Annotated in this window: 50 protein-coding genes; 23 read left to right on the top strand and 27 right to left on the bottom strand. The window is 49.5% G+C overall.

What is annotated here, in order from left to right:
• Positions 1–21 precede the first annotated feature (21 nt).
• Together mtgA and H6A34_RS04510 are read right to left on the bottom strand one after the other, a co-directional pair.
• Positions 22–759: a monofunctional biosynthetic peptidoglycan transglycosylase gene (mtgA, locus tag H6A34_RS04505; RefSeq protein WP_205103735.1), complete on the bottom strand. Its 738-nt coding sequence runs from the start codon at positions 757–759 to the stop codon at positions 22–24.
• Positions 760–905: 146 nt separating this feature from the next.
• Positions 906–1,613: a YiaD family glycine zipper/OmpA-like lipoprotein gene (locus H6A34_RS04510; RefSeq protein WP_021949238.1), complete on the bottom strand. Its 708-nt coding sequence runs from the start codon at positions 1,611–1,613 to the stop codon at positions 906–908.
• A gap of 985 nt (positions 1,614–2,598) precedes the next feature.
• Here H6A34_RS04510 and proS point away from each other — a divergent pair.
• Entirely contained in the window at positions 2,599–4,080 is a 1,482-nt protein-coding gene (gene proS, locus H6A34_RS04515; protein WP_021949239.1) for a proline--tRNA ligase, read from the top strand.
• 124 nt (positions 4,081–4,204) lie between these two features.
• Positions 4,205–4,906 (top strand): ComF family protein, encoded by a 702-nt coding sequence (locus H6A34_RS04520; RefSeq protein WP_205103737.1) that lies wholly within the window; start codon positions 4,205–4,207, stop codon positions 4,904–4,906.
• A gap of 106 nt (positions 4,907–5,012) precedes the next feature.
• Here H6A34_RS04520 and H6A34_RS04525 read toward each other — a convergent pair whose 3' ends face one another.
• Together H6A34_RS04525 and mtaB are read right to left on the bottom strand one after the other, a co-directional pair.
• Positions 5,013–6,038 carry a glycosyltransferase family 2 protein gene (locus H6A34_RS04525; protein ID WP_205103739.1) on the bottom strand — a complete coding sequence of 342 codons (1,026 nt, stop codon included), beginning with the start codon at positions 6,036–6,038 and terminating at the stop codon, positions 5,013–5,015.
• Position 6,039: 1 nt separating this feature from the next.
• Positions 6,040–7,371 carry a tRNA (N(6)-L-threonylcarbamoyladenosine(37)-C(2))-methylthiotransferase MtaB gene (gene mtaB, locus H6A34_RS04530; protein ID WP_205103741.1) on the bottom strand — a complete coding sequence of 444 codons (1,332 nt, stop codon included), beginning with the start codon at positions 7,369–7,371 and terminating at the stop codon, positions 6,040–6,042.
• A 376-nt stretch (positions 7,372–7,747) separates the two neighbouring features.
• Here mtaB and H6A34_RS04535 point away from each other — a divergent pair, with 376 nt between their 5' ends.
• A complete protein-coding gene (locus H6A34_RS04535; protein WP_205103743.1) occupies positions 7,748–7,927 on the top strand; it encodes a PG1828 family lipoprotein in 180 nt (59 codons plus the stop codon).
• Positions 7,928–8,244: 317 nt separating this feature from the next.
• Here H6A34_RS04535 and H6A34_RS04540 read toward each other — a convergent pair whose 3' ends face one another.
• From H6A34_RS04540 to rpsF, 5 genes are all read right to left on the bottom strand, one after another.
• Positions 8,245–10,335 carry a TonB-dependent receptor gene (locus H6A34_RS04540; RefSeq protein WP_205103745.1) on the bottom strand — a complete coding sequence of 697 codons (2,091 nt, stop codon included), beginning with the start codon at positions 10,333–10,335 and terminating at the stop codon, positions 8,245–8,247.
• Positions 10,336–10,533: 198 nt separating this feature from the next.
• Complete coding sequence (locus H6A34_RS04545; RefSeq protein WP_205103747.1) at positions 10,534–11,403, bottom strand: winged helix-turn-helix domain-containing protein; 870 nt, start codon at positions 11,401–11,403, stop codon at positions 10,534–10,536.
• A 174-nt stretch (positions 11,404–11,577) separates the two neighbouring features.
• Positions 11,578–12,120, bottom strand: coding sequence for a 50S ribosomal protein L9 (gene rplI / locus H6A34_RS04550; protein WP_205103749.1), 543 nt, complete (start codon positions 12,118–12,120; stop codon positions 11,578–11,580).
• Positions 12,121–12,138: 18 nt separating this feature from the next.
• Positions 12,139–12,408 carry a 30S ribosomal protein S18 gene (gene rpsR, locus H6A34_RS04555; protein ID WP_477395978.1) on the bottom strand — a complete coding sequence of 90 codons (270 nt, stop codon included), beginning with the start codon at positions 12,406–12,408 and terminating at the stop codon, positions 12,139–12,141.
• Entirely contained in the window at positions 12,408–12,752 is a 345-nt protein-coding gene (gene rpsF, locus H6A34_RS04560; protein WP_021949250.1) for a 30S ribosomal protein S6, read from the bottom strand. Before rpsF ends, rpsR begins: the two co-directional genes overlap by 1 nt.
• Positions 12,753–12,964: 212 nt before the next feature.
• Between rpsF and H6A34_RS04565 the strand changes: the two genes are divergently transcribed.
• Positions 12,965–13,144, top strand: coding sequence for a hypothetical protein (locus H6A34_RS04565; protein ID WP_205103751.1), 180 nt, complete (start codon positions 12,965–12,967; stop codon positions 13,142–13,144).
• Between the two features lie 122 nt (positions 13,145–13,266).
• On the opposite strand, the gene H6A34_RS04570 is transcribed toward H6A34_RS04565, so the two are convergent.
• The 10 genes from H6A34_RS04570 to hemW form a co-directional block, all read right to left on the bottom strand.
• Positions 13,267–15,612 (bottom strand): TonB-dependent receptor, encoded by a 2,346-nt coding sequence (locus tag H6A34_RS04570; RefSeq protein ID WP_338088626.1) that lies wholly within the window; start codon positions 15,610–15,612, stop codon positions 13,267–13,269.
• A 353-nt stretch (positions 15,613–15,965) separates the two neighbouring features.
• A complete protein-coding gene (locus H6A34_RS04575) occupies positions 15,966–16,973 on the bottom strand; it encodes a zinc ribbon domain-containing protein (RefSeq protein ID WP_205103755.1) in 1,008 nt (335 codons plus the stop codon).
• Complete coding sequence (locus tag H6A34_RS04580; protein ID WP_205103757.1) at positions 16,960–18,795, bottom strand: peptidase U32 family protein; 1,836 nt, start codon at positions 18,793–18,795, stop codon at positions 16,960–16,962. The genes H6A34_RS04575 and H6A34_RS04580 overlap by 14 nt, the downstream gene beginning before the upstream one ends.
• A gap of 179 nt (positions 18,796–18,974) precedes the next feature.
• Entirely contained in the window at positions 18,975–19,892 is a 918-nt protein-coding gene (gene metA, locus H6A34_RS04585; protein ID WP_205103759.1) for a homoserine O-acetyltransferase MetA, read from the bottom strand.
• A gap of 217 nt (positions 19,893–20,109) precedes the next feature.
• On the bottom strand, positions 20,110–22,149 hold the full coding sequence (locus H6A34_RS04590) for a M13 family metallopeptidase (RefSeq protein ID WP_205103761.1): 2,040 nt from the start codon (positions 22,147–22,149) through the stop codon (positions 20,110–20,112).
• 190 nt (positions 22,150–22,339) lie between these two features.
• Positions 22,340–24,340: an ABC-F family ATP-binding cassette domain-containing protein gene (locus H6A34_RS04595; RefSeq protein WP_205103763.1), complete on the bottom strand. Its 2,001-nt coding sequence runs from the start codon at positions 24,338–24,340 to the stop codon at positions 22,340–22,342.
• Between the two features lie 495 nt (positions 24,341–24,835).
• Positions 24,836–25,462 (bottom strand): DJ-1/PfpI family protein, encoded by a 627-nt coding sequence (locus H6A34_RS04600; RefSeq protein WP_205103810.1) that lies wholly within the window; start codon positions 25,460–25,462, stop codon positions 24,836–24,838.
• A gap of 3 nt (positions 25,463–25,465) precedes the next feature.
• A complete protein-coding gene (locus H6A34_RS14910; protein ID WP_021948972.1) occupies positions 25,466–25,810 on the bottom strand; it encodes a DUF3795 domain-containing protein in 345 nt (114 codons plus the stop codon).
• On the bottom strand, positions 25,807–26,496 hold the full coding sequence (locus H6A34_RS04605; RefSeq protein WP_205103765.1) for a zinc ribbon domain-containing protein: 690 nt from the start codon (positions 26,494–26,496) through the stop codon (positions 25,807–25,809). The genes H6A34_RS14910 and H6A34_RS04605 overlap by 4 nt, the downstream gene beginning before the upstream one ends.
• 412 nt (positions 26,497–26,908) lie before the next feature.
• A complete protein-coding gene (gene hemW / locus H6A34_RS04610) occupies positions 26,909–28,039 on the bottom strand; it encodes a radical SAM family heme chaperone HemW (protein WP_205103767.1) in 1,131 nt (376 codons plus the stop codon).
• A 217-nt stretch (positions 28,040–28,256) separates the two neighbouring features.
• On the opposite strand from hemW, the gene H6A34_RS04615 reads away from it, so the two are divergent.
• From H6A34_RS04615 to H6A34_RS04645, 7 genes are all read left to right on the top strand, one after another.
• On the top strand, positions 28,257–30,419 hold the full coding sequence (locus H6A34_RS04615; RefSeq protein WP_021948969.1) for an elongation factor G: 2,163 nt from the start codon (positions 28,257–28,259) through the stop codon (positions 30,417–30,419).
• A 98-nt stretch (positions 30,420–30,517) separates the two neighbouring features.
• Positions 30,518–31,045 carry a bifunctional adenosylcobinamide kinase/adenosylcobinamide-phosphate guanylyltransferase gene (cobU, locus tag H6A34_RS04620; RefSeq protein WP_205103769.1) on the top strand — a complete coding sequence of 176 codons (528 nt, stop codon included), beginning with the start codon at positions 30,518–30,520 and terminating at the stop codon, positions 31,043–31,045.
• 179 nt (positions 31,046–31,224) lie between these two features.
• Positions 31,225–32,274, top strand: coding sequence for a nicotinate-nucleotide--dimethylbenzimidazole phosphoribosyltransferase (gene cobT, locus H6A34_RS04625; RefSeq protein WP_205103772.1), 1,050 nt, complete (start codon positions 31,225–31,227; stop codon positions 32,272–32,274).
• Positions 32,249–33,067 carry an adenosylcobinamide-GDP ribazoletransferase gene (gene cobS / locus H6A34_RS04630; RefSeq protein ID WP_021948966.1) on the top strand — a complete coding sequence of 273 codons (819 nt, stop codon included), beginning with the start codon at positions 32,249–32,251 and terminating at the stop codon, positions 33,065–33,067. Before cobT ends, cobS begins: the two co-directional genes overlap by 26 nt.
• A complete protein-coding gene (gene cobC / locus H6A34_RS04635; protein ID WP_205103774.1) occupies positions 33,052–33,579 on the top strand; it encodes an alpha-ribazole phosphatase in 528 nt (175 codons plus the stop codon). Before cobS ends, cobC begins: the two co-directional genes overlap by 16 nt.
• Before the next feature lie 95 nt (positions 33,580–33,674).
• Positions 33,675–34,262, top strand: a complete 588-nt coding sequence (locus H6A34_RS04640; protein WP_205103776.1) for a phosphoglycerate mutase family protein — start codon at positions 33,675–33,677, stop codon at positions 34,260–34,262.
• A gap of 44 nt (positions 34,263–34,306) precedes the next feature.
• A complete protein-coding gene (locus tag H6A34_RS04645) occupies positions 34,307–34,690 on the top strand; it encodes a VOC family protein (protein WP_205103778.1) in 384 nt (127 codons plus the stop codon).
• A gap of 117 nt (positions 34,691–34,807) precedes the next feature.
• On the opposite strand, the gene H6A34_RS04650 is transcribed toward H6A34_RS04645, so the two are convergent.
• From H6A34_RS04650 to ffh, 7 genes are all read right to left on the bottom strand, one after another.
• Positions 34,808–35,350, bottom strand: coding sequence for a 2-oxoacid:acceptor oxidoreductase family protein (locus H6A34_RS04650; RefSeq protein ID WP_205103780.1), 543 nt, complete (start codon positions 35,348–35,350; stop codon positions 34,808–34,810).
• A gap of 35 nt (positions 35,351–35,385) precedes the next feature.
• Positions 35,386–36,159, bottom strand: coding sequence for a thiamine pyrophosphate-dependent enzyme (locus tag H6A34_RS04655; RefSeq protein ID WP_205103782.1), 774 nt, complete (start codon positions 36,157–36,159; stop codon positions 35,386–35,388).
• An 88-nt stretch (positions 36,160–36,247) separates the two neighbouring features.
• On the bottom strand, positions 36,248–37,327 hold the full coding sequence (locus H6A34_RS04660) for a 3-methyl-2-oxobutanoate dehydrogenase subunit VorB (RefSeq protein WP_205103784.1): 1,080 nt from the start codon (positions 37,325–37,327) through the stop codon (positions 36,248–36,250).
• 5 nt (positions 37,328–37,332) lie between these two features.
• On the bottom strand, positions 37,333–37,563 hold the full coding sequence (locus tag H6A34_RS04665; protein ID WP_205103786.1) for a 4Fe-4S binding protein: 231 nt from the start codon (positions 37,561–37,563) through the stop codon (positions 37,333–37,335).
• 70 nt (positions 37,564–37,633) lie between these two features.
• Positions 37,634–37,813, bottom strand: a complete 180-nt coding sequence (locus tag H6A34_RS04670) for a tetratricopeptide repeat protein (RefSeq protein ID WP_021948958.1) — start codon at positions 37,811–37,813, stop codon at positions 37,634–37,636.
• On the bottom strand, positions 37,813–38,697 hold the full coding sequence (gene folD / locus H6A34_RS04675) for a bifunctional methylenetetrahydrofolate dehydrogenase/methenyltetrahydrofolate cyclohydrolase FolD (protein WP_205103788.1): 885 nt from the start codon (positions 38,695–38,697) through the stop codon (positions 37,813–37,815). The genes H6A34_RS04670 and folD overlap by 1 nt, the downstream gene beginning before the upstream one ends.
• 154 nt (positions 38,698–38,851) lie before the next feature.
• Positions 38,852–40,192 carry a signal recognition particle protein gene (gene ffh, locus H6A34_RS04680; protein WP_205103790.1) on the bottom strand — a complete coding sequence of 447 codons (1,341 nt, stop codon included), beginning with the start codon at positions 40,190–40,192 and terminating at the stop codon, positions 38,852–38,854.
• A gap of 433 nt (positions 40,193–40,625) precedes the next feature.
• On the opposite strand from ffh, the gene H6A34_RS04685 reads away from it, so the two are divergent.
• From H6A34_RS04685 to H6A34_RS04705, 5 genes are all read left to right on the top strand, one after another.
• The gene (locus H6A34_RS04685) at positions 40,626–40,907 is read left to right on the top strand and encodes a hypothetical protein (protein ID WP_205103792.1); all 282 of its coding nucleotides are present in this window, start codon (positions 40,626–40,628) and stop codon (positions 40,905–40,907) included.
• Between the two features lie 292 nt (positions 40,908–41,199).
• The gene (locus H6A34_RS04690; protein ID WP_205103794.1) at positions 41,200–41,769 is read left to right on the top strand and encodes an AraC family transcriptional regulator; all 570 of its coding nucleotides are present in this window, start codon (positions 41,200–41,202) and stop codon (positions 41,767–41,769) included.
• A gap of 92 nt (positions 41,770–41,861) precedes the next feature.
• Positions 41,862–42,167, top strand: coding sequence for a DUF6922 domain-containing protein (locus tag H6A34_RS04695; RefSeq protein WP_021947267.1), 306 nt, complete (start codon positions 41,862–41,864; stop codon positions 42,165–42,167).
• Complete coding sequence (locus H6A34_RS04700) at positions 42,122–42,736, top strand: nucleotidyl transferase AbiEii/AbiGii toxin family protein (protein ID WP_205103795.1); 615 nt, start codon at positions 42,122–42,124, stop codon at positions 42,734–42,736. Before H6A34_RS04695 ends, H6A34_RS04700 begins: the two co-directional genes overlap by 46 nt.
• Before the next feature lie 107 nt (positions 42,737–42,843).
• On the top strand, positions 42,844–44,742 hold the full coding sequence (locus H6A34_RS04705) for a heavy metal translocating P-type ATPase (RefSeq protein WP_205103797.1): 1,899 nt from the start codon (positions 42,844–42,846) through the stop codon (positions 44,740–44,742).
• A gap of 98 nt (positions 44,743–44,840) precedes the next feature.
• Here the strand turns inward: H6A34_RS04705 and H6A34_RS04710 are convergent, their stop codons facing one another.
• Positions 44,841–45,524: a hypothetical protein gene (locus H6A34_RS04710; RefSeq protein WP_205103799.1), complete on the bottom strand. Its 684-nt coding sequence runs from the start codon at positions 45,522–45,524 to the stop codon at positions 44,841–44,843.
• Positions 45,525–45,956: 432 nt separating this feature from the next.
• Here H6A34_RS04710 and H6A34_RS04715 point away from each other — a divergent pair, with 432 nt between their 5' ends.
• From H6A34_RS04715 to H6A34_RS04745, 7 genes are all read left to right on the top strand, one after another.
• Positions 45,957–46,178 carry a DUF3791 domain-containing protein gene (locus H6A34_RS04715; RefSeq protein WP_205103800.1) on the top strand — a complete coding sequence of 74 codons (222 nt, stop codon included), beginning with the start codon at positions 45,957–45,959 and terminating at the stop codon, positions 46,176–46,178.
• Positions 46,178–46,663, top strand: coding sequence for a DUF3990 domain-containing protein (locus H6A34_RS04720; protein ID WP_239480760.1), 486 nt, complete (start codon positions 46,178–46,180; stop codon positions 46,661–46,663). The genes H6A34_RS04715 and H6A34_RS04720 overlap by 1 nt, the downstream gene beginning before the upstream one ends.
• A complete protein-coding gene (locus H6A34_RS04725) occupies positions 46,656–46,874 on the top strand; it encodes a hypothetical protein (protein ID WP_205103812.1) in 219 nt (72 codons plus the stop codon). The genes H6A34_RS04720 and H6A34_RS04725 overlap by 8 nt, the downstream gene beginning before the upstream one ends.
• Positions 46,875–46,904: 30 nt before the next feature.
• Positions 46,905–47,777: a tetratricopeptide repeat protein gene (locus tag H6A34_RS04730; protein WP_205103802.1), complete on the top strand. Its 873-nt coding sequence runs from the start codon at positions 46,905–46,907 to the stop codon at positions 47,775–47,777.
• 310 nt (positions 47,778–48,087) lie between these two features.
• Positions 48,088–48,951 carry a prephenate dehydratase gene (locus H6A34_RS04735; RefSeq protein WP_205103804.1) on the top strand — a complete coding sequence of 288 codons (864 nt, stop codon included), beginning with the start codon at positions 48,088–48,090 and terminating at the stop codon, positions 48,949–48,951.
• On the top strand, positions 48,911–50,101 hold the full coding sequence (locus H6A34_RS04740) for a pyridoxal phosphate-dependent aminotransferase (RefSeq protein WP_205103806.1): 1,191 nt from the start codon (positions 48,911–48,913) through the stop codon (positions 50,099–50,101). Before H6A34_RS04735 ends, H6A34_RS04740 begins: the two co-directional genes overlap by 41 nt.
• A gap of 18 nt (positions 50,102–50,119) precedes the next feature.
• Positions 50,120–51,184: a bifunctional 3-deoxy-7-phosphoheptulonate synthase/chorismate mutase type II gene (locus H6A34_RS04745; protein WP_205103808.1), complete on the top strand. Its 1,065-nt coding sequence runs from the start codon at positions 50,120–50,122 to the stop codon at positions 51,182–51,184.
• Positions 51,185–51,346: the final 162 nt, after the last annotated feature.

Genomic DNA, 51,346 nt, shown 5'->3' on the forward strand with positions numbered 1-51,346 from the left:
TAATTCTTAACTCGTTATCCTTCACTTCCTGTACACCCCTCCGGCAGACGTCTCAGGGTCATAATCCTCACCTTCGGCAGGAAACGACGGTATAAATCTCATCTGTTGCTCTATCTGCCTGCGGCGTTTCTTCATATACGCGCTCGGAGCCGCAGAGCTGAATCTCAACGGATTGGGCAACGTTGCGGCTATCAAAGCACACTCGCTACGGAACAGGTCGGCGGCATTCTTGCCGAAATTATCGCGCGCCACGGCTTCAACGCCGTATATTCCAGGCCCCATCTCGATTGAGTTGAGATACACTTCCATTATCCTTTGCTTGCTCCACATAAACTCTATGAGTACGGTAAAATAAGCCTCAAGCCCCTTGCGTACCCACGAACGGCCCGGCCATAGAAACACATTCTTGGCCGTCTGCTGCGATATGGTGCTGCCGCCGCGTATCTTTCCGCCCTTAAGGTTGCTCATTGCGGCCTTTTCTATTGCCTCGTAATCAAACCCGTGGTGCAGCAGGAAGCGCTGGTCCTCACTCGCCATCACGGCTACAGGCATGTGGCGTGATATCTTTTCAAGCGGCACCCAATGGTGGTGCAACTTTACACTTTCGCCATCCTTTACCTGCTCAAGGCAGCGGATAAACATCAGGGGCGTGAAGTACACGGGAATGAAACGTAAAGCTACAACAGCAAGAATGGTGGAGCCGAAGAAGGCAACCACCACCCAACGAATTATTTTACCTATTATATTAATTCGTACCATTACTTATATGTAACCGGCGTATAGGCCGCAGACAGGCAAAAGGACGCCTTGCCGACGGAACATTCACCTGCACATCATGCCGTCGCAGGGTATATGCCGCATGCGGACTCTTGCCTGCCTGCACCGATACACCATATCCGCTAATATCAGTTCAACGTGCCGGCGTTGGCTGCGTCAATCATTTCCTGGCTTGCGTAGAGATAAACTTCCACGCGACGGTTTTGCTCGCGTCCGGCTTCAGTACTGTTATCGGCTACGGGATTGCTTTCGCCCATACCTTCAACAGCCTGTATCTGGTCTGATGCCGCTCCGCAAGCCAACAAATATGATGCCACGCTTTGGGCGCGCTCTTGCGACAAATCCAGGTTCTTCTTCACGCTTTGCTCTGCCGTAGAGTTCTTCCAGCCTTGGTTGTCAGTATATCCGTATACGTTTACGTCAACCGTAGAGTTCTTCTTCAATACGTTGTTCGCGAATTTGCTCAATGACGATTTTGCAGAAGAGCTGAGGCTCGAGCTGCCTGTGGTAAACAGAATTCCCGAATCGAACGTCACCTTTACGGCTTTCAGTCCGTTCTTGTCCGTTACCTCCTCAACCGTAGCTTCCTCGGCAAGCTGAGCCTCTGTCTCAGCCTTAACCTTGTCCATATGCTTACCTATGAGCGCTCCCGTTCCTGCGCCTACGGCAGCGCCTACAACTGCGCCTACGGCCGTGTTGCCGGCTATCTTGCCTATAACTCCTCCTACGAAGGTACCCGCGCCCGTACCGATGAGGGCGCCCGTGCCGGTCTTGGTGCTGCAACTCAATACAAGGGCGGCACACAATCCGAGTGTTATAACCTTTAACTTCTTCATAACCTTTTTAAGTTTATAGTTTAAAATCATTACAAAAGTACAATTTTTCCGCCATTCCGCAAGTAAACATAAAGATGATTTATCATAAAAATTCTTATAAAACGGAATTATGTAAACAAAACTCGGCAATATAGAACAATTTTGACGAGGCAAATGTCTTTAACTCCTTAGCAGCCGCAGGGAGCGAAGTTTCCTTGAGCGAAGCGAAAAAACTACTGTTGCTTCTTTAGTTACTGATGAATGCGAGCTTTGCGGACATTCCATTTTACATAATGCTTGCTCAACAGGCAAGTATACTTACATCTTGACTTTTCATGACGCTTCATTTTCGCGTTATCCTGGAAACTAAATTCCGTGGGCGTGAATATGCGAGTTTCAAGTGTGCAACCGTAACTGCCTGGCGCAATGAACAATATAACGCGACGGCACAAACATGTGCATGAAAATCGACTCGCAATAAAACAAAATATGGCCTATTGAGCTGAAAAAGACGGCCTTCGTGAATGCAAAAAGCCGTCCACAACAAGCCAATAAACCGTCTTCTACAAGATAAATTGCTGTATTTTGCTTTATTATTTACCGAAATATCGGACACAAAACAGCATTACATGTAACAAAAAGAACAACTTACTTACAGCTGAAAACTCTATTCCGGATGAAAAACCGTACATTAGCTGAAAAGCATTTTGCAATATATTGTTATGAAGAACATTACATTATGACACGCCGCCTCAGCTAAAAGCCGCCTTCGCCAACAATCCTTGAGCCGCCGACAATAAATCATACACCAGACAAAAAACGGCGTTATACCGCCATCCGGATTTGAAGTGTCCGATTAACGAATGCAATACGATGATACAACTTACATTAACCGTTAAATGACATATATATCTGCCGGACATTACGAAAGTGGCCGGATTATTTCAATATTCGGCAAAAAATGTGTAAGTTTGCACACAAATTAACAAAAACAAGCATTTATATCATGGCTAAAGAATTAAAAGACCTTACCAAAAGAGCTGACAATTACAGTCAGTGGTATAACGACTTGGTAACTAAGGCTGACCTTGCCGAGCAGTCTGCCGTGCGCGGTTGCATGGTTATCAAGCCTTACGGCTACGCTATATGGGAAAAGATGCAGCACCAGCTTGACAAGATGTTCAAGGAGACCGGCGCACAGAACGCATACTTCCCCCTGCTTATCCCTAAATCATTCCTTTCGAGGGAGGCCGAGCATGTTGAGGGCTTTGCCAAGGAATGTGCCGTTGTAACCCACTACCGCCTGCGCGCTAAGGAGGACAAGAGCGGCGTAGAGGTTGACCCCGCGGCTAAACTCGAGGAGGAGCTCATCATCCGCCCTACTTCCGAAACGATAATATGGAACACGTACAAGAACTGGATACATTCTTACCGCGACCTGCCTTTGATGTGCAACCAATGGTGTAACGTAATGCGCTGGGAGATGCGTACGCGCCCGTTCCTGCGCACGTCGGAATTCCTTTGGCAGGAAGGTCACACGGCACATGCCACCCGCGAGGAGGCTGAAGAGGAAGCACAGAAGATGCTCCACGTATACGCAGAGTTTGCGGAGAAGTGGATGGCTGTGCCCGTTGTGCAGGGAGTAAAGAGCGAGACCGAACGCTTCGCAGGTGCCCTCAACACTTACACTATCGAAGCTATGATGCAGGACGGCAAGGCTTTGCAGAGCGGTACGAGCCATTTCCTCGGCCAGAACTTCGCCAAAGCGTTCGACGTGACTTACCTCAACAAGGAGAACAAACCCGAATACGTGTGGGCAACGTCGTGGGGAGTTTCCACCCGACTCATCGGCGCGCTTATCATGACCCATTCAGACGATAACGGACTGGTATTGCCGCCTATGCTCGCGCCTATCCAGGTGGTCATCATCCCCATCACCAAGGGAGCTGAGCAGATGGCCGCAATAACCGAGAAGCTTACGCCGGTAATCGACGCCTTGCGTGCCGCTGGCATATCGGTTAAGTATGATAATGCCGACAACAAGCGTCCCGGATTCAAGTTCGCAGACTACGAGCTGAAGGGCGTTCCCGTGCGTCTTGTCATGGGTGGACGCGACTTTGAGAACAACACGCTCGAAATCATGCGCCGTGACACTCTCGAGAAAGAAACCGTACCAATGGACGGTATCGTTGAACGTGTCGAAGCCTTGCTGAAAGACATTCAGGCAAACATGTTCGAGAAGGCCAAGGCTTATCGTGACGCACGTATCTATGAGTGCGATAATTACGACGAGTTTAAGGAGCGCATCAAGGACGGTGGATTCTTCCTCTGCCATTGGGACGGCACGGCCGAGACCGAAGCACGTATCAAGGAAGAAACCCAGGCAACTATACGTTGCGTGCCGTTCGGCGTAGAGCAGACTCCCGGAGTTGACATGGTATCAGGGAAACCTGCCACACAACGTGTCATAATAGCAAGAAGCTACTAAGGTAATTAAGAATTAAGAGTTAAGAATTAAGAAAAAATGCCACGTGTATTGATTTATGGGCAAGAGTGTTTTTCTTAATTCTTAACTCTTAATTCTTAATTATATATTGTAAAATTATTCAGTTATGGGCTTGTTTGCCGAGATTGTTGTAAAACTGTTCAATCTCGTTTCGCCAAGACAATGCGTAATGTGCGGATGCAGACTGGCAGCAGGCGAGAATGTGATATGCACGGCATGCAACTTTGACTTGCCGCGTACGGGATACTCGGCAAATCCGTATGACAACGAAATGGCCCGCCTGTTCTGGTGGCGTATACATATAGAACGTGCCGCGGCCTTATTCTTTTACAGGGCACATTCAGACTCAAGCAAAATTATATACTCACTCAAATACCTCGGACATCCCGAAGTCGGTGAACAGATGGGGCGAATGGTTGCCGAGGAATTCATGCCCGATGGTTTTTTCAACGGCATTGACGCAATATTGCCTATACCGCTGGCAAGGAAACGGCAATTGTCTCGCGGATACAACCAGAGCATGGAGATAGCACGCGGAGTAAGCGAAATTACCCACTTGCCCGTAATAAAAAATGCCGTAAAAAGAAAATCTTTCTCCGCAAGTCAGACACACTTGAACCGATGGCAGAGAAACGATAACGTTAAGGACGTGTTTATCCTTAAAAACAACAAGCCTCTTGAAGGAAAGCATATACTGATAATAGACGATGTGGTTACTACCGGCGCAACAATAATATCATGTGCCAATGAACTGAATAAAGGAGGAGCTGAAAAGTTCAGCGTGCTTTCGTTGGGATTCACCAAATAAAAAATAAAAGGTAAAAGGGTGAAAAAGTAAAAAGATAAAAACATCATTGTCAAAATAACATCACATGATTAATTTTTACCTTTTTACTTTTTTACCCTTTTACCTTTTACTTAATGTCTTCCAAATCAGAATATTTCCTATGTCCTTTAGCGTAATATTGCCATAGAATGGAATGCCTATATATGCCGGTAACACTGTCAACCGTACGTTTGGATTGTATCCCGGCCCTGATTTCACGGTATTCCGGAAGCCATGCCTTAAACGCTCTCCGCCCGTTGATTATGGCCTTAAAGTCACCAATCCTACCCGAAACAAGCGCCTGCATGGCGGCAACATAATCGAGCAATGCACGCATACGCATTATGGAACGCAACTCTTCATCAGGCAAGTTCTTATAAAGCATGGTCAAATTATTTCGGAAATTCAGGTACGTCTTCATTGGATTGTTCTTAGGCAACGTTCCTCCTCCTATATGATAAACGTAACTATCGGGTACACAGAAAATCTTTCTACCCATCAAACGCAAGCGCCAGCACAGGTCAATCTCTTCACTATGAGCGAAAAAACGCGCGTCGAAACCGCCTGCTTGCCTGAAATCCGCCGACCTTACCATCATGCACGCACCTGTTGCCCATAATATTTCAGACTCATAATCATATTGTCCGTTATCGTTTTCAACAGTGTCGAATATCCTGCCTCGGCAAAATGGATAACCGTATCTGTCAAGAAAACCGCCACAGGCTCCGGCATATTCAAAGGCGTCACGGTTGCCCTCTGACAATAATTTAGGTTGGCAGGCCGCAACGTCAGGATTATTATCCATGAATTCCGTCAATGGAGTAAGCCAATGATGTGATACCTCAACGTCAGAATTGAGCAGCACATAATATTCAGCCTCAATATGTTCCAAAGCCCTGTTATAACCATCCGCGAAGCCGTAGTTCTTATCCAGAACAATAAGACGCACCTCGGGGAAATGCCGCTTAAGCACTTCCAAAGAATTGTCGGTCGACGCATTGTCTGCCACATAGACAACAGCTTCGTCACGCGAATAGTCCAACACGTTGGGAAGAAAACGCGTAAGCATCTTTACGCCGTTCCAATTCAAGATTACAATCGCGGTTTTATCCATGTCAAAGTATTGCTTTTAACGCTGTTTTATTATAGTTGAAATCACCCAAACGTACATTGACGAGCTGGTTGTCAAGTCTGTCATTGTCTGGAGACGGCGGCAATTCCACTCGTATATAGTTCTTAGTGAATCCATGCATGGCCTTCCCGCTCGCGGCTTTCTCGAACAACACTTCAGCCTCCTTGCCTATATGCTGGCGGTAAAAAGCCTCTGTCTTCTCGTCAGAAAGGTCAAGCAAGCGCTTGCTTCTCCGCTTCTTGTCCTGGTCCGGAACAATGTACGGTATTTTAAGGGCAGCAGTTCCCGGGCGTTCTGAATAAGGAAATACATGCAACTGGGTGACATCCAACGATTTAAGGAAATCGTAAGTTTCCTCGAACAGTTCAGGTTTTTCTCCTCTGGTGCCCACCATTACGTCTACGCCAATAAACGCATCAGGCATTGTATCCTTGATAAGCTTGATTTTATGAGCGAACAACGCGCTGTCATAACGCCTGTGCATGAGGCGCAGCACCTCGTCGGAACCGCTCTGGAGAGGGATATGAAAATGTGGCATGAACGCCCTGCTGTGGGCACAATACTCGATAAGCTCATCATCGAGAAGGTCAGGCTCAATGCTGCTTATACGATACCTGCTAATGCCTTCAACCTTGTCCAAGGCTTTTACGAGGTCTATGAAACGCTCATTCGTGGTCTCGCCGAAATCACCTATATTCACACCGGTAAGCACTATCTCCTTACCACCTTCCTCTGCGGCCTGACGTGCCTGGGCAACAAGCGAGTCTATACTCGGATTACGGCTGAATCCGCGGGCATAAGGAATGGTGCAATATGTACAGAAATAGTTGCATCCGTCCTGCACTTTAAGGAAATATCGTGTGCGGTTGCCACGCGAACAGCTCGGGGCAAACGTCTTTATGTCTTTCGTTTTCTCTGTATGGTAACGATGAAGTGACGTCACTGAACGTCCACATGACCACGCTTCAGAGAGAAACTGTATTAGGTCTGCCTTCTCGTTAGCTCCCAACACGAGGTCGACTCCGTCTATTCCGCTCACCGTCTCGGGCTTTAGCTGGGCATAACACCCCGTCACCACGACGAAGGCTCCAGGATTCTCGCGCACCATGCGGTGTATAGCCTGACGGCATTTGTGGTCGGCTACCTCCGTAACCGAACAGGTATTTATAATACATATATCGGCATCACGCTCAACGGTACGCACTCCCATCTCTTCAAGAATGCGTCCGAAAGTGGATGTCTCGGAGAAATTCAACTTACAGCCAAGAGTAAAATAAGCTGCGGTCTTACCCTGAAAGGCGGATGTATCTATCATATTTATCGTAATACTAACGGCCGAAACACTCATGACTTCAGGCCGTCAGGACTTGTTTACCTTATTATATAATATAAGAACGGTGAACTACGCCAAAACAGAAAAATATTTCCTGCATAACGAACCATTTTTATCAACGGCAAAGGTACTAAAAAAAGTCGATATAAGTGTCGTTCAACAACATTTCTTAAGGCCACACAAAGATTTAACAGTCGTTAGCACTTTATATCTCCCTGATTATCAGCGACTTGCAAAAAAGTTACAAAATACCCCTAAAAAATTAACCTAAAAAGAGAACAACGTATTAAAAAAATACTTACCTTTGCAACGTTTTAATAAACAAATGATTGTTTTACAGATTTAAAAAGCAAAGAAAATGAAAAAGTTAGTTTTAATGTTCGTAGCTATCGCAGCTATTTCATTCGCATCTTGTGGTAACAAAACAGCTCAGGCTGACGCAGTAGATTCAACAGCTAACGACACTGCAGTTGTTGATACTCTGGCTGCTGACACAGTTGCTGCTGATTCTGTTGCTGCTGATTCTGTTGCTGAATAATTAGCTACAACAGTAAAAGAGAAAAGGCCGTAGGACATTGTCCTACGGTTTTTTGTTTATATACGGCTGGACGGTTGGCCAAAGAGCAGTTGCGCATCATAGGTTAGCAATTGCCCGTAATAGGGTATGTCGAGAATAAGGAAAAAACAATACGCATAACCAGCCTAATACAATTAAATTACGAAAGGCCGTCTTTCACAATGTGAAAGACGGCCTTTCGGCTTGCAATAAACGGCCTTTTACCTCACAAAAAGCCGCGTATTGAATAGCATGCCGCAAGCTATGCACAGGCAAAAACACGATTACCGGCCTATGCCTTAATTCTTCATGATACCCGTATCATTGCGTGTCTTTATTGCGTTTCTTCTTATTTCCTCACGCTTTCGCCCCTTAGACAACCGCCATGTAACACGGAAAGTCAGCATATTGCCCATCTCTCCGCTATACATACGCTGCATCTTGTGGACAAAGCGGTTAAGTTGTTCGGTATTATACAGACGCACTTCGTCCTGGAAGCAATGTTGCCAGAACATCGAAAGCGTAAAGTTACCCATCTTGTACGACGCCGTAAGATAATAAAAGAAGGGCGACTTTGATTTTGACTCGCCTTCAAGAAAGTTCCAACCGTTATCCACGTTAGCCGTGAGCGACAACTTTCCGAGGTACGCCTGGGCACCTGCCGACCAGTTGAACGCCGTGTAATGGTGTTTATAATCGTCGCCGTAATTGAGGAAACGGTACACTCCGGCCTGCAAGTTAAACGACAACTTGCCCGGCAGAGCATCATAACTTGTATAGTTGCTGACAAAGAACATGTTGATTTTTCGTTGGTTTGCGCGTGACGATATGAACGTTACCGTACCGTCTGCATCGGCAACACGGTCAATACGGGCCATTGAACAATGTGGCATCATACGGTAATATACCATCATCTGGGTGTAGAACGACGGGTATTGCAGAGACATCGTAAGTTCGTTTTCAATTTCTTTGTTGATACGGAGCGACGGGTTTCCGACCGTAACTTCCATTTCGTTATTGCGCACTATTACGTCTCCAAGGTAAGCGAGACGAGGCGGATGTTGACCCATCGTAAAGTTATAGCTTATGCGGAAGGGCTGCCACGGAGAGTAAGCGAGCTGAACCTGGGGGCGGAAAAGCCAATATCCGTAGCGCTCCGAGGCCTGACGGTAATGGTAACGGCTTGCCCCAAGGCCGAGCATATACGAGAATTTACTTACCCGCCCGGCTATTTGGGCAAACCCATAGATATTGTCATTGCGGATTGAATTGTCCGTTGCAACGTCGCCTCCGTACTCGGTCGAGCTATATTCGTTGAAATATTTAAGTCCCGCGGACAACGTAAACGGACTCAGGCGGTTTTCGTAAATCAGTTCACCACCCAACAAATGGCTGTTCCCCGTCGAATTATACGAGTACGGTGAGGCGCCTCCGTAAGCGTAATTGTAATCCGAATTGGCGTAATTACCTGTTAAGTTGGCGGTTATGCTCTGGCGTTTCGTCAGGCTATATTTGAAATAAACATCAAGAAACGCCGACGATGTATTGTCCGTTGACCCGATAGGAAAAGTCTCTGTTACGCCACCGCTCTGCTCTGTACGTATCCTCGAGTTTTCAGGTATGCGTGAAAGCGTACCTTCGAGAGTAGTTTGCAGGGTATAGCGGGCCGAGTCAACAAGGCTATATTGCAACTGGAGATCGTGCGAGATTGTGCTTTGGCGATAGCCGGTGTCGGTGCGGCGCACGGTAGTAACACTATTGTCGGGCATCAGGTAGTCGGCCGTTTCCTCGTAACACAGGTCATTCGTGCGGTTATATCCGAACGAATAATGTAGTCCAAGCTCGTGCCTGCCCTTATTGAACTTGGCAAACACATCCTCGTTATTGCGCATACTGGTGACGCTCTGCATGGCTTCCGCGCCGACGTAATAACCGCTTTGCGTCCTTTCCACGACTATGTTGATAACGAAATCAACATCATCGCCATAACGCGCACCGGCATTCTGAATGTAGTCTACATACTTAACGTTGTCCATGTCAAGCGCAATAAGGTCGCTCGTCGTGGCGATGATGTCATTAATCCTTACCTGCAATTTACCCAAAGTAGCAGGTACGGATATGCTCCTCATCACTTCGTTGACCGAAACGTTAGGCAACGCAAGCCGCGCGAGCAGGCCATAGGCATTGGTAGAGTTGGCCTTTTGCTCTTTCGTAGGAAAAAGGCGGAGCGCATTGTCCTTGTTCTTAACGCGCGAAGTGCGCACCACAACCTCGTCAAGCGCCACCGAATCTTTCACATACTTGCCGTCATCGTCCTTCCCTTTTGTGTTCTGTGCAGATACGCCACACGGCATAATGACGGACAATAAGAATAAAAACAGAACTTTCATCTTTGCTTTTTTCGTGCAAAGATATAATCAACGGTTACATAATGCGCAATTATCAGGCTGACAAGTGTCTGACATTTACCTGACAAGAGCTTTTTTGCTAATTGAGAATGGAGTGTAAAGAATGGAGAATTACGATTTGCCCTGTTGGATACCAAGCAAAAAGAGTAACCATAAACCTCCATTCTTTACTATTGATTCTCAATCGGAATAGCCGCTCTTAATTATCAACCTGTAGGCACGTCCACGCTCACCCTCAATCTGCAAGTTGGTATTCTGTTCAACAACACGTTTCAAGCGGCGTATCAACGTGTAGAGAGTCTCGCTCGCATCGTCCTTGCCGGGCCATAACATTTGGCATATTTCAGACTTGTCGAGCTTATGTCCTTCAGACTTGAAAAACATCTCCATAAGCTCAAGCTGCATCGGGGTAAACCTTACTTCTTCATTTTCCATGTTGTAAAAAGTCCTGCTGGCCACGTCAAGACGCAAGTTTCCAACGCAACAATGCCCCTGGTTCAAAACCTCTACGGCCCTACCCGTACGCTTATAACGCAATGTAAACATAGCCCAAAGCACGGCCATGAAGCACAAAGTGAAAGGCAGCTTTTGGTCGGAAAGGCTGAATACGGTGGCAAACGAACAATCGGCATTAGCACGGAAGGCAACGGCTACATTTACGTTGCGGGCTAAACCAGACTTCATCAATACCGTATCTCCACTCACTCCGGCCGCATCATGCCATACGTCTGTCGACTCCCTACCATCGTCAAGGACGGCAAACGAGATATAAGACTTATCGCGAAGCTCAGGTATAGACAGGCTTTCACTAAAATACTTGTCATGCAATAACATGGCAACAGGCGTTGCCGACGCGCTCTGAAGCTCTCGGCATACACGTATCGTGTCAGCCGTCACCCACTCGTTGCCCTTCTCGGCCAACGCACGTACGAGCGCCCGGTTAAGCTCTGACACGATCCTGCCACGCGCATCGATATAGTTACCCATACCGGATATCACCGACGAAGCGAGCAACACCACAAAAACAACTATTGAAAAATATGCCTTCATAATTTATCCCTGCTACTTTCGTGTTATGTTATATAAAACAAAAATCCCCACAAAGATAGGAATTTACGGACGAAAAAACAACACGACAAGGCTTTTTCACATAAAATAAGAATCCCCGAAAGCCTCTTGAGCCTTCGGGGATTCGTATAATAAACTTGCTTTACAGTGCGAAAATTACTCTTCTACAGGAGCTTCCTCTGCCTTGCTAGCCTCCTCTGCAGGAGCCTCTACGGGTGCTTCGGCCTCAGCCTTGGGCTCCTCAACGGCAGGAGCTGCGTTCTCTGCTACAACCTTTACGGGCAACTCGAAAAGAACTTCCTTGTGGAAGTGGATGGTTGCAACATAGTCACCAACCTTCTTTGCATCGTGCATAGTGATGATCTTGCGGTCGATGTCAAAGCCCTTCTTCTGGAGTTCTGCCGCTACGGTATTGGCGGTAACGGCTCCGTAAGCGACACCGTTCGCGCTAACCTTAACAGCTATCTCGATAGCAACGTCCTTCAAAGCCTCTGCCTTCTTCTCTGCCTCTGCCTTGATAGCGGCAAGCTTGTGTGCCTGCTGCTTAAGGTTCTCGGCCAGAACTTTCTTTGCTGAAGCGGAAGCGATAACGCCCTTACCGGTAGGGATAAGGTAGTTACGGCCGTATCCAGACTTTACGTTAACTATATCGTTCTTGAATCCCAAGCCGATAATATCTTCTTTCAGTATTATTTCCATGTCGTATCTCCTCCTTAATTATTTCAACAAATCGGTTACATAAGGAAGCAACGCTATCTGGCGAGCGCGCTTAACGGCCTGAGCCACACGGCGCTGATACTTCAGGGATGTTCCGGTGATTCGGCGGGGCAATATCTTGCCCTGCTCGTTCAAAAACTTCTTGAGGAACTCTGGGTCCTTATAATCGATGTACTTGATACCGCTCTTCTTGAAACGGCAATACTTCTTCCTCTTCGTGTCTACCGAAGGAGGGGTCAAATATCTGATTTCTGATTCCTGTGCCATGATTAAGCCTCCTCTTTTTTAGCTAATTTGTTTCTTCTCTTCTCGGCATACTGTACGGCGTACTTGTCGAGCTTGACGGTCATGAAGCGGATTACCTTCTCGTCGCGGCGGTATCCGGTCTCGAGCGTCTTGATAACTTCGGGCTCTGCCTTGAACTCAATCAGGCAATAAAAACCTGTTGACTTCTTCTGAATAGCATAAGCCATCTTCTTCAATCCCCAGGTCTCCTCGTTCAGGATTTCCGCTCCTTTATCGGTAAGCAGGTTTCTGAACTTTGCGACCGTTTCCTTCATCTGTTCATCAGACAAAACGGGAGTTAAAATGAAAACGGTTTCGTATTGATTCATACTACTTAAAAATGATTTGATTAATACTTTGCAAAAATGCGGTGCAAAGGTACACTTTTCGGTTCGAACTACCACTATATATTATGTGTAAGAATGTAACTTTTAACTTATTTTACATTTTTACGGCTCATATCTTTGTTTTTTTAAATGATCATCAGGTAGAATGAAGGGATTTTATCCGTACTTTTGCACACCGAACAATACGTCGCGTCATGAAGAAATATATAAACAAATCAGGGTTTGCCATGGTCTGCCTCGGGGCCCTGTCGCTTATTATAGGGTATCCGCTTGGCTGGACCGACCATAACGCCATGCTCTTATCGGCGGCAGGAATGATAATCGCAGGAGTCGTGGCACATGTATATTTCCTGAAGAAAGATAGCAAGTATTAACGTGAAAGACGGTCTTTCACGCTCCGATAAGCCGTCTTTCGCACGCTAAAAGGCCGCCTTTCGCATCGTAAAAGGCGGCCTTTCATAATGTATTGAATATCAAGACTTTCTGACAACGGAATTTATATGTGCAACTGGAGGTCTATTCCGGCCTGCACGGGGTTGCCCCTTTGGGCGAACCAAAGCTCGCGTCCCGACGCCGAACTGCTGAAGGCGAAAGTGGCGAAGCGCGTGTTGGTAACGTTACGGCACCATAGACGCACTACCGTATTGCCCCATTGCACTCCGGCGTGAAGCCCCAACAGGGCATAGAACGGCTGCTTTGTAGTGTTGGCCTCATCCCAATATATCGGCCCCTGGGCGGTAACGTCGGCTCCGACAATTATCGAGCGCGACGAACTACGGGCCAGCGGGAAACGCATATCGGCACGCGCGCTGATGGTATGCCCTGGCACAAACGGGATACGGTTGCCCTCATAGCTAACGGTATTGCCGTCGTCAGTTTCGCTATACTCGGTAAACGTCGCACGTGTGTAGGCGTAAGTAGCCGCCCATGAAAGGCGGTTGTCTATCGCGCTCCCACGCAACGCCGCCTCGAAACCAAGGCTACGGCTGCGCCCGGCATTGACCATCATACGGCCGAAGCCATAATCACCGGCCATCACGGACAATTGCTGGTTGCGTATCGTCATATAATATGCCGCAAGATCCGCCTGCATCATGCCCCCGAAGAGGTTAAGATGCGCTCCGACCTCATAATTCCAGCTCTCCTCGGGCTTGTAGGTTATGGTATTGTTCACGCGCGCGTAATCCTCGTCGGTATGCGTCACCTCGTAATCACCGGCCATTGCGTTCGACGAGTTGGCGGTAAGCTCGGACTGGAGAATGTCCGAAAACATCTGAATGTTATACCCTCCGGCACGGTAACCCTTGCTTACGGTAGCATAGATGTTACTTCCCGAGCGGTCTACCGTATAACTCAGCCCCACCTTGGGCAATAATTGTCCGTAGTCATCGTGTACTTCCCTCAACAGAGCCGATGTAAGGGTATTTGTGGCCGAAGCCCCCATGACGTTCGCCGTTACGGCCATCGAGGCGCTCGTATCGTATGACAGGTTCACACGATTGTAATCATACCTTAGGCCGAGGGTCAAGTTAAGGCGAGGTACAAGCCTTATGTTCGACTCATGGTAAATGCCGACGTTGGCCTGCGGGGTATGGAACAATGCCGGTACCGACATGCTTACGTCCGCCGATACGCCTCCGGCCTGCTCGATGGCATTGGCCGCCATACCTTCAGCCACGCTCTGCGGCATGCCCGCCGACGTCATCCGGTCGACCATGGCCTGATAGATCGCCGCGTACATCGCCGAGCCGATACCCGTTGATATACGGCTGGTAAAATCATCGTCGAAATACACCGGAGCCGAAGTCCTAAGCCATTGGTAAGCGAAATACACACCTGAGGAATGCTGCCAGGCGGCGTCTCCTGAACTCTTTAACGTAAGTTCCTGCGTCAGGGCGTTCATCATCTGGCGCTGGCATAAGTGCATATAGTCTTGCGGAAGATAGTCCTGGTCCATGTCCATGCAATCTTTCAAGAACTGATAGCTGGTCTGCGACGTCAGCGTAAGCCCGTCCGCATTATATACGAGGCCAAGCCCTGCGTTGAACATATTGCGGCGATAGCCGTTTGGACGGTTGGTTGAGGGCGCGGAAATGTCACGCGTATCCGCATCGTACACTCCGTAAGGGAAAGCCTCTTGACGCGCATACTGGTAATCGGCAACGAGGTTTAGCGTGAAACGTGTAGTCGGTTGCCAGATGAAATTTGCCTTTCCGCCCGCCTCGTCAGAAGTATCGGCACGCCTCCCCGTGGTGGAATTACGGAAAAAACCGTTCTGCCCGGTATAGAATCCGGCCACGGAGAAACCAATATTGTCGGCCATGTCATGGTAATGGGCGAACTCTATGTTACGGTAGAAATGCGTCCCCACCCCTACCCTGATATCCGTACCACGGTACTTCATCGGATTTTTAGAATAGAGGCGTACCAGTCCGCCTTCCGTATTCATTCCGTAAAGCGTGCCTTGCGGACCGCGCAACACATCTATACGGTCTATCTGGTAAGCATGAAAATTATACGAATTCTTGCTGACAAGAGGAATACCGTCAACATATATACCGACGGCAGGATTGTTTACGCGCGACCCGATACCCCGCACATACACCGACGACGTAAGGCGAGAGCCGTAAGACGGCATGACAAACGAGGGCACGTAAGCCGAGAGGTCGCCAAGATCACGCACGCCAAGGTTACCAAGGTCGCGCCCGGTGAATACCGACGAGCTCAACGGTTGTTGCCTAAGGCTCAACACTTCCTTTGGTTGCGAAACAACTACTACCTCGTCAAGGTCGACCACACGTGAAGTATCCACTATACCACCAACCCGTTCTGCCGTATTCACACCTGTCAGGCCTTCTAAGGAAAAGACCGGGCAAGAAGCCGGAGAACCGGCACGGGATTCTACATGTACGGCTGAAAAAAACAAGACCGAAACCAACAAGGAAGTTATTTTATAATTCTTCATTACCTTTTTACCTTTATTTTCCGCTTGCAAAGGTAACCATTCCAACAGAAACCGGCAATCCTCATTTATATGGATTTTTGGTCTGGAAGTTAGAGAAGTTATAGAGAGTTAGAGAAGTTAAAGCCATTACCCATCTTACTTGCGCATTAAAAGCTCATAGCATATTCAAACAACGCATTTGGCTATAACTTCTATAACTCCCTATAACTTCTATAACTTCTTAAATAAGATCAATAATTCTCCGCCCCGCATACAGGACACCGCCCCTTACTGCCCATACGGGCACCACAACTACCACACACATAGGCACAACGGAAACGCGTAAAATACATGCGCAGGGCAAAATAAACATAAGCGGCATACATAACATAACCGACATAATACAGGGTGGCTATGCTGAACACAATATAATTTATGGCACACACACCGGCAAGGCCGCACAGATAAAGTAACGCATCGCTTGCCGGAAGCAGATTGCGGGCAACGTCAACTACGGCAAGGCCGACTATCAGCATGGCCCATACCGATATAAGGAATATGCCAAGAATCGGTGAAACGATAAACGGATTGAGTGTGGAATGGAAATAGAAATGCTCCCACGTATCAGGCGCAAAAAGCTGTATACTGGCATATAGCGTAGCGCTCGACGCGACGATTAAGGCCAACAACGTAGGATAAAAAGAACCGATATCATTGAAATGCACTATTTTTGCGTTGCGCTGGAATATCGTACGCATAAGATATGCCACGGATATCACGCTTATGATGATAAGGAACACAACGAGATGCGTATCCGAAAAGGCCGAGATAAACTGTGATATAGGATCGCTCGGGACTACGGAAGCCAGCAACGCAGATTCATGCACCCAGCCGAACGTACTCTGGTCACGTGCGACCTGTATCCACACAGAGTCAACAAGGTCGGTAGGTATGATCCTTATTTCCGCCACGGCGATATGGTCATGCCTATAAACGGCAAGCGTGTCGGTGTGCATGTTATTAAGGACCTCTTCCGGCTGTTGCTTGACAAGCTGGACGGAATCAGCCTTGACCACGAAATTATAGTTCAATGAATAATAATGCGTAGCAACAAAATGTAGCGAGTCCTGCTGTTCCTGAGTAAGCGCAATCGTATCCTTTGGAGCGCTATCCTTGTCATTGCACCCGACAAAGGCCGCCAATACCGTAACCGTAATAAGCACGGCAAGCGTAGTACGCAATATTTTAATCGTCGGCATATACATTCATTTTACATTCCATACAATCAAACTCCAGCCTGAACCTTCTCCCGTCAGGCAACCTGAGAAATAAAGGAGCGCGCCATTCCGGTTTTTGCCCGCCATACTTCACGCACCGCCCAAGCGAGAACCTTATGCAATGCCGGCATTGCATAAGCAACGCACCTTTAGGCATGCTTATCTCGTAAGCTTCAGGCAATCCGCCTTTTCCTTCACGGACATAAAAATTCCGGGCAAGACGATTGGAGATATTGTAATTGTAATACTTATCATTACACAAAAGACGAACGGAGCGTACATCTTCGCACGAACGTTCCGTTTCCTGACGCTTGCGGACAAGCGGCACATCGTGCAACTTGTCAACCACCCTCCTTCGCATACCCGCAAGAACACTTGAAGGGATAAAATAATTGAAACCTACCGGCAACAACTTTACGTCACGACACTCATATGGAGTATTGCCGAGCTTCGTAAGTTGCCTTACAATGTTATCACGTTGCGGAGTCTTAGCCTCCTGCTTATCCAAGACAACATCATCATGCACCGCCATCACGCCTTCAACGCTTACCTCAAGGCGGAAACCGTCATCCGTAGCCTCCAGACACATCGCCAACGGTATCTTGCGCTCGGCACTCTTACGCGCAAGAAGTTTCTCAAAAGCATGGTCGTTATTTCGGTATATCTCCATGCCGCGGCACAAGCCTCTCGGCATTTTCAATGGATAAATCTTATTTCCGTCCGCCCGATTGACCCTGAAGCCTTCAAGTTCACGTTTACCATTGACAAAACATAGTCCGTCTCCATTGGCGAATGACGCGGTTCCCGCTATACTAAACGAATTATTGTGCACTTCCTTGACTTTGCCAACATACTCGCCAATAGACTTGGGCGTATCGAAGGATATAATGGAAGATTCACGTCCTTTCAGGAAATAATCGGTAAAACCACGATTAAAAGTCTTGTCAAGACTTGGAGTAAAAGTATAGCTACATTTACCGAACGAAGCCCTGCAATATTTATCGGGATGGCGTTTTACTATCCCGTCAAGCCTACGGCTATAAGCGGCCGTCACATTCTTGACATAAGTGATATCTTTCAAACGCCCCTCAATCTTAAACGACGTCACGCCTGCATCCGCCATCTGTTCAATGGAATCAATGCGGCACATATCCTTCAAGGACAGTAAATGCTTACCTGCTACAATCCTTTGTCCGGCTGAATCTTCCAGGTCAAACCTCAAGCGGCAGAACTGGGCGCACTCTCCGCGGTTGGCACTACGCCCAAAACAATATTGCGAGGCATAGCACTGTCCTGAATAACTTACACACAGGGCGCCATGGACGAATGCCTCTATCTCTACACCGGGCACATCACGGTGTATTCCGGCAATATCGGTAAGCGACAGCTCACGGGCAAGCACCACGCGCTTAAAGCCATGTGCCGCAAGCCAAGCCACTTTTTCTTTCGTACGGTTGTCGGTCTGGGTGCTCGCGTGGAGGTCTATTGGCGGCAGGTTCATCTCCAGAATGCCCATATCCTGAACAAGTATGGCGTCAACGCCCACATCATACAACCTCCATATCAACTCCTCGGTGCCTTTCAGCTCGTCATCGTAAATTATAGTGTTTACGGTCACGTACACCTTTGCCCCAAACGTATGCGCGTATTTACACAACTCGGCGATGTCGCCTACCGGATTGCCCGCCGCCTGGCGCGCCCCGAAACGCTCGGCACCGATATACACAGCATCGGCTCCATGGTCGATAGCCGCCATGCCGCACTCAAGGTTCCTGGCAGGAGAGAGAAGCTCTAAATAATTCATAATTCATGATTCATGATTGGCGGGATGTATCTGTAATTGTAATTTGTAATTGGGCTATTAGCCTTATTCGGCTTATTCGGTTTATTTGGCTTATTAGCCCTATTCGGCTTATTTGGCTTATTTGGCTTATTAGCCCTATTTGGCTTATTAGCCTCATTGGCCCAATATCCATCATGCCTTTACTCAATCTTGTCGATGTCATACGGTGTTTCCTGGTAAACGTAGTAGTTTATCCAGTTATTGAAGAAGAGGTTGGCGTGCGCGCGCCATGTCACTACGGGCGGATTGTCGGGATTGTCGTCCTTGTAGTAGTTTACTGGCATGTCTACGTCGTCGCGCTTGCCCATGTCGCGCTTGTATTCATTGCCGAGCGTGTCGGGAGAATACTCCAGATGGCCGGTGATGAAGAACTCGCGCCCGCCGCGCGCCATCACTATGCCCGCGCCGCTCTCGGGCGACTCGGCCACGAGCGTCAACGCCTTATTAGCCACAATGTCTGAACGCCTCACCTCGGTATGTCGGCTGTGGGGCATAAAGAAATAGTCGTCGAACCCGCGGAATATCGGCAACAAGGGGTCGGTAACGTATTGGCGGAACACGCCGAACATCTTTTTCGGCAACGTGTGTTTCTGTATTCCGTAATGATAGTACAGCCCGGCCTGCGCCGCCCAGCATATATACAACGTACTGGTGACGTGGCTCTTGGCCCAGTCGAAAATGGTGGCCATCTCGTCCCAGTAGTTAACTTCCTCAAAGGGCATTAGCTCCACGGGCGCCCCGGTTATTATCATGCCGTCGAACTTCCGCGTCTTCAATTCGTCGAAATCCTTGTAGAACATCATCATATGCTCTATCGGCGTGTTCTTCGGCGTATGGCTTTTCAGCTTCATGAAGGTTACGTCCATCTGTAGCGGCGTGTTCGAGAGCAGGCGTATCAGGTCTGTCTCGGTTGTTATCTTCAACGGCATGAGGTTAAGTATCACTATGCTAAGGGGACGGATGTCCTGAGAGTGCGCCCTCGAGGTATCCATCACAAAGATGTTCTCGCGCTTCAGGGCGTCAATGGCCGGCAACTTGTCAGGTATTCTTAACGGCATTATTTGTTCCTTTCTTTATTATCCTGGGCAAAAGTACAAATAAATTAAGAGTTAAGAGTTAAGAATTAAGAAAATTTGCCCTATTTGGATTATTCGGCTCATCTGGCTTATTTGCCTTATCCGGCCTATTAGGCCCATTAGCCTTAAAAGAGAGCGAGCAGGCAAGGCTTGTCTCCTTGTCTGCTCGTCACCCGTTTACTTGTATCTTAAAAAATACTTACCAGAGCTTCAGGCGTTCGTTCTCGGGCAAGTACATCTTGTCGCCTGACTTCACGTTGAATGCCTCATACCAAGCGTTGATGTGCGGCAGGGCACCGTTCACGCGCCATTCGCCAAGCGAGTGGGGATCCATCTTGGTGAGCTGGCGAATCTCCTCCTCGGTGATGTTGGCCGCCCATACGCCGGCGTACGCCAGGAAGAAGCGCTGGTCGGGCGTCAGTCCGTCGATGGTCTTCAGCGGAGCGTCCTTGGTGGCGTTCTTGTATGCGTTGAAGGCAACCTCGAGTCCTCCGTGGTCGGCCAGGTTCTCGCCAAGCGTCAGCTTGCCGTTGGCGTTGAGGTCGGGCAGCACCTTGATGGCAGAGAAGAAGTCGGCATACTTCTCGGCACGGGCGTTGAAGTTCTCGGCGTCAGAAGCCGTCCACCAGTCGGTCATGTTACCGTTTTTGTCATAATGGCGTCCCTGGTCGTCGAATCCGTGCGTCATCTCATGGCCTATCACCACGCCGATAGCACCGTAGTTGAATGCGTCGTCGGCCGTAGGGTCGAAGAAAGGCACCTGCAGGATACCTGCCGGGAAGCAAATCTCGTTGGTCGTCGGGTTATAGTAGGCGTTGACGGTCTGGGGTGTCATGAACCACTCCTCCTTGTCAACCGGCTTACCGGCACGATAGTCGATGTCCCACTTGTTCCAGAACTCGCGGCACTTCTGTACGTTCTCGTAGTAAGAGAGTTTCGGGTCGATTACCAGTCCCGACATATCCTTCCACTGGTTGGGATATCCTATCTTTACATAGAACGCGTTGAGCTTGTCAAGCGCGGCCTGCTTTGTGGCGTCGCTCATCCAGTCTTGCGCCTTGATGCGCTCGGCGAGCGAAACCTGGAGATTCTTCACGAGCTTCTCCATACGCTCCTTTGACGAGGCTGGGAAATAACGCTCTACGTACATCTTGCCGAGAGCTTCGCCCATCTGGCCTTCCACCTGGCTCGTGGCGCGCTTCCAGCGCGGATGGTCCTCCTTGCGTCCCGACATGGTGCGACCGAAGAAGTCGAAGTTGGCAGCCTGCACGTCGTCGCTAAGATAGCTCGCGGCCGAGAGTATCACGTCCCACTCCATATAGGCGCGCAGCTCGTCGGCGGTCATCTTAGCCAACACATCGTCGGCACCCTTGACGAAGCTGGGCTGGCCTACTACCATCTCCTTGAAATACTCGGTCTTCACGCCCTCGGCGTTGAGCATTTTGGTAAGGTTGACATGAGGATACGATTTCTCGAACTCCTCGAGAGTCATCTTGTTATAATTGGCCTCAACGTCACGCAGCTCGGTTCTCGACTTGGATACCTTGGCAAGCGCCGTTTCCACCTTGAGGATGTTCTCCATCTTCTTCTGCGCGTCGGCCTCCGTGAAGCCGAAGAGCTGGAACATGCGCACAACGTGCTTCTTGTAGGCGTCGCGGATGGCGGTAGTAGCCGAGTCGGTATCAAGATAATACTCCTTCTGTCCGAGTACGAGTCCGCCCTGGTAGATGTTGAGGATGTTCATCTTGGCGTTCTTCTCGTCGGCACCGAAACCAATGCCCATGGGCACTCCGTAGCCGAATGCGGCGTACTTGAGCTGAAGCGCATGAAGGGCGTCTACGGTCTTGGCTCCTTCAAGTTCGTTGATAAGCGGCATTACCGGTTTCACGCCGTCCTGGTTGCGGCGCACCGAGTCCATCGCCAGCTTATAGAAGTCGCTCAGTTTCTGCTCGGTAGAGCCTTGCGGATAGGTGTTCTTCAGCAGGTCGGTAAGGATTGAGTTAATACGCTCGTTGTTGTCCTTGGCCAGCTTGTCAAAGCTACCGTAACGCGAATAAGCGGCGGGAAGCGGATTCTTCTTCATCCATCCTCCGCACGCGTACTGGAAGAAGTCGTCGGCCGGACGAACGCTATTGTCAAGGTTCGTCAGGTCTATGCCCGACTTCAGTTGTGCCTGGGCGCCGGCCACCATAGGTGCGGCGGCAAACAGCACAACGGGAATAATGTGTTTCATTTTCATAAGCGTTTTATTTTTAAGTAAAACATTTCTTTTTAGGAGTTATGGAGTTATGGAGTTATGGAGTTAAGGAGTTAAGGAGTTAAGACAAATGCCTTGCCAACTGTAATTGTAATTTGTAATTGGCCAAATAAGGCAAATAGGCCGAATAAGCAATTGAACTCTTAATTCTTAATTCTTCATTCTTAATTCTTCATTCTTCATTCTTCATTCTTTCCTCCTCCTCTGCCAGCCGCTCCCATCGTTCCACCTCCTCGTCCAAGGCACGCTTGGTGTCGGTATATTCGGTGACGAGAGTCATGTCGCTTGCGTTCTCGGGTTGCGAGAGCAGGGCGTCGAGCTCCTTGAGGCGTCCCTCCATGCAGGCAATCCTGGCCTCGCTGTCCTCCACGGCCTTGCGCGCCTTGCGCAAGAGTTTCTGCTGCTCCTTACGCGCGGCGTAGTCTTCTTTAGTCGACGAGGGACGAGCAGACGAGTCGACAAGGAGATTTGACTTGTTGACTTGTTGACTAAGCATATCTCCTTGTCTGCTTGTCTGCTTGTTGACTTGTTGACTTACAAGCTTGTTGACTTGTTGACTTACAAACTTGTCCGCTTGTTGACTTAAAAAATCGTATATTCCCCCGATATGCTCCCTCACGCGGCCGCCGCCGAACTCGTAGACCTTGGTGACGAGGCCGTCGAGGAACTCGCGGTCGTGGCTCACGATGATGGCCGTGCCGTCAAAGGCGCGGATGGCCTCCTTGAGCACGTCCTTCGACGCCATGTCCAAGTGGTTGGTAGGCTCGTCGAGGATGAGCAGGTTGACCGGCTCGAGCAACAGGCGTATCATGGCAAGGCGGCTGCGCTCGCCGCCGCTGAGCACGCGGACGTACTTCTCCGAGGCCTCGCCGCCGAACATGAACGCGCCCAGTATGTCGTTAATCCTCAGGCGCACCTCGCCACGCGCCACGTCGTCTATCGTCCGGCGCACGGTGATGTTGCCGTCGAGCAGCTGAGCCTGGTTCTGGGCGAAGTAGCCTATCTCCACGTTGTGCCCTATCTTGAGCGTGCCCGTGAAGGGGATCTCGCCCATGATGCACTTTACCAGGGTTGACTTGCCCTCGCCGTTGCGGCCAACGAAGGCCACCTTCTCGCCGCGCTTTATCGAGAGGTTGACGCCCGAGAACACCACGTGGCCGCCATAGGCCTTGCCCACCCCGTCGCACACTACGGGCCAGTCGCCGCTACGCTGGCACGGCGGAAACTTCAGGCGCATGGCCGAGCGGTCCACCTCGTCTATCTCTATGGGCACGATCTTCTCCAGCTGCTTTATGCGGCTCTGCACCTGCACGGCCTTCGTCGGCTTGTAGCGGAAACGCTCAATGAAGTCCTTTATGTCGGCAATCTCCTTCTGCTGGTTCTCGTAAGCCCTGAGCTGCTGCTCGCGGCGCTCGGCGCGCAGGCGCACGTACTCGTCGTACTTCACGCGGTAGTCCACTACGCGGCCGCAGCTTATCTCTATCGTGCGGTTGGTCACGTTGTTGATGAACGCCCTGTCGTGGCTCACCAGCACCACCGCCTTGGCTCCCTGCGCCAGGAACTGCTCCAGCCAGCCTATGCTCTCAATGTCGAGATGGTTGGTAGGCTCGTCGAGCAACAGCACGTCGGGGCGCTCGAGCAATATCTTGGCCAGCTCGATGCGCATGCGCCATCCGCCGCTGAACTCGCTCGTGGGTCTGTCCAGATCCTCGCGCCCGAAGCCCAGCCCCATCAGCGTGCGCTCTATGTCGGCCTCGTAGCCGTCGGCGCCCATCATCATGTAGCGGTCGTGCTCGCGGGTGAAGCGCTCCACCAGAGCCATGTACTCCGCCGACTCGTAGTCGGTTCTTTCCGCCAGCTCGGCCTCCATGCGGTCGAGGCGCTCCTTCAGGGCAGTGTTGCCGGCAAAGGCCTTGCGCGCCTCCTCGCGCACGGTGGTGTCGTCGGTGAGCACCATCACCTGCGGCAGGTAGCCTATCGTGGTGCCCTGAGCGGCGCTCACCGTGCCCTCCGTAGGCTGCTGCCGGCCGCAAAGTATCTTAAGCAGGGTAGACTTGCCCGCGCCGTTCTTGCCCACGAGAGCTATGCGGTCGCGGTCGCCGATGACGAACGTCGCGTCGCTGAACAGCGGCTTGGCGCCGAACTCTACCCGTAAATGTTCTACCGAAATCATATTTTCTCTTTTAGAGAGTTAAAGTCAAAATGCCCACCACGATAGTACGTTATCCCGAGCCAACCTCTACATTGCAATCAGGCATGATCCGAATTAGGCAAACAGGTCGAACCGGCCAAGACAAACAAGGCAAGCAAGTCAATCCTTCACTACCCCACTTTTCACTATTAACTTAAATCATCCTGCAAAGTTACACTTTTTCCAAATTCCATCAAAAATATTGTATAAAATAAATGACAATATGCCCATATAATGCTTTTAAAGCATTGACGATACTGCCTTTCTTTATAAAATGTGAACACGAAAAAGATGAACGGAATACAATATGGAATGAAACAAAAAGACAGCCTGTAGCTGGACTGTTTGTAAAAGACCGTCTTTCGCTGCTTAAAAGGTGGCTTTTTAGACGACAAAAGACGGCCTTTTACAACACGAAAGGCCGCCTTTTACAAACACGCCGACAATAAGCCGGACTACATTAGGCAAAATCCGCATTTATACTTGTTGCCGCATCCTGCGCATACACTCTACCAATCCGAGTTTATTAAACATATAGAAGCGCTCTATTTGCTCAGGAGTGTCATTCTCCAGAAGTATCAACAACTCTTTTGCAAACTCAAGGTATCCCGTACCGTTGGCCGTTACGACGCACCCGTCTGAAACGGCTTGGGCGTCTACATAGCCCGCTTCGTTAGTATAACCAGCTCCGCCCCATGCACGCAACTGCTCCAATCCGTTGCCCGTATGCCTTATGCCGTTAAGGAAGCCGTGGCTTGCCATGAAGGCCGCGGCATTGCATATAGCGCCGACTATTATGCCCTTTGACATTGCACGGCGCACAATCGGCGCTACGCTATCGGACAGATTCCTGTCAAGCCAGCCGAAACCGCCTATCAACACCAATGCGGCATAATCATCAGGCATGGTGTCGAACGAGTAATCGGGCAATGTGCTGAAGCCGCTACAAGAGCGGACAGCGGCCAACGTAGGCGCCACCACCTTATTTATATATTTGGGATGTTCCTTCACGTTACGTTCATCACACGCAATGGCGGAAGCAAGGAACACCGCCTCATGGTCGGCATACCGGTCAAGCAATAAGTAAATTACTTCGTTTTTCATCATTTATATTCTTTTTATGGTTTGACATTTACGTTTTGACATTTCTTCGGCAAAGGCCTGCCCACCATGTTCCTTGATATATCGAATACAAGCGGAACGGTCAGAGTTAAACAGAAACGCAAACACTTTACCTATCCAATTGGAATATACCTTGCATTCCTTTACGTCATACGGGCACTCCGCACAAGTGCCGAACTCGTTTTTACGGCAGCATGAACGGATTTTACACCACGTTGCTTTTTCGTTACGCCTGCAACCTGGACATTTCCCTGCAAGAAACTTACGGCAGGCTCCACAATAAAGGCCGCAAGCTGCAATGTTAGTTATATCAGGGATTATCGCTTTCATGGCAGTTGAATGTTTGAGCGTGAGAACTCTCCGTTAATCCAGAACGTGGCCTCCGTTCCAATAAAATGCAGAAGCACATAACCCGGGTCGGCAGGCCCGCTGGGGAAGTGATGTACAAACCAGTCTTGCCACATATCCTTGCGTACGGCATCGTCAGTGATAATCTCTACTCTACCGCGCAAGGCAACGCCGTCACCATAACGGTCATAGCATAGCCCCGCCTTGTTGTTAGCCTTAAAGTCATTCACTTTCACGGAATCCGCGCTTGTTGCCATCCATACGTCGTTATATGCTTCGGCATGTATTTTAGACATCTGCACAGGACGCGGATACCCGTCGGCATCTATCGACACAACGGTTACGTTTTCGCATTGGGCGAGCAGGTCAGCTGCTTTCTCTGTAATTGTCCTTGGGTCTTTTTCCTTCCATCGCTTCAAGGTAGGGAAATATCCAAGCATTTGTTCCTTTGCCTGCACAGCCGTAAGGTTTTGCCCGCTCTCGGCGTTAAGCTGGTCGATAAATTGCAGACAAAATTCAATCATCTGTGTCATGGTGAAGTTTTGCGTAAACCTGCCATCCTTATAGCAATACTTGCAATAATCCGGGCAAAGGCTTCCGTCTGCCTCTGTACCATGATTGGTACCGTTAAGCGGCATACCGCAACTTTGACAAAATTGTTGTTCCATAGCAAATTTGTTTATCGTGCCTGTAAGCTCCTACTACAGGCGGTTGTTAAATGCAGAAGCGTGGAACTGTATGCCACGTCCTTGTGTACAGGTGCTAGGAAAACCTTTATGAACAGATGTGGAAATAACAGCCCCACGCAGATGCGTGGAGACCATCATACCTTCTCCTGTTCAACGTGATTGAAGTTTCCTAGGCTTTGTACACGCAGGAAGAAGACATAACGCCTCTTATTATCAATATGTTTTAGAAAGAGTTGCCTCTAACCGATTACAAAAGTAAAGAATTTATGTGACATTATAATCATCTTTAAACGGTTTTCTTTATTTTTAAACAATTAATATTGTCCGTTCGACTATTTTGTTCATAATTAAACAAAATTTGGCGACAATGGCATTTCTCCTGGCGCTCCCATCATTCGTCCACCAAGACCAAGTCGGCCATAACCATATCGCTGACGTAAATGCCGCGGCGGGTAAGGTGAAGGCGGCCGTCGGTAACGGCAAGCAATCCGTCGGTAATGTAATGCGAGGCTCCGTTGAGCAGGGTGTCGCGGTATGCCGAGCCGAGGCGAAGGGCAAGGGCGTCGAGGCTGATACCCTCACGGGTGCGCAGGGCGGTGGTTATGATGTCGTTGAAGGTGGTGCGGGCGTCAAGCTCCTCCCGCTCCATGGGCACGCGGCCTTGGGATATACCGTCGACGTAGCGGGCGATGTCGGCAACGTTCCATTGGCGCGAACGCAGGTCGAACGAGTGGGCGGCAGCACCGAGGCCTATATACGGCTCTTGCCTCCAATAGCTCGAGTTATGGCGCGAGCGGAAGCCTGGACGGGCGAAGTTGCTTATCTCGTAATGCTCGTAGCCTGAGACGGTAAGGCGGTCAACGAGTTCGTCGTACATGGCGAGGCTAAGCTCGTCGTCAATCTCGCTTACACTACCTTTCTCGAGCATGGCGTAAAGGGGCGTACCCTCCTCGTACATAAGGCTGTATGCCGAGATATGCTCCACGCCGAGGCCGACGGCACGGGAGATGTCGTCGCGCCATTCGGCGATTGTTTCGCCTGGGAAGCCGAACATCAGGTCAATGCTTATGTTGGATATGCCCGCCCTGCGGAGGTTGTCCACCGCCATGGGTATGTCTGCCGAGCCGTGCCTGCGGCGCAAGAAGCGCAGACGGGCGTCGGAGAAGGTCTGCACACCCATGCTGACACGGTTGACGGGAGTGCGGGCGATGGCATGGGCGAAGTCTGGCGTAACGTCGTCGGGATTGCACTCGACGGTAACCTCTGCCTGCCTGTCGATGTCAAACACCTTATATATATATGACAAAAGACCAGCAAGCACATCAGCGCCAAGCACGGACGGCGTGCCTCCGCCAACATATACGGACGTGAACGGACCGCTGATGTATCCGCGCCTCAACTCGGCCTCACGGCATACCGCCTTGACATACTCACGCCGCACATCAAGCCGCGTGGTGGAGTAAAAGCCGCAATATACGCAACGGCTCTTGCAAAACGGGATATGGATATAGATTCCGGACACGGTTTTTAAATTAAAAAATGAACAATTAAAAATGAATAACTACCAACAAGGCTTTCAGATTTTCATTCTACACTTTTCATTTTCTATTGAATTTGCGTACAAAATTACTAATATGTTTTAATTTTTATATGCTTTCCGTCATTTTATTTTGCCAGTTTAGGTAAAAATGTGTAACTTAGAGGCCAATATTTTGTAACAAACTTAAATCTATATTTTTATGAGAGTTTATCAGACTAACGAGATTAAAAACATCGCATTGCTTGGCAGTGCGGGCTCGGGCAAGACTACTCTTGCCGAAGCCATGTTGTATGAGAGCGGCGTGATAAAGCGCCGCGGTAGTGTAGAAGCCAAGAACACGGTAAGTGACTATTTCCCGGTTGAGCAGGAATACGGCTACTCGGTATTCTCAACCGTTTTTAACGTAGAGTGGAACAATAAGAAGCTTAATATCATTGATTGCCCGGGCGCCGACGACTTCGTAGGCCAGGCCATCACCGCCATGAACGTTACCGACCAGGCGCTAATCCTTATCAACGGCCAGTACGGACCTGAGGTCGGCACGCAAAACAACTTCCGTTACACGGAGAAATTGAAGAAGCCGGTGATATTCCTCGTCAACCAGCTTGATAGCGACAAATGCGACTTTGACACGATAATATCCAGCATGAAGGACATATACGGTCCGAAGTGCGTCCAGATACAATACCCGATAGAGACAGGACCGGGCTTCAACGCCCTCATCGACGTGCTCCTGATGAAGAAATATTCATGGAAGCCCGAAGGCGGAGCGCCCATCATCGAGGACATCCCCGCAGAGGAGATGGACAAGGCAATGGAACTTCACAAGGCTCTCGTGGAAGCTGCCGCCGAGAATGACGAAACCCTGATGGAGAAATTCTTTGAGGAGGAAACTCTCACCGAGGACGAGATGCGCGAGGGAATACGCAAGGGACTCGTTACAAGGTCTATCTTCCCTGTATTCTGCGTTTGCGCAGGCAGGAGCATGGGCGTAAGACGATTGATGGAGTTCCTCGGCAACGTGGTACCTTTCGTAAGCGAAATGCCTAAAGTACACAACACTCGCGGCGAGGAAGTTCCGGCCGAGACAAGCGGTCCCGAGTCGCTTTACTTCTTCAAGACCGGCGTAGAGCCGCACATCGGCGAAGTGTCATACTTCAAGGTGATGAGCGGAAGCGTGAAGCCGGGCGACGACCTGAGCAATGCCGACCGCGGCTCGAAGGAGCGTATCGCCAACATATACGTGTGCGCGGGAGCTAACCGCCAGCCAGTGGATTGCCTCAACGCGGGCGACATAGGATGTACCGTAAAATTGAAAGACGTAAAGACGGGCAACACCCTGAACGGAAAGGATTGCGACAACAGGTTCGACTTCATCAAGTATCCTAACTCGAAATACTCGCGCGCAATCAAGGCCGTAAACGAGGCCGACACAGAGAAGCTTATGGCCGCTCTCACCAAGATGCGCCAGGAAGACCCGACATGGGTGGTTGAACAAAGCAAGGAGTTAAGGCAGACAATTATACACGGACAGGGTGAGTTCCACCTGCGCACGTTGAAATGGCGCCTCGAGAACAACGAGAAACTGCCCGTGAAGTTCATCGACGCCAAGATTCCGTACCGCGAGACCATCACAAAGGCAGCGCGCGCCGACTACCGCCACAAGAAGCAATCGGGAGGTGCCGGCCAGTTCGGCGAGGTTCACCTCATCGTAGAGCCGTATGCCGACGGTATGCCCGACCCCGTTTCGTATAAGTTCAACGGACAGGAGTTCAAGATGAACATCAAGAGCAAGGAAGTAATCGACCTCGAATGGGGAGGCAAACTCGTGTTCATCAACTCAGTAGTAGGCGGTGCCATTGACACACGCTTCATGCCCGCCATCCTGAAAGGTATTATGGAGCGCATGGAGCAAGGCCCGTTGACAGGTAGCTACGCCAGGGACGTGCGCGTTGTAGTGTACGACGGAAAGATGCACCCCGTAGACAGTAACGAGCTCTCGTTCATGCTCGCGGCACGCCACGCCTTCGCCGACGCCTTCAGGAACGCAGGGCCGAAGATCCTCGAGCCGATATACGACCTCGAGGTGTATGTCCCGGCCGACTTCATGGGCGACGTAATGAGCGACCTGCAGGGACGCCGCGCCCTGATAATGGGTATGGATAGTGAGGCCGGCTACCAGAAGCTACAGGCCAAGATACCACAAAAGGAACTTGCAAGCTACTCTATCTCGCTAAGTTCACTCACAGGTGGCCGCGCATCATTCACCACCAAGTTCGCAAGTTATGAGCTTGTGCCGAATGAGATACAACAAGAGCTCATAAAAGCACACGAAGCTGAAATGAGCGACAAGGACGAGTAAAACCATCCATAACATATTATGACGGGCAGGCAACGGCTCACTACCGATTGCCTGCCCGCTTATTGCGCAAGTACACGTACAATATCTTGAAACCATAAATGAGAAAAATCATACTTGTCACCGGAGGACAACGGTCTGGCAAAAGCGTATATGCCGAGAAGCTTGCGCTAAGCCTCTCGCCAACCCCCGTATATCTTGCCACGGCCCATGTCTGGGACGACGAATTCGCCCTGCGCGTAAGACGCCACAAGGAAAGGCGCGGCCCGCAATGGGAGAACATAGAGGAAGAGAAACACTTAAGCCGTCACGACATAACCGGCAAAGTGGCCGTGATAGATTGCATCACGTTATGGTGTACCAACTTCTTCTTCAACCGTGACGAATACGGACGGCAACCATCTGTTGAAGAAGCGCTTGCCGAAATAGAACGTGAGTTTGACCGCTTTACCGACCAAGACGCCACATTCATCTTCGTAACTAACGAAATAGGGAGCGGAGAGGTAAGCAACAACGCCGTACAACGCCGCTTCACCGACATGCAGGGATGGATGAACCAATACGTAGCCGCCCGTGCCGACGAAGTAGTACTCATGGTCAGCGGCATTCCGGTGAAAATAAAAGGATAGGAATATAAAGGTAAAAGAGTAAAAAGGGGCTTGGAAGGCGAGAATGCATATTTTCTTAATTCTTAACTCTTAATTTCCAAGGCATTTGGCTTTAACTCCTAACGAGCGTAGCGAGTGATAACTCCTTTAACGTCTTTAACTACTATACTTTAACTTCTTTACTCCTGAAATGACAACAAATGAGAACATACAATATCCATAAGCCTGACGCGGCATTGCTTGACGCCATCAGACACAAGATAGACAATCTCAACAAACCCAAAGGCTCATTGGGAAGGCTCGAGGATTTGGCCATGCAGATATGCCTTATCCAGCAAACACTTACGCCGAAGCTCAATAATCCCTGCCACCTGTTGTTCGGCGGCGACCACGGAATTGAGCACGAGAAAGTAAGCGTATCGCCACGTGAAATAACGTGGCAACAAATGCTCAACTTCGCGAAAGGCGGCGGAGGGGTGAACATGTTTTGCCGGCAACATGGATTCAAGCTATATCTTGTCGACGTAGGGGTTGACTATGACCTAAGCAATTGCCATGAAATATATAACCGGAAGATTGCCCCGGGAACGGCCAACTTCATCGACGGCCCGGCCATGAGCGAGGAACAATACCGGCAGGCGCTTGACGTAGGAGCCGAATTCGTGGACAAATGCCATGCCGACGGATGCAACATTGTATGCGTAGGCGAGATGGGTATTGCCAATACGTCGCCCTCAAGCGTATGGATGAGCCTGCTCGGAGACATACCCCTTGATGAATGTATCGGCGCGGGTGCCGGACTTGACAATGCCGGCATAAGGCATAAATCCGACGTATTGAACCGCGCGGTAAACCGTTTCATATCCGAAACGGGTGGAAAGGCCGATACTAACACAGTGATACGCTACTTCGGAGGTTTCGAAATGGTAAGCGCCGTAGGCGCAATGTTGCGTGCCGCCGAACTCGGACTTATCGTATTGGTTGACGGATTCATCATGACGGCATGCGCCCTGGCGGCCGTAAGGCTATATCCGGAAGCCAAAGAATACATGATATTCGGACACGTAGGCGACGAGAACGGCCACCGCCGCCTGCTCGACTTGCTCGGTGCCCAGCCATTGTTAAATCTCGGACTCAGGCTCGGAGAAGGCACCGGAGCTCTTTGCGCCTACCCTATTGTTGAAAGTGCCGTAAGAATGATTAACGAAATGAATAACTTTGACAATGCGCATATCACTAAATACTTTTAAATGGTATGACCCCGCCTGGGCGGCTTTCATATTCTTCACACGCCTTCCATTATGGCGAATACACGAACCGCCGCGCGAATGTTATCGCTCGGTAGTTGAGTTCTGGCCGCTCGTAGGCTGGCTTACCGGGGGCATAATGGCCGCCGTGATTTACTTCGGAAGCTTTATCATGCCACATGCCATCGCCGTACTTCTTGCCATCGCGGCAAGGATACTTGTGACCGGCGCGTTGCACGAGGACGGCCTGGCCGACTTCTTCGACGGCTTCGGAGGAGGCGGCAACAACCGCCAACGCATACTCGACATCATGAAAGACTCGCGCATAGGCACTTACGGCGTTATCGGACTGGGGTTGTACATGCTCATCCTGTTTTTCTCATTATCGTCAATGCCGGCCAAATTGGCGGCTCTTACGATATTGGCGGCCGACCCGTTTTGCAAGATGGTATCGGCGCAGATAATCTCCATGATGCCTTACGCACGGACGGAAGACGAAGCCAAGGCGCGCGTGGTGTACCGCAAGATAAACCTGAAGGCGGGTATAGGCCTGTTCATACAGGGTATATTGCCGCTCGTATTTCTAATCTTTGCCGTCGACGGGAGGATACGTTGGGATTTGCTCATCTTCGCCCCATGCCTTGTTATGTACTTTCTGTATCTCATGATATGGCATAAGATTAAGGGATACACGGGCGATTGTTGCGGCGCGATATTCCTTCTCACCGAACTTTCATTCTACCTCTGCGCAACATATCAGTTTTTTAACAACAACGCATTATGGACATTGTTTTAGTAAGACATACCAGCGTGGGTGTACCCAAGGGCACATGCTACGGTTGGAGTGACGTGCCGGTGGCCGAAACATTCGAGAGTGAAGCCGCCATGACAAAGATAAACCTCGGCGATGAGCCGTTCGACGCCGTGTACTCGTCACCCCTGACAAGGGCAAGAAAGCTGGCCGAGTATTGCGGCTGGCCGGAGCCTATCGTTGACGACAGGCTGAAGGAGATGAACATGGGCGACTGGGAGATGAAGCTGTTTGACGAGATCGAGGACGAGAACCTGCAACGCTGGTACGACGACTACATGCACCTGGCGGCAACCAACGGCGAGAGCTTTCCCGTATTGTACGCCCGCGTGGCCTCGTTCCTTGACGAACTGAAGACCAAGCCCTACCGGCGCGTGGCCATATTCGCCCATGGCGGCGTGCTCATCTGCGCCGGAATATACGGAGGGTTATTTCCCGAGAAGGATTGCTTTAGCCACCTTGTACCCTTCGGAGGAACGGAAACGATAAATATTTAATTAAGAGTTAAGAAAACCTGCCTCAACAAAAGAACATTCTCCACTTACAATTACGGAATTACAGATAATGCTTCTCCTTAATTAACCCTCAACCAATGAACGCCTTAATAAAAGCCTCAGAGAATGTCCAACACCGTGCATGGAATATCATACGCCAAACCAAAGTAATGGATATATGGACTGCCCACGGCGCCGAGGTCAACGTAGTAGGCTCGCTTGCCATGGGGCTTATGATGAAACACCTTGACATCGACCTGCACGTATATTCATCACCGTTGACGATAAAGGCAAGTTTCAACGCAATGTCGCAAATCGCCGAATGTCCCGGAATAACCAGAATAGAGTGCCGCAACCTGCTCGACACCGAGGAGGAGTGTATAGAATGGCATGCCTGGTACGTAGACGGGCAGGGCGACACATGGCAAATCGACATTATACACATAGTGAAGGGGTCGAAGTACGACGGCTATTTCGAACGCATGGCACGCCAAGTGAAACAAGCGTTGACCGACGATACGCGCCTCGCCATACTACGCCTCAAGAACGAAACTCCTGACAACGAGCACATAATGGGCGTAGAATATTACCAAGCCGTGCTGAAATACGGCGTCAGGACAATGCCCGAATTCATCGAATGGCGCAAGTCACACCCTACTGACGGCATTTTAGAATGGACACCGTAATACTTCACGCACCATTAACAAAGCAAACATAAATCGTAAACAACATGAAAATTGACCATATCGCAATGTACGTGAAAGACCTCGAAACGGCAAAAGAGTTTTTCATAAAGTATTTCGGAGCGACTCCGAACGACATGTACCACAACCCAAGAACAGGACTAAAGACGTACTTTCTGTCGTTTTCGGGTGGTTCTCGCCTCGAGATAATGTCACGCCCTGGCACGGCAGACCATCCCAAAAGCCGCCTTGACAACGGCTACATACACATGTCGTTCAGCGTGGGCGGCAGGCATAAGGTGGACGAACTTACCCTTACATTAAGACAAGACGAGTATAAGGTAACCGACGGTCCGCGGGTTACCGGCGACGGGTATTACGAAAGTTGCGTGGAAGGGCCGGAAGGCAATCTGATAGAAATCACCGAATGACACACAAAAGATGGCCTCCAAGCTATCCAAAGACTATCTTTGGCAAGCCTGAAGGCCATCTTTTGTTTTCTGATTAACCACCTTATACCGCAATTGCGGCATAAGGGCATTAACCCACTACTTCTTCTCTATAATGTCTCCGCCAGCCTTGATGGCCTCCATATTAAGCGGAATAAGGCCATGATGGCGCTCAGGCAGAGTCTTGTAAAGAGCTTTCTCAACACCGTTATCACTCACTACCGGACATACCTTGAGCAATCCGCCGAGCACAATCATGTTGAACACCTTTGAGTTCTTCATCTCGGCCGCCTTGTCCATGGCGTCTATACGATAAACGGTAATGTCGTCACGCGTCGGGGGATTTATCACTCCGTATCCGTCATAGATAAGTATACCGCCCTTCTTAACCTTTGGCTCAAACTTGTCAAGCGACGGCTGGTTAAGCACGATGGCAATGTCATACTTGCTAAGGATGGGCGACGATATGCGCTCGTCGCTCACGATTACCGTCACGTTGGCCGTTCCGCCACGCTGCTCGGGGCCATAAGCCGGCATCCACGTAACCTCCTTGCCTTCCATCAATCCCGAGTATGCCAGGATTTTACCCATTGAGAGCACGCCCTGGCCGCCGAAACCTGCTATTATTATCTCTGTCTTCATGATAGTTTCATTTCCAATTCTTCACTCTTAACTCTTCACTTTTCACTCCCAGTGGTGTCCTTCAAGTCGCCTTTAGGATAGAACTTGAACATGTTTTCCTGCATCCACTTGTTAGCCTTGACAGGCGAAAGTTTCCATCCGCTATTACACGTGCTCACCACCTCGACCAGGCTTGAGCCCTTGCCTGCCATTGAAGCCTCGAAGGCCTTGCGTAAAGCCTTCTTTGCCGAACGTATTGCGGCCACGGTCTCAACGCTCTGGCGCGTAACATAACATGTTCCTTCAAGCGTAGCGGCAATCTCGGTCATCTTCAACGGATAACCATGAAGACTCGCCTCGCGGCCGTAAGGACACGTAGACGTCTTCTGCCCCATTAGCGTAGTGGGCGCCATCTGTCCTCCGGTCATACCATAAATAGCGTTGTTGATGAATATGACCACTATGTTTTCCCCACGGTTGAGCGCATGTATAGTCTCGCATGTACCGATACAAGCCAAGTCGCCGTCACCCTGGTAGGTAAACACCAGGCGGTCAGGCCAGCAACGCTTGATAGCCGTAGCCACTGCGGGAGCACGCCCGTGGGCAGCCTCCTGCCAGTCGATGTCGAGATAACGGTAGGCAAATACGGCACATCCGACCGGCGACACGCCAACGGCCTTGTCCTCCATGCCCATTTCCTCAATGACTTCAGCCACCAGCTTATGGACAACTCCATGCGAACATCCCGGACAATAGTGCATCGGGACTTCGTTCATCAATTCCGGTTTCTTGTAGACCAAGTTCTCCGGAGATATTATTTCTTCGTTCATTTTATCGACTTTTTAAATTATTCCGTTAACTGGCGGAATATCCTTCAGCCTTTTCCATCTGCCAAAAGCTCCACCTCAAAGAAAACGATTAAAATTTCTCCTTCAGGGCCTTTACTATTTCGTCCGGCTCAGGAACTATTCCGCCCAAACGGCCGAAATGCTCTACAGGAACACGGCCATTAACGGCAAGACGAATATCCTCAACCATCTGGCCGGCGTTAATCTCCACGGAGAGCACGCCCTTCTTGCCTTCGGCAAGCTCCGCCACCTCGTTAGTCGGGAACGGCCACAATGTGATAGGACGCAACAGACCGACCTTCAGCCCTTCTTTGCGTGCCATCTCTATGGCTTTCTCGGATATGCGCGCGGCACTTCCAAACGCTACTATCAGATACTCAGCGTCCTCGCAATGCTTTGTCTCGTACCTTACCTCGTTCTCGCGTATCGTCTGGTACTTGGCCTGGAGGTGCAAGTTACGCTTCTCCATCTGCTCAGGTTGAAGCTCAAGTGATGTCAATATATTTGGCTGGCGGTCTTTAGAACGGCCGAACGTTGCCCAAGGACACTCTTTCTTGATTTGCTCCTCGGTACGGCGGGGTTTGTACGGCGGAAGAACAACACGCTCCATCATCTGCCCAATTACACCGTCACTCAGAAGCATAGCCGGAATACGGTATTTAAATGCGAGTTCGAAAGCCAAATCCATGAAGTCTGCCATTTCCTGGACTGACGCAGGGGCCAGTACGATTACATAATAATCACCGTTACCTCCACCACGTGTCGCCTGGAAATAGTCGCTCTGTGACGGCTGGATTGTACCCAGACCGGGACCGCCACGCTGTACGTTGACGATGACTCCGGGAATCTCTGCGCCGGCCATGTAGGCTATGCCTTCCTGCATAAGAGCCACGCCTGGGCTCGATGATGACGTGAACACACGCTTACCGGCACCCGCTCCACCATACACCATGTTGATAGAGGCAACCTCACTCTCTGCCTGAAGTACTACCATACCAGTGGTTTCCCAAGGCTTTAGCAACGATAGTGTTTCGATAATCTCACTCTGAGGGGTGATGGGATAACCGAAAAAGGCGTCGGCACCACAACGAATGGCGGCATGAGCTATCGCCTCGTTACCCTTCAATAAAGTTACTTCTTGTTCTGCCATAACTTTTAATCCTCCATACGTTTTTTATAAACAGTGATACATCCGTCGGGACATACGATGGCGCACGAGGCACAACCGATGCAATCGTCAGGACTTACGGCCTCCACATAGGGGTAGCCGTGAACGTTAACTTTCTTCGCCAAAGCGATAACCGTTTTCGGACAAGCCTCCACGCAGAGTGAACAGCCCTTACAACGGTCGGTGTTGACCACAATGGCTCCTCTCATTTTACCCATATCTTTATGTTTTTGTATTAACGAGACAGACGTACGGCAAACACCGAAGTCTGTCTCTTGAATGTTTTTCTTAGGGGTTATACATGTCTTTACAATAGTAATTTAAGATGTCGTCAAGCATCTTCTTCGCCTCAACCGCAGGGCTTTCAGGGTCAAGTTCGATAGCAGCGATATAATTATTGAGCGCTTCCTGCCAGTTGCCCTCCTTGCGGTAGCGGTTGCCAAGGCGGTAATACTCCTCGGCCGTCATTACTTGTAGTATTCTTTCTTGCCTGCGGCAAGCGTGTTTTTCATTAATGAACAAATGGTCATGGGGCCTACTCCACCCGGAACCGGAGTTATGAACGAGCACTTAGGCGCTACCTCGTCAAACTTGACATCTCCGTTAAGGCGGAACCCGCTCTTCTTCGTTGCGTCGGGAACACGTGTCGTGCCAACGTCGATAACCACCGCACCGTCTTTAACCATGTCGGCGGTGACGAAGTTTGGCTGGCCTATGGCGGCTATGATAATGTCAGCCTCACGGCATTCCTGCTTAAGGGTTGCAGAATGGCTATGGCATACCGTCACCGTAGAGTCGCCGTATTGTTTTTGCATCATAAGCTGGGCCATCGGTTTGCCTACGATGTTGCTTCGTCCGAGTATCACGCACTTTTTGCCCGAAGTCTCTATTCCGTAACGGTGCAACAGAGTCAATATGCCGAGCGGCGTAGCCGAGATAAAGCACGGCAGGCCTATAGCCATACGACCAACGTTGATTGGATGGAAACCGTCTACGTCCTTGCGGTAGTCGATAGCCATTATTATCTTCTGCTCGTCGATATGTTTTGGCAACGGCAGTTGCACTATGTAACCGTCAATATCGTCATCTTCGTTAAGTTCCTTGACTTTCGCGAGCAGCTGCTCTTCCGTAACGTCATCCTCAAAACGGATAAGTGTACTTGTAAAGCCGCATGCCTCACATGCTATTACCTTGTTCTTGACGTAAGTCTCGCTACCGCCGTCATGTCCTACGAGCACGGCCGCAAGATGCGGACGCTTACCGCCATTAGCGACGATTTGCTTAACTTCCTCGGCTATTTCTTCCTTTATCTTGGCCGCCGTGGCCTTGCCGTCTATCAATTCATAATTCATAATACACAATTCATAATTGGGGATAGGCCAGATAAGACTGATAAGCCTGATTTTCCCAATCCTTTATCGGGATTGGTCTGATAAGCCTAATAAGCCGTATAGACCATTGAATTATTCACTCTTAACTCTTAATTCTTAACTCTTCACCATTCCCTTATTTCGGCATGTTGCGCAATCCCTTCATGGCTCCCATCATCTGGCTCATCCTTGAGCCGGTAACCATTTTCATCATCTTGCGCGTCTGGTCAAACTGTTTTATCAGGCGGTTTACATCCTGCACCGTAGTGCCTGATCCTTTCGCAATGCGTTGCCGCCTGCTCGTATTGAGTATTTCGGGATTGGTGCGCTCCTTCGGCGTCATGCTCAGGATTATCGCCTCAATACCCTTGAAGGCGTTATCGTCAATGTCGACGTCCTTTATTGCCTTGCCCACTCCCGGTATCATCGAAGCCAGGTCCTTGATGTTACCCATCTTCTTGATTTGTTGTATCTGGCCGAGGAAGTCGTTGAAGTCAAACTTGTTCTTTTGTATTTTCTTTTGAAGACGCTTCGCCTCCTCCTCATCAAACTGTTCCTGCGCACGCTCCACAAGGCTGACAATATCGCCCATGCCGAGTATTCGGTCGGCCATTCGTGAAGGATGGAATACGTCTATGGCCTCCATCTTCTCGCCGGTACCGACAAATTTTATAGGCTTTGTCACTACGGTGCGTATGCTTATGGCAGCACCGCCACGGGTATCGCCGTCAAGCTTTGTCAATACCACACCGTCAAAATCGAGACGGTCATTGAATTCCTTGGCTGTATTTACGGCGTCCTGGCCTGTCATCGAGTCTACAACGAACAGTGTCTCGTCGGGATTTACGGCGTTCTTCAGCGCCTCAATCTCGTTCATCATCTCCTCGTCTACTGCAAGGCGTCCCGCGGTATCTATTATTACCACGTCGTTACCCTTGGCCTTAGCCTCCTTTATGGCGTTCTGCGCTATTCCGATTACGTTTTTGCTTTCAGGTTCAGAGTAGACTGGTATCTCTATTTGGCCGCCCACAACCTTCAACTGCTCGATAGCGGCAGGACGGTAAACGTCACACGCAACAAGCAACGGGTTCTTATGCTGTTTCTTCTTTAGCATGTTGGCCAGCTTTCCGCTGAACGTAGTCTTACCCGAACCCTGAAGTCCTGACATCAATATGATGGCCGGGCGACCCTCAAGCTTCAGCCCTACGCTCTCGCCTCCCATCAGCTCGGCAAGTTCGTCGTGCACCAGCTTAACCATCATCTGCCCTGGCTTCACGGCCGTGAGCACATTCATTCCCAGCGCTTTTTGCTTCACCTTGTCGGTAAACGTCTTGGCAACCTTATAGTTCACGTCGGCGTCAAGCAACGCGCGCCTTACGTCCTTCAACGTTTCAGCAACGTTGATCTCGGTAATTTTTCCTTCACCTTTAAGTATCTTAAAAGAGCGTTCAAGCCTTTCGCTTAGATTTTCAAACATATTTATATATTAGTATAATGAACAAAATGTAAGCAGGAAGGCCGAAAATCGACTAATAACGGCCTCTCGCCCGCCTGATTATCTTTGCAAATATAGTCATTAAATAATAAAAAAGCCAATATTGCCGCAGGTATTTAAAGTATTTTAAAACTGTTTTCCGCAAAAATGCGCACACTATATTCAAGTGTGCAGAATTTCAAATTATCAGTCATTTTACCCGTATATGCAAACGCTTTTACTTACCGTTATAAAGAATGTCATTATTTTGGATTATATTTGCATGTCCTTACGATTATACCTACGGTATCGTTACGCCAAGTAACGGCATATACATTACTAAAACAAACTTTGTAAACATATAATATGAAAGAATTATCAAGCATGGCAGGATTTCACGAAAAAACGAATGCGAAGAGGAAAACAATAATGTCACGTGAGTTTCGACAAGCCGTCAAAGCTCGACAAGACGGAAATCAAGGCTTGCATAAACCACTTACAGAAAGTCGCCGACAGCCATGCCACCCGTGTCCTGTCGTTTCCCGGATGGTGGTATTCCACGATCAGGAAACATCTTAACCGACCGATAGATTTACTTACCTGGAAACACCGAACCACCCAATTCGAGCTTTTTCTCACCCCGTCCGGACAACGGATGGTAAACGACCCTCAGCTAAAAGTCATACTGATTAAGGACAAGGACAAGTTCCATAGATAGCCTTCTACCGCCTAAGGCCAACATACCTGAAACCGCCAGTTTTGCGAAAGGCGGCCTTTTAGCCTGCGAAAGGGCGCCTTTTACAACGTAAAACGCGGCCTTTTGCAAGACAAGTCACGGCCTTTTGCAAAAGCATTGACCATGCCTGCATCATACGCCAGTACAACATCTTGACGTAACCTGGCGGCATTTGCCATTCCGCCCACAATAAATTCAACAGCAAATGTTAATTAACCTGAATTAGAAGAACATCCTTGTCCACCACGGATAAAAGCTGTATCTTTGTAATTTGATGGAAGGTACGACGCTATATATCAAGAACATGGTGTGCGACCGGTGCAAGGCAGCCGTAACGCAGGTGCTCCGCAACGCAGGGCTCACGCCTCTTTCAGTTGAGCTCGGCACAGCCTCAGTTGAGGAAAATCCCGACGTGGCGAAGCTCGACGAAATTCGCATTGCACTCGAAGAACAAGGCTTCGAACTGCTTGAAGACCGCCGCAAGCAGACCGTCGACCGCATAAAGAGCGCCATAATCAAACTCGTACACTATCGCGACAACCGCCAACAAGTCAACCTCTCGGCATTCCTCTCCAATGAACTCGGCATGGAATACAGCTCGCTGAGCAAACTCTTTTCAGAAAACACGGGGCTAACCATAGAGCGTTACTTCATCCTGCAAAGGGTTGAACGCATAAAAGAACTTATCTTCTACGGCGAAATGTCGCTCAGCGAGATAGCCCGCAAGATGAACTATTCAAGCGTTGCGTATCTCAGCACACAGTTCAAGAGCGTCACGGGCATGACGCCCTCGCAATTCAAGTCGGCCCACGACAAGCAGCTCAGGCAGCTCGACAAGATATAGCTTGGGGTTATACGGTTGTGAGGAAATGGGGTTTTAAGGGCAAATATCAATATATGGGTTGACATAAAACAACAATACAAACGTAAAAATGTATGCGTAATAAAGAATATATATATAAGTTATCAAAACATTTGTTCTGGGATATTGACGTCAACAACGCCGATATGGACGAATATCCGGCATATTTCATCCAGCGTGTGCTTGAATACGGCAACATGGACGACTGGCGTTTTATACGCGATTATTACGGGCTTGACAAAATTGTCGACGTATGTAAAAAACTAAGAACGCTTGACCCCGTTTGCCTTTCATATATCTGCGCAATATCACATACCAATAAAGAAGATTACAGATGTTATCATTTCAAACAATCGAACCCGACACTTTGGAACTCCTGAAAGCGTTGATGGCAGAACCGTCATTCAATGGAATGAGGCTTGTAGGCGGAACGTCATTGGCACTACAGTACGGACACAGGCAATCTGTAGACATTGACATGTTCGGAATATTTAGCCCTGATGCAAGCGCAATGTCCGAACGTTTGAAAAAACTTGGGCAAACCTTCGTTGTCAAAGAATCTGAACGGATTAAGATTTATACGATTAACGGTATTAAAGTTGACTTTGTTGATTACGGAAATTACCCTTGGATTGACGATGTTATTATAGAAAATGGACTGAGATTGGCTTCACCTAAAGACATCGCCGCAATGAAAATCAACGCTATTGAAGGTCGAGGAACTAAGAAAGACTTTATTGATGTGTATTTTCTTTTGCAACATTATTCCTTGAATCAACTACTTGACTTTTACGCGAAGAAATATCCCGAACATAGTATTTTCCGTGCCTTGATGAGCCTGACATACTATGAAGACGCCAATATGCAGCCTATGCCGAAAATGTTTTCAGATATTACCTGGAACAAAATCAAAGAAAAGATAACGTCGGAAGTAAAAAAATTTAAATAGGAATATCATCTATAACCATACCAAATCTTATAAATCTTTTCCATAATTCCATAACACTTTATATATAAAAACGGAGTAACTTTGCCGTCGGAACAAACTATAAGAAAATGGAAAAGAAGACTATCGCCGTAACAGGCATGGCGTGCGCCGGGTGCGCCGCCAACGTTGAGAGGCGCCTTAACCAGCTCGACGGCATTGAGTCGGCCGCCGTCAACTTCGCCGCCCGCACCGCCTTGGTGGAATACGACCCGCAGGTCATCACGCCAAAGACGATGAAAGAGGAGATTGAAAAGGTTGGTTACGGCCTCATTATAGACGAAGACGAGTCGGTAACGGCCATCGAACAAACGGAATACCGCCGTCTCTTGAAAAGGCTTATAACATCGTGGATACTGGCATTGCTCACCATGTGCATTTCGATGGGCTGGCTCAACATCGGCTCAAAGGACGTTGCCAACCAGACAATGCTCATCATCGCCCTGGTAAACCTTGTTTATTGCGGCCGCCAGTTTTATGTAAACACATGGCACCAACTGCGCCACGGAATGGCCAACATGGACACTCTGGTGGCCATGAGTACGTTTATCTCGTTCGTGTTCAGCGTGTTCAACACCTTCTGGGGCGACAGTTTCTGGGGTTCAAGAGGTATCGTTAACCACACATATTACGACGCTTCGGTCATGATTATCACGTTCGTGCTTACAGGACGTGCACTCGAGGAGAGGGCAAAAAAGAGCACTGCGTCGGCCATCCGAGCGCTAATGGGACTTGCGCCAAAGACTGCCCATCTTGTAAACGGTGACCAGACAGTCGACGTGCCGATAGCAACGCTCGAACGGGGCGACATCATCGAGATACGCCCGGGCGAGAAAGTGCCGGTAGACGGAACGGTAACTACCGGCGAGGCGTATATCGACGAAAGCATGATAACGGGCGAGCCGACACCCGCCCTGAGGCAAAACGGCGACAAGGTGTTCGCCGGAACCATCGTGAAACAAGGCTCGCTGCGCTTCCGCGCGATGGCCGTCGGAGCGGATACAATGCTCTCACAGATAATAAAGATGGTGCAAGAGGCGCAAGGAAGCAAGGCTCCCGTGCAACGTGTGGTCGACAAAATAGCCCTCGTTTTCGTGCCCGTGGTGCTCGGTCTGTCTGTTCTTACCTTTATATTATGGTACGCCATAGGGGGCAGCGGCCAGCTTCCGCACGCCATATTGTCGGCGGTGTCGGTGCTTGTGATAGCCTGTCCGTGCGCACTCGGCCTGGCTACGCCCACCGCCTTGATGGTAGGCATAGGCAAAGCGGCACAGAAGAACATCCTCATCAAGGACGCCACGGCGCTTGAGAACATACGGAAGATAGACGCGTTAGTCATCGACAAGACGGGGACGCTAACTATTCCCAACAAGGACGTTGACTTTACAAAGGCAGATTCGTTGTCGCTCGACGAGCGCGAAACGCTCAAACCTTACGCCTGCGAGGCCATGGAGGCGCTCCAGGAGGAGGGAATCGAGGTGTACATGATGAGCGGCGACAAGGACGAAGCCGCCAAATACTGGGCCGACAAGGCGGGAATAAAGCACTACCGCAGCAAGGTTATGCCGCAGGACAAGGAGGACATGGTAAGGCAACTACAAGCCGAGGGCAAGCACGTAGCCATGGTTGGCGACGGTATTAACGACACCCAGGCGCTGGCCGCGGCCGACGTGAGCATCGCGATGGGCAAAGGCACCGACATAGCGATGGACGTGGCCCAAGTAACTCTTATGGGAACGGACCTCCGACGCATACCTGACGCCATCAGGTTGTCACGTGCCACGGTGGGTATGATAAAGCAAAACCTCTTCTGGGCGTTCATCTATAACGTCATCTGCATACCTCTCGCCGCCGGCCTGCCTTACGTTTTCGGCGCCGAATGGCAGATAACGCCAATGTGGGCAAGCGCTCTCATGGCCTTTTCGAGCATTAGCGTAGTACTGAATAGCCTAAGGCTATACTTTAAATAATTAAGAATTAAGAGTGAAGAATTAAGAAAATATGCCTTGAACGCTTGTCAACAAAGGTATTTTTCTTAATTCTTCACTCTTAATTCTTAATTCCCTTATCACCGTCTTTCCGCCGAAACGGTTACTTGGATACTGAATTTCGGGTTAAAATTATATTTCACCGCCGCACCGATACGGTCGCCGGCGTTGCTCATGTCGTAAAGAGGCATGGGGATAAACTTGTTTGTCAGCGACTTCTGTCCGAACAGATAGCCCTCCCAATGCTCGTTGAACTTATATCCGAGCACGGCGTTAAGGCCTGCGTCGTGGTAAGCGTCGTGCGCCCAATACAGGTTGTTCAGGTAGCCGCCGACGGCAAGCGAGAGCTTGTTTGTCAACGGAACGGCGTACATTGCGGATATGCTGTTGGTAAAGCCGGTGCCGCTCCACGGGCCGTCGCCGAACGAGGCGAACACCGAAGCGCCAAGACTTACGTTTAGTCCCTTGTGCAATTGCCAGTCATACCACCCCATCCAACTGTACGGATACATGTTGATGTAAGTCTGGCCATAACGGTTCAGCACGGGCAGGTGCAGCGAGTCAGCCTCAGCAAGCGGCTCTCCCCGATAACCGTCGTACACATATATGTCGGTTGGAGCGTCCGTCCCGCCGATAATCCTTTGGTCTACGGGCATGCCAACAACGGCTGACGTGTCCTTCAACTCCACCCTATCGCCCACCTCCTGCGCACCTACGGCAACGCAAAAGGCGCAAAATAACACTATGGAAAACAATCGTTTCATCAATCGCAAAGTTACTTCCATACCGTGAAAAAACAAAACCGACAAACCGTTTTTTTGTTTTAATTATCCTTTCCAACCCCTGTTTTTTGATTAATTCACAACATCCTGACAATCAACGCATTACCTCCTACCCTGCAAAACACGGCCTTTTAGGCGATAAAAGGCCGTCAATCGCACGCCAAAAGACCGTCTCTTGCAACACGAAAGACGGCCTTTTGCAAAACCATAAAATATGACCTGATTTACATTGATTGCCAAACGGCAAAGTAAGTACGTACAAACGATTACGCACACAGTAATGACATGATATTTAATTCACCATAACGCATCACGATAATCACCGAAAAATAAAATCACGGCAACGCTTGGATGTTTGGAGGAAAACGCCTAACTTTGCAACAAGCACATATAAATTTGGGTTACGATACAGAAATGGATAAAGACCAACAAAACCGAATTACATATACGGTGTATTGCATCAACGCCTTTGCCGAACGCTATAGGCTCACGGCAAAGCAGGCTTTCGCTTACCTGGACAGGTTCGGCGGCATGGCTTTTCTCGAAGATTGCTACGAAGCCGAACACCAACTCTCCATAATTGACGCGGTAAACGACCTTACGCAAGTGTGCAGAAACCAAGGAGGGAAACTGTAATGATAAAATTATATCATGGATCTAACGTCAAGATTACGACTATAGACCTAAGCCTTTGTAATCCAAACAAAGACTTCGGACAAGGATTTTACCTCACCGACATACGGGAACAAGCCGAACAAATGGCAATACGAAGAACGAGAATAACAGGTGAAGGTACGCCAACAATATCGACGTTTGAATTTGACGAAACACTGCTTGGAAGCAAGGAACTTAATGTCAAGATGTTTGATAAGCCAAACAAGGAATGGGCATTATTCATATTAGCCAACCGCAACAACAAAAAGCAAAAGGTTAAAAACGATTACGACATCGTGGTAGGTCCTATAGCTGACGATGGCGTTGCGTTCCAACTTGAGCGTTACGTCAAGCACATGATTTCACTTAACGCCTTGGTTAAAGAACTCACTTATAGGCATTTGAACCGCCAATACTTCTTTGGCACGGAATCATCAATATCTAAACTGAAAGCAATAAATGACTGACCGGCAACAATTTCTTATAGATACGATAATTGAGGGGATGGCTTCATACCTCATGGAGGACAGGGGCGTATCGCTGACTGACGCCTTGAAAACAATATACAACTCAACTTTGTACGAAAAAATAACCGATACCGAAACCGGACTTTACTATCAAAGTCCAAGATATAACTATAACATACTGATAAAAGAACTGGATTTTGGCAAACCATAATCAAACATTTCAAACTAAAACCTACGACAAATGAATTTCTTTAAGGCACTATTCGGCGGCAAGGAAGAGAAGCCGGAGGACAGGAAACGGGCGGAAGAGGAGCGAGACTTCGACGTACTTAAATACGACGGCGTGCGCGCCTTGCGCTCCGGTCAGCATGACTACGCTATACAATGCTTCAACCATGCCCTCGGGATGAAGGAGGACTTGGAGATACGCGACTATATGTCGCAGGCGCTGATACGGGCAGACCGCCTACCGGAGGCTTACGAACAGCTGATGAAAATTGCCGAGGCGCAACCCGACAACCTGCAGGTGCTGATACGCATGGCCAACGTTGCGTACATGATGGAGGACTACACGGCCGTGGCCGACGCCTCGGAGAAAGCCCTGATGATAGACGACAAATGCGTGGAGGCGCTGTTCTTCTACGCCAAAGCGTGCATTGGACACGGCGACACGACCAATGCCGTGGCCATGCTGACCAAGGCAATCGGCCTGAAACCCGACTATACGGAGGCCTACCTGCTGCGCGGGGAAACGCTGCTAAGCGCCGGCGAAACGGCTGAAGCCGACGAGGACGCATGCCGACTGATGAAAGAACATCCCGAGAATGAGGACATACTTATACTGAAAGCCCGTATCGAAAGGGCTAAAGGTAATCCGTCGGAAGCAATATCGTATTACGGCAAGGCCATAGACACCAACCCCTTCAACGCCAACGCATACCGTGAGCGCGGCAAACTGAGAATCGACAACGGCGACGAAAGCGGCGGACAGGCTGACTACAGGCAAGCCAAAGAGCTGGAGGAACAGCAGAACGCGGGTAATGAGAAACAGGACATCGAGAACGAAATAAAAGATAAGTACAAATCAATAGACCCGTACGGCGTGTTCTCTTGACGATATAACATTATTATAATATGAGGAACGAAAATATGAAAGGACAAGTCAAACTTTTCATATAAAATGTTTGTTTGTTTCAATTAAAAGTTATATTTTTGCAACGAAATAACAAAAATAACGACAATGTACAACAATAACGCATCTTTCTTTTACTTTTATTTTTACTTTGCAGGGCACTGTGAAGCGGGAAGTTGCGTGTAAATTTCAACTTAAGACAAGGTAATCTTTTAGAAAGATACGATAAAGTCCCGCTTCACAATGTTGAGGCGGGACTTTTAGTTTTAACATAACAGAGAAAGAAAGGTATATGAAGAGAATAGCGATACAGGGTGCCGTCGGTTCGTTTCACGACATAGCGGCCCACCAGTATTTCAATAACGAACAGATACAGCTGATATGCTGCTCAACGTTCGAGCAGGTGTTCGAGAACATCAAGCGCGACCCTACGGTCATCGGAATGCTCGCCATAGAGAACACCATTGCCGGTTCGCTGCTGCATAACTACGAACTGCTGCGCGACTCGAGCACAACCATCGTCGGGGAGCACAAGTTGCACATAGAGCATAGTATCTGTTGCCTGCCCGAAGACTCGTGGGACACGGTGCGTGAGGTACACTCCCACCCCGTAGCACTGATGCAATGCCGCGGCTTCCTGGCCAACCATCCGGCACTGAAAGCCGTCGAGGCCGAGGATACCGCAGGCGCGGCAGAGCTTATCGCCAGGCAACAGTGCCGCGGATGGGCTGCCATCTGCAACGCCGCGGCCGCCAAGCTGTACGGCATGAAGATACTCCAGGAGTCGATAGAGGACAACAAGCACAACTTCACGAGGTTCCTCGTGGTGAGCAATCCCAACAAGGCCGACTTCTTAAGGCCGCTGGAGACAGTCAATAAGGCCAGCCTCGTGTTCTCGCTTCCTCACGAGGAGGGCAGCCTCTCGCAAGTGCTGAGCATATTATACTTCTATAAAATAAACCTCACTAAAATCCAGTCGCTGCCCATTATCGGGCACGAATGGGAGTATATGTTCTACGTTGACGTAACATTCAACAACCTTACTCGCTACCGGCAGAGCATAGACGCGATAATGCCGCTGACAAAAGAACTTAAAGTTTTAGGAGAATACAAAGATGACGGAAAGCAAACAGACATCCAATATCAAGCCTGCTGACAGACTGTCGGCGGTGAGCGAATACTACTTCAGCCGCAAACTGAAGGAAGTGGCACGGCTGAACGCCGAGGGAAAAGACATCATCAGCCTTGCGATAGGCAGCCCAGACATGCCTCCATCGAAAGCAACCATCGACAAGTTGTGCGAAGTGGCACGCCAGGACGACGCCCACGGTTATCAGCCTACAATGGGAACGCCCGAGCTAAGGCATGCAATGGCCGACTTCTATAAACGTTGGTACGGCGTGGAACTTGACCCGCTGACCGAAATTCAGCCGCTAATCGGCTCAAAGGAAGGCATACTCCACGTAACGCTTGCATTCGTAAACCCAGGCGAAAAGGTGCTCGTGCCCAACCCTGGATACCCCACATACACGTCGCTAAGCAAGATTTTGGGTGCCGAAGTGGTAAACTATAACCTGCGTGAGGACGACGGTTGGCAGCCCGACTTTGACGAACTGGAGTGTATGGACTTATCAAACGTGCGCCTGATGTGGACTAACTATCCCAACATGCCTACCGGAGCGCCGGCACGTATGGCTACATACGAACGGCTGGTAGACTTCGCCCGACGCCATTCTATCGTCATCGTGAACGATAATCCGTATTCGTTCATCCTCAACAAGAAGCCCATATCACTGCTGCAAGTGCCCGGAGCGAAGGACTGTTGCATTGAGTTTAACTCGATGAGCAAAAGCCATAACATGCCGGGATGGCGCGTGGGAATGTGCGCGTCGAACCAAACGTTCATCAGTTGGATACTCAAAATAAAGAGCAACATCGACTCGGGAACGTTCCGAGGCATACAACTCGCCGCCGCAGAGGCATACAACAACAACGCCGAATGGCACAGACAGGCTAACATCACGACGTATCGCAACCGCCGAGACACCGCCGAACAGATAATGGACGTACTCGGATGCACGTACGACAAGAGCCAGGTGGGCATGTTCCTTTGGGGCAAAATACCCGACAAATACGCCAACGCAGAAGAACTTACGGAACGTATGCTGCACGAAGCGAGGGTGTTCATCACGCCGGGATTCATCTTCGGGAGCAACGGCGAGCGATATATCCGCATTTCGTTATGCGCCAAAGACGAAAAGATAAAGGAAGCATTAAAACGCATCAGTAATATAATGAAACAATAACAATCAAAATATAACATCATGGAACTTGAACTGCAACCGCTCAACTTGCCGAGCGACAACGAACGCCTGACGGTAATAGCCGGCCCATGTTCGGCCGAATCGGAGGAACAGGTGATGTCTACCGCAATGCAACTTGCCTCGAAAGGCTGTCACATATTCCGCGCCGGAGTGTGGAAACCACGCACGAAGCCGGGAGGATTCGAGGGACACGGAGAGAAAGCCCTGCCTTGGTTGAAACAAGTAAAGGAAACAACGGGCATGCTCGTAGGTACCGAGGTGGCCACTCCCGAGCATGTAGAACTGGCCCTGAAATACGGAATTGACGTGCTTTGGATAGGCGCACGCACATCGGCTAACCCCTTTGCGGTGCAAGCTTTGGCTGATAGCCTGAAGGGGGTGGACATTCCCGTGCTTGTAAAAAATCCCGTAAACCCCGACCTCGAGCTGTGGATAGGCGCAATGGAGCGTATCAACCAGGCAGGCGTAAAACGTCTCGCGGCCATCCACCGAGGCTTTTCGAGCTACGATAAGAAGATATACCGCAACTTGCCTATGTGGCAAATACCCATCGAACTACGCCGACGCATACCGTCACTTCCTATCTTCTGCGACCCGAGCCACATCGGGGGGCGCCGCGAACTGATAGCTCCGCTATGCCAACAGGCGATGGACTTAGGCTTCGACGGCCTCATCATAGAAAGCCATTGCGACCCCGACAAGGCATGGAGCGACGCAAAGCAGCAGGTTACTCCCGACGTATTGGACTATATCCTCAGCCTGCTCGTCATCCGTGACCAGACAATGAGCACCGAAGGAATAGCCACCCTGCGCAAGCAAATCGACGAGATAGACAACCAGTTGATGGAGATAATGGCCAAGCGAATGCGTATCTGCCGCGAAATAGGCCAGTACAAGAAGGAACATAACATGACCGTGCTACAGACATCACGCTACAACGAGATACTCGACAAGCGCGGGGCGCAAGGCTCTTTGCTCGGTATGGACCCGACATTCATCAAGACCGTGTTCGAGGCTGTGCACGAAGAGTCGGTAAGACAGCAGATTGAGATTGTAAATAAATAGCTTCGTGGAAGTTAAAGAAGTTATAGAAGTTAGAAGAAGTTATAGCCGTTACCTTTTCAAGGTTAAGCAATACGGCATTCGGCTTTAACTTCTATAACTTCTTTAAATTCTATAAATTCATAAAAATATCATGCGAATTTTAGTTTTAGGAGCAGGCAAGAT

Origin of the sequence: Marseilla massiliensis (assembly GCF_016899855.1) — a bacterium.
Lineage (GTDB): Bacteria > Bacteroidota > Bacteroidia > Bacteroidales > Bacteroidaceae > Prevotella.

Excerpts from the sequence above, each read along its gene's own strand:
- cobT (WP_205103772.1), top strand. The coding sequence starts at position 31,225 with ATGAGAACATACAATATCCATAAGCCTGACGCGGCATTGCTTGACGCC.
- H6A34_RS04650 (WP_205103780.1), bottom strand. The coding sequence starts at position 35,350 with ATGAAGACAGAGATAATAATAGCAGGTTTCGGCGGCCAGGGCGTGCTC.
- H6A34_RS04710 (WP_205103799.1), bottom strand. The coding sequence starts at position 45,524 with ATGAAACGATTGTTTTCCATAGTGTTATTTTGCGCCTTTTGCGTTGCC.
- rplI (WP_205103749.1), bottom strand. The coding sequence starts at position 12,120 with ATGGAAATAATACTGAAAGAAGATATTATCGGCTTGGGATTCAAGAAC.
- H6A34_RS04665 (WP_205103786.1), bottom strand. The coding sequence starts at position 37,563 with ATGGGTAAAATGAGAGGAGCCATTGTGGTCAACACCGACCGTTGTAAG.
- mtaB (WP_205103741.1), bottom strand. The coding sequence starts at position 7,371 with ATGATAGATACATCCGCCTTTCAGGGTAAGACCGCAGCTTATTTTACT.
- cobU (WP_205103769.1), top strand. The coding sequence starts at position 30,518 with ATGAGAAAAATCATACTTGTCACCGGAGGACAACGGTCTGGCAAAAGC.
- H6A34_RS04730 (WP_205103802.1), top strand. The coding sequence starts at position 46,905 with ATGAATTTCTTTAAGGCACTATTCGGCGGCAAGGAAGAGAAGCCGGAG.
- H6A34_RS04700 (WP_205103795.1), top strand. The coding sequence starts at position 42,122 with ATGTTATCATTTCAAACAATCGAACCCGACACTTTGGAACTCCTGAAA.
- H6A34_RS04510 (WP_021949238.1), bottom strand. The coding sequence starts at position 1,613 with ATGAAGAAGTTAAAGGTTATAACACTCGGATTGTGTGCCGCCCTTGTA.
- H6A34_RS04595 (WP_205103763.1), bottom strand. The coding sequence starts at position 24,340 with ATGATTTCGGTAGAACATTTACGGGTAGAGTTCGGCGCCAAGCCGCTG.
- H6A34_RS04660 (WP_205103784.1), bottom strand. The coding sequence starts at position 37,327 with ATGGCAGAACAAGAAGTAACTTTATTGAAGGGTAACGAGGCGATAGCT.
- H6A34_RS04600 (WP_205103810.1), bottom strand. The coding sequence starts at position 25,462 with ATGAAAAACGAAGTAATTTACTTATTGCTTGACCGGTATGCCGACCAT.
- H6A34_RS04565 (WP_205103751.1), top strand. The coding sequence starts at position 12,965 with ATGAAGAAATATATAAACAAATCAGGGTTTGCCATGGTCTGCCTCGGG.
- cobS (WP_021948966.1), top strand. The coding sequence starts at position 32,249 with ATGCGCATATCACTAAATACTTTTAAATGGTATGACCCCGCCTGGGCG.
- H6A34_RS04575 (WP_205103755.1), bottom strand. The coding sequence starts at position 16,973 with ATGCCGACGATTAAAATATTGCGTACTACGCTTGCCGTGCTTATTACG.
- H6A34_RS04540 (WP_205103745.1), bottom strand. The coding sequence starts at position 10,335 with ATGAAAGTTCTGTTTTTATTCTTATTGTCCGTCATTATGCCGTGTGGC.
- H6A34_RS04670 (WP_021948958.1), bottom strand. The coding sequence starts at position 37,813 with ATGACGGCCGAGGAGTATTACCGCCTTGGCAACCGCTACCGCAAGGAG.
- H6A34_RS04580 (WP_205103757.1), bottom strand. The coding sequence starts at position 18,795 with ATGAATTATTTAGAGCTTCTCTCTCCTGCCAGGAACCTTGAGTGCGGC.
- folD (WP_205103788.1), bottom strand. The coding sequence starts at position 38,697 with ATGAATTATGAATTGATAGACGGCAAGGCCACGGCGGCCAAGATAAAG.
- H6A34_RS04725 (WP_205103812.1), top strand. The coding sequence starts at position 46,656 with ATGACTGACCGGCAACAATTTCTTATAGATACGATAATTGAGGGGATG.
- H6A34_RS04740 (WP_205103806.1), top strand. The coding sequence starts at position 48,911 with ATGACGGAAAGCAAACAGACATCCAATATCAAGCCTGCTGACAGACTG.
- H6A34_RS04735 (WP_205103804.1), top strand. The coding sequence starts at position 48,088 with ATGAAGAGAATAGCGATACAGGGTGCCGTCGGTTCGTTTCACGACATA.
- H6A34_RS04715 (WP_205103800.1), top strand. The coding sequence starts at position 45,957 with ATGGATAAAGACCAACAAAACCGAATTACATATACGGTGTATTGCATC.
- H6A34_RS04615 (WP_021948969.1), top strand. The coding sequence starts at position 28,257 with ATGAGAGTTTATCAGACTAACGAGATTAAAAACATCGCATTGCTTGGC.
- H6A34_RS04745 (WP_205103808.1), top strand. The coding sequence starts at position 50,120 with ATGGAACTTGAACTGCAACCGCTCAACTTGCCGAGCGACAACGAACGC.
- H6A34_RS04705 (WP_205103797.1), top strand. The coding sequence starts at position 42,844 with ATGGAAAAGAAGACTATCGCCGTAACAGGCATGGCGTGCGCCGGGTGC.
- metA (WP_205103759.1), bottom strand. The coding sequence starts at position 19,892 with ATGCCGTTAAGAATACCTGACAAGTTGCCGGCCATTGACGCCCTGAAG.
- proS (WP_021949239.1), top strand. The coding sequence starts at position 2,599 with ATGGCTAAAGAATTAAAAGACCTTACCAAAAGAGCTGACAATTACAGT.
- H6A34_RS04645 (WP_205103778.1), top strand. The coding sequence starts at position 34,307 with ATGAAAATTGACCATATCGCAATGTACGTGAAAGACCTCGAAACGGCA.
- H6A34_RS04525 (WP_205103739.1), bottom strand. The coding sequence starts at position 6,038 with ATGGATAAAACCGCGATTGTAATCTTGAATTGGAACGGCGTAAAGATG.
- H6A34_RS04640 (WP_205103776.1), top strand. The coding sequence starts at position 33,675 with ATGAACGCCTTAATAAAAGCCTCAGAGAATGTCCAACACCGTGCATGG.
- H6A34_RS04590 (WP_205103761.1), bottom strand. The coding sequence starts at position 22,149 with ATGAAAATGAAACACATTATTCCCGTTGTGCTGTTTGCCGCCGCACCT.
- H6A34_RS04605 (WP_205103765.1), bottom strand. The coding sequence starts at position 26,496 with ATGGAACAACAATTTTGTCAAAGTTGCGGTATGCCGCTTAACGGTACC.
- mtgA (WP_205103735.1), bottom strand. The coding sequence starts at position 759 with ATGGTACGAATTAATATAATAGGTAAAATAATTCGTTGGGTGGTGGTT.
- rpsF (WP_021949250.1), bottom strand. The coding sequence starts at position 12,752 with ATGAATCAATACGAAACCGTTTTCATTTTAACTCCCGTTTTGTCTGAT.
- H6A34_RS04720 (WP_239480760.1), top strand. The coding sequence starts at position 46,178 with ATGATAAAATTATATCATGGATCTAACGTCAAGATTACGACTATAGAC.
- H6A34_RS04520 (WP_205103737.1), top strand. The coding sequence starts at position 4,205 with ATGGGCTTGTTTGCCGAGATTGTTGTAAAACTGTTCAATCTCGTTTCG.
- H6A34_RS04545 (WP_205103747.1), bottom strand. The coding sequence starts at position 11,403 with ATGAAGGCATATTTTTCAATAGTTGTTTTTGTGGTGTTGCTCGCTTCG.
- H6A34_RS04655 (WP_205103782.1), bottom strand. The coding sequence starts at position 36,159 with ATGAACGAAGAAATAATATCTCCGGAGAACTTGGTCTACAAGAAACCG.
- H6A34_RS14910 (WP_021948972.1), bottom strand. The coding sequence starts at position 25,810 with ATGAAAGCGATAATCCCTGATATAACTAACATTGCAGCTTGCGGCCTT.
- cobC (WP_205103774.1), top strand. The coding sequence starts at position 33,052 with ATGGACATTGTTTTAGTAAGACATACCAGCGTGGGTGTACCCAAGGGC.
- H6A34_RS04690 (WP_205103794.1), top strand. The coding sequence starts at position 41,200 with ATGGAAGGTACGACGCTATATATCAAGAACATGGTGTGCGACCGGTGC.
- H6A34_RS04535 (WP_205103743.1), top strand. The coding sequence starts at position 7,748 with ATGAAAAAGTTAGTTTTAATGTTCGTAGCTATCGCAGCTATTTCATTC.
- ffh (WP_205103790.1), bottom strand. The coding sequence starts at position 40,192 with ATGTTTGAAAATCTAAGCGAAAGGCTTGAACGCTCTTTTAAGATACTT.
- H6A34_RS04695 (WP_021947267.1), top strand. The coding sequence starts at position 41,862 with ATGCGTAATAAAGAATATATATATAAGTTATCAAAACATTTGTTCTGG.